41 protein-coding genes and 1 riboswitch are annotated in these 46,068 nt (G+C 67.1%); of the genes, 14 read left to right on the top strand and 27 right to left on the bottom strand.

Annotated features, from left to right (window positions below; genetic code table 11):
• Positions 1-178 precede the first annotated feature (178 nt).
• The 4 genes from IEW15_RS17030 (at position 179) to IEW15_RS17045 (ending at position 5,058) form a co-directional block, all read left to right on the top strand.
• On the top strand, positions 179-940 hold the full coding sequence (locus IEW15_RS17030) for a tetratricopeptide repeat protein (RefSeq protein ID WP_188580072.1): 762 nt from the start codon (positions 179-181) through the stop codon (positions 938-940).
• Positions 937-2,310 carry an outer membrane protein assembly factor BamB family protein gene (locus tag IEW15_RS17035; protein WP_188580074.1) on the top strand — a complete coding sequence of 458 codons (1,374 nt, stop codon included), beginning with the start codon at positions 937-939 and terminating at the stop codon, positions 2,308-2,310. Before IEW15_RS17030 ends, IEW15_RS17035 begins: the two co-directional genes overlap by 4 nt.
• 201 nt (positions 2,311-2,511) lie before the next feature.
• Positions 2,512-4,068: a ribosome biogenesis GTPase Der gene (der, locus tag IEW15_RS17040; RefSeq protein ID WP_188580076.1), complete on the top strand. Its 1,557-nt coding sequence runs from the start codon at positions 2,512-2,514 to the stop codon at positions 4,066-4,068.
• 3 nt (positions 4,069-4,071) lie between these two features.
• A complete protein-coding gene (locus IEW15_RS17045) occupies positions 4,072-5,058 on the top strand; it encodes a threo-3-hydroxy-L-aspartate ammonia-lyase (protein ID WP_188580078.1) in 987 nt (328 codons plus the stop codon).
• Between the two features lie 343 nt (positions 5,059-5,401).
• On the opposite strand, the gene IEW15_RS17050 is transcribed toward IEW15_RS17045, so the two are convergent.
• On the bottom strand, positions 5,402-5,692 hold the full coding sequence (locus IEW15_RS17050) for a hypothetical protein (RefSeq protein ID WP_188580080.1): 291 nt from the start codon (positions 5,690-5,692) through the stop codon (positions 5,402-5,404).
• Positions 5,693-5,937: 245 nt separating this feature from the next.
• On the opposite strand from IEW15_RS17050, the gene IEW15_RS17055 reads away from it, so the two are divergent.
• The gene (locus tag IEW15_RS17055; protein WP_188580082.1) at positions 5,938-6,612 is read left to right on the top strand and encodes a TetR/AcrR family transcriptional regulator; all 675 of its coding nucleotides are present in this window, start codon (positions 5,938-5,940) and stop codon (positions 6,610-6,612) included.
• Positions 6,613-6,816: 204 nt separating this feature from the next.
• Here IEW15_RS17055 and IEW15_RS17060 read toward each other — a convergent pair whose 3' ends face one another.
• From IEW15_RS17060 to rpsF, 13 genes are all read right to left on the bottom strand, one after another.
• Positions 6,817-7,641 carry an SDR family NAD(P)-dependent oxidoreductase gene (locus tag IEW15_RS17060; protein ID WP_188580084.1) on the bottom strand — a complete coding sequence of 275 codons (825 nt, stop codon included), beginning with the start codon at positions 7,639-7,641 and terminating at the stop codon, positions 6,817-6,819.
• A gap of 52 nt (positions 7,642-7,693) precedes the next feature.
• Positions 7,694-9,184, bottom strand: coding sequence for an amidophosphoribosyltransferase (gene purF, locus IEW15_RS17065; RefSeq protein WP_188580086.1), 1,491 nt, complete (start codon positions 9,182-9,184; stop codon positions 7,694-7,696).
• Positions 9,185-9,245: 61 nt separating this feature from the next.
• A complete protein-coding gene (locus IEW15_RS17070; protein ID WP_188580089.1) occupies positions 9,246-10,025 on the bottom strand; it encodes a CvpA family protein in 780 nt (259 codons plus the stop codon).
• Between the two features lie 52 nt (positions 10,026-10,077).
• Positions 10,078-11,571: a DNA repair protein RadA gene (radA, locus tag IEW15_RS17075; RefSeq protein ID WP_188580091.1), complete on the bottom strand. Its 1,494-nt coding sequence runs from the start codon at positions 11,569-11,571 to the stop codon at positions 10,078-10,080.
• Positions 11,572-11,600: 29 nt separating this feature from the next.
• Positions 11,601-12,407, bottom strand: a complete 807-nt coding sequence (locus IEW15_RS17080) for an ABC transporter ATP-binding protein (protein WP_229708204.1) — start codon at positions 12,405-12,407, stop codon at positions 11,601-11,603.
• 36 nt (positions 12,408-12,443) lie between these two features.
• Positions 12,444-13,217, bottom strand: a complete 774-nt coding sequence (locus tag IEW15_RS17085) for an MlaE family ABC transporter permease (RefSeq protein WP_188580093.1) — start codon at positions 13,215-13,217, stop codon at positions 12,444-12,446.
• Positions 13,214-14,392 carry an alanine racemase gene (gene alr, locus IEW15_RS17090; RefSeq protein ID WP_188580096.1) on the bottom strand — a complete coding sequence of 393 codons (1,179 nt, stop codon included), beginning with the start codon at positions 14,390-14,392 and terminating at the stop codon, positions 13,214-13,216. The genes IEW15_RS17085 and alr overlap by 4 nt, the downstream gene beginning before the upstream one ends.
• Positions 14,393-14,453: 61 nt before the next feature.
• On the bottom strand, positions 14,454-16,040 hold the full coding sequence (locus IEW15_RS17095) for a replicative DNA helicase (protein WP_188580098.1): 1,587 nt from the start codon (positions 16,038-16,040) through the stop codon (positions 14,454-14,456).
• A gap of 145 nt (positions 16,041-16,185) precedes the next feature.
• A complete protein-coding gene (locus IEW15_RS17100; RefSeq protein WP_188580100.1) occupies positions 16,186-17,430 on the bottom strand; it encodes an SAM-dependent methyltransferase in 1,245 nt (414 codons plus the stop codon).
• Between the two features lie 389 nt (positions 17,431-17,819).
• The gene (gene rplI / locus IEW15_RS17105) at positions 17,820-18,416 is read right to left on the bottom strand and encodes a 50S ribosomal protein L9 (RefSeq protein ID WP_188580102.1); all 597 of its coding nucleotides are present in this window, start codon (positions 18,414-18,416) and stop codon (positions 17,820-17,822) included.
• Positions 18,417-18,438: 22 nt separating this feature from the next.
• Complete coding sequence (locus tag IEW15_RS17110; RefSeq protein ID WP_188580104.1) at positions 18,439-19,392, bottom strand: hypothetical protein; 954 nt, start codon at positions 19,390-19,392, stop codon at positions 18,439-18,441.
• A gap of 156 nt (positions 19,393-19,548) precedes the next feature.
• Entirely contained in the window at positions 19,549-19,824 is a 276-nt protein-coding gene (rpsR, locus tag IEW15_RS17115; protein WP_188580106.1) for a 30S ribosomal protein S18, read from the bottom strand.
• A 33-nt stretch (positions 19,825-19,857) separates the two neighbouring features.
• Positions 19,858-20,322, bottom strand: coding sequence for a 30S ribosomal protein S6 (gene rpsF / locus IEW15_RS17120; protein WP_188580108.1), 465 nt, complete (start codon positions 20,320-20,322; stop codon positions 19,858-19,860).
• A 620-nt stretch (positions 20,323-20,942) separates the two neighbouring features.
• Here rpsF and fabD point away from each other — a divergent pair.
• The 5 genes from fabD to mltG all read left to right on the top strand — a co-directional run bounded on the left by fabD (position 20,943) and on the right by mltG (position 25,778).
• Positions 20,943-21,884: an ACP S-malonyltransferase gene (gene fabD / locus IEW15_RS17125; protein WP_188580110.1), complete on the top strand. Its 942-nt coding sequence runs from the start codon at positions 20,943-20,945 to the stop codon at positions 21,882-21,884.
• Positions 21,885-22,001: 117 nt separating this feature from the next.
• Positions 22,002-22,739, top strand: coding sequence for a 3-oxoacyl-[acyl-carrier-protein] reductase (gene fabG / locus IEW15_RS17130; RefSeq protein WP_188580112.1), 738 nt, complete (start codon positions 22,002-22,004; stop codon positions 22,737-22,739).
• A 196-nt stretch (positions 22,740-22,935) separates the two neighbouring features.
• A complete protein-coding gene (locus tag IEW15_RS17135) occupies positions 22,936-23,172 on the top strand; it encodes an acyl carrier protein (RefSeq protein ID WP_188580114.1) in 237 nt (78 codons plus the stop codon).
• A 263-nt stretch (positions 23,173-23,435) separates the two neighbouring features.
• Positions 23,436-24,695 (top strand): beta-ketoacyl-ACP synthase II, encoded by a 1,260-nt coding sequence (gene fabF, locus IEW15_RS17140; RefSeq protein WP_188580117.1) that lies wholly within the window; start codon positions 23,436-23,438, stop codon positions 24,693-24,695.
• A 48-nt stretch (positions 24,696-24,743) separates the two neighbouring features.
• Positions 24,744-25,778 carry an endolytic transglycosylase MltG gene (gene mltG / locus IEW15_RS17145; protein ID WP_188580119.1) on the top strand — a complete coding sequence of 345 codons (1,035 nt, stop codon included), beginning with the start codon at positions 24,744-24,746 and terminating at the stop codon, positions 25,776-25,778.
• An 18-nt stretch (positions 25,779-25,796) separates the two neighbouring features.
• Here the strand turns inward: mltG and IEW15_RS17150 are convergent, their stop codons facing one another.
• The 6 genes from IEW15_RS17150 to IEW15_RS17175 form a co-directional block, all read right to left on the bottom strand.
• Positions 25,797-26,879, bottom strand: coding sequence for a DUF6925 family protein (locus tag IEW15_RS17150; protein ID WP_188580121.1), 1,083 nt, complete (start codon positions 26,877-26,879; stop codon positions 25,797-25,799).
• Positions 26,816-27,730 carry an ABC transporter ATP-binding protein gene (locus IEW15_RS17155; protein WP_188580122.1) on the bottom strand — a complete coding sequence of 305 codons (915 nt, stop codon included), beginning with the start codon at positions 27,728-27,730 and terminating at the stop codon, positions 26,816-26,818. The genes IEW15_RS17150 and IEW15_RS17155 overlap by 64 nt, the downstream gene beginning before the upstream one ends.
• Entirely contained in the window at positions 27,727-28,743 is a 1,017-nt protein-coding gene (locus IEW15_RS17160) for a FecCD family ABC transporter permease (protein ID WP_188580124.1), read from the bottom strand. Before IEW15_RS17160 ends, IEW15_RS17155 begins: the two co-directional genes overlap by 4 nt.
• Before the next feature lie 2 nt (positions 28,744-28,745).
• Entirely contained in the window at positions 28,746-29,612 is an 867-nt protein-coding gene (locus IEW15_RS17165) for an ABC transporter substrate-binding protein (RefSeq protein ID WP_229708206.1), read from the bottom strand.
• 3 nt (positions 29,613-29,615) lie between these two features.
• On the bottom strand, positions 29,616-31,577 hold the full coding sequence (locus tag IEW15_RS17170; protein ID WP_188580126.1) for a TonB-dependent receptor plug domain-containing protein: 1,962 nt from the start codon (positions 31,575-31,577) through the stop codon (positions 29,616-29,618).
• A 167-nt stretch (positions 31,578-31,744) separates the two neighbouring features.
• A riboswitch (cobalamin riboswitch) is annotated at positions 31,745-31,973 on the bottom strand.
• A gap of 104 nt (positions 31,974-32,077) precedes the next feature.
• A complete protein-coding gene (locus tag IEW15_RS17175; RefSeq protein WP_188580128.1) occupies positions 32,078-32,872 on the bottom strand; it encodes an SDR family NAD(P)-dependent oxidoreductase in 795 nt (264 codons plus the stop codon).
• A 79-nt stretch (positions 32,873-32,951) separates the two neighbouring features.
• On the opposite strand from IEW15_RS17175, the gene IEW15_RS17180 reads away from it, so the two are divergent.
• Positions 32,952-33,842, top strand: a complete 891-nt coding sequence (locus tag IEW15_RS17180) for a YicC/YloC family endoribonuclease (RefSeq protein WP_188580130.1) — start codon at positions 32,952-32,954, stop codon at positions 33,840-33,842.
• Positions 33,843-33,923: 81 nt separating this feature from the next.
• Entirely contained in the window at positions 33,924-34,592 is a 669-nt protein-coding gene (gene gmk, locus IEW15_RS17185) for a guanylate kinase (protein ID WP_188580131.1), read from the top strand.
• A 108-nt stretch (positions 34,593-34,700) separates the two neighbouring features.
• Here gmk and IEW15_RS17190 read toward each other — a convergent pair whose 3' ends face one another.
• The 7 genes from IEW15_RS17190 to lptF form a co-directional block, all read right to left on the bottom strand.
• Positions 34,701-35,690, bottom strand: a complete 990-nt coding sequence (locus tag IEW15_RS17190) for a calcium/sodium antiporter (protein ID WP_188580133.1) — start codon at positions 35,688-35,690, stop codon at positions 34,701-34,703.
• Between the two features lie 162 nt (positions 35,691-35,852).
• Positions 35,853-36,731, bottom strand: a complete 879-nt coding sequence (gene rsmA, locus IEW15_RS17195) for a 16S rRNA (adenine(1518)-N(6)/adenine(1519)-N(6))-dimethyltransferase RsmA (RefSeq protein ID WP_372402859.1) — start codon at positions 36,729-36,731, stop codon at positions 35,853-35,855.
• A gap of 47 nt (positions 36,732-36,778) precedes the next feature.
• On the bottom strand, positions 36,779-37,807 hold the full coding sequence (gene pdxA, locus IEW15_RS17200) for a 4-hydroxythreonine-4-phosphate dehydrogenase PdxA (RefSeq protein WP_188580136.1): 1,029 nt from the start codon (positions 37,805-37,807) through the stop codon (positions 36,779-36,781).
• The gene (locus IEW15_RS17205; protein WP_188580138.1) at positions 37,794-39,074 is read right to left on the bottom strand and encodes a peptidylprolyl isomerase; all 1,281 of its coding nucleotides are present in this window, start codon (positions 39,072-39,074) and stop codon (positions 37,794-37,796) included. Before IEW15_RS17205 ends, pdxA begins: the two co-directional genes overlap by 14 nt.
• A 31-nt stretch (positions 39,075-39,105) precedes the next feature.
• Complete coding sequence (locus IEW15_RS17210) at positions 39,106-41,235, bottom strand: LPS-assembly protein LptD (RefSeq protein WP_188580140.1); 2,130 nt, start codon at positions 41,233-41,235, stop codon at positions 39,106-39,108.
• A 77-nt stretch (positions 41,236-41,312) separates the two neighbouring features.
• Positions 41,313-42,479 carry an LPS export ABC transporter permease LptG gene (gene lptG / locus IEW15_RS17215; protein ID WP_188580142.1) on the bottom strand — a complete coding sequence of 389 codons (1,167 nt, stop codon included), beginning with the start codon at positions 42,477-42,479 and terminating at the stop codon, positions 41,313-41,315.
• Complete coding sequence (gene lptF, locus IEW15_RS17220) at positions 42,476-43,609, bottom strand: LPS export ABC transporter permease LptF (RefSeq protein WP_188580144.1); 1,134 nt, start codon at positions 43,607-43,609, stop codon at positions 42,476-42,478. The genes lptG and lptF overlap by 4 nt, the downstream gene beginning before the upstream one ends.
• A gap of 372 nt (positions 43,610-43,981) precedes the next feature.
• On the opposite strand from lptF, the gene IEW15_RS17225 reads away from it, so the two are divergent.
• Together IEW15_RS17225 and IEW15_RS17230 are read left to right on the top strand one after the other, a co-directional pair.
• On the top strand, positions 43,982-45,481 hold the full coding sequence (locus tag IEW15_RS17225; protein ID WP_188580146.1) for a leucyl aminopeptidase: 1,500 nt from the start codon (positions 43,982-43,984) through the stop codon (positions 45,479-45,481).
• A 20-nt stretch (positions 45,482-45,501) separates the two neighbouring features.
• Entirely contained in the window at positions 45,502-46,026 is a 525-nt protein-coding gene (locus IEW15_RS17230; RefSeq protein WP_188580148.1) for a DNA polymerase III subunit chi, read from the top strand.
• Positions 46,027-46,068 lie beyond the last annotated feature (42 nt).

A 46,068-nucleotide genomic window follows, 5' to 3' on the forward strand; every position in this document is an offset into this window, starting at 1 on the left:
TCTGTGGAAGCCTGTTGAATCACGCCAAACTATCGTGCGCCAGAGATTCCGATCACCGCGTTAACCTGAACTCGTTGCCCTGCCGCCGCTCAGGGCCATTTGCCATGCGCTGGATGAACGACTATGGTAACGCCCGGCTGATAGCCATCAGATAGGCTGCCAAGGAGGTTCGGGGCGCGTGTCGGAACAGTTCATCCGCGAGATCGACGAGGATCTGCGTCGCGAGAAGGCCTTGAAGCTGTGGAAGCGGTTCGGCCCGTTCGTGATCGGCGCCGCCGTGCTGGTGGTTGTGGCGGTGGCAGCCGATGTCGGCTGGACTGCCTGGGAAGAAAGCCGGCGCAATGCGCAGGCTGAAAGCTTCGCCGCCGCCGATGCGCTGTCGGCGGCCGGCCGTCATGAGCAGGCCGCCGGCGCCTTCGAGGCGCTGGCCAACGAGGCTGAGAGCGGCTATGCCGGCCTGGCGCTGATGCGTGCCGCCGAAGCCCGGCTTCTGGCCGGTGATCGCGCTGCAGCACAGGCTGAATTCGAGGCAGCATCGGCCCGTGGCGATCTGGATCCGGCGATCAAGGCGGTGGCGACCCTGAAGGCCGCCACGCTCGCCATCGATGCCGAGTCGCCCGACCAGATCCGGGCCCGGGTCTCAGGCCTGATCGACGGTGACGACGCCTGGCGGCCGCTGGCCGAGGAACTCGTGGCGCTGGCGGCCTTCAAGGCCGGGGACGCCGCCCGTGCCGGCGAAATCTATGCGCGTCTGGCCGATGATCAGACGGCGTCACAGGATCTGCGCAACCGGGCCGCATCCTATTCCCGTGTGCTGGGTGTGCCGCTCGGCTCCGACACGGCCGCCCAGTCTGCTGCCCCGGAAGACCAGCCCGCCACCCCGGACCAGTCCGCCACCCCGGACCAGCCAGCCGCTGCCGATCAGGAGCCTGCGAAATGACCACCGCGCAGCTGATTCCGCTGCGGTCGAGCGTGAGCGGCCGCAGGCCGGCGCGGTCGGCCGGACTCGCCATGTTGACCATGCTGCTGCTCAGCGGCTGCGGCAGTTGGTGGGGATCGGATGAAAAGCCCACCCTGGGGGGCGAGCGGATTGCGGTGATGCCCGAAAGGGCGGAGATCCGCGTCGATCCGGCGGTCGCGGCGGAGCCGGTCAGCCTGCCGCCGGCCTATCAGAATGGCGAATGGCCGCAGACCGGCGGCTATGGCAACCATGCCATGCATGCCTTGATCGGCCCGGCCGCGCCGGTCGAAGCCTGGCGCAGCGATGCGGGCGAGGGCTCGGGCGGCGCCAAACGCCTGATGGCGCAGCCGGTGATGGCCGATGGCCGGATCTTTACGCTGGATGCCGACAGTGCGATCACGGCCATGGATGCCGCGACCGGCAACCGGCTGTGGACCGTTGAGCTGGCGCCGGATGACGATCTGCTGGAAGGCGCCTATGGTGGCGGCGTGGTTCTGTCGGGCGGCAAGCTGTTCGCGGCCACGGGCTTCGGCGATGTCGTGGCGCTTCAGCCGTCGGACGGGGTGGAATTGTGGCGCACCAGCCTGCGCACGCCGTTCCGCGCGCCGCCGGCCGCCGGGGATGGCCGGCTGTATGCACAGACCTTCGACAACCAGCTGATCGCCTTCAATGCAGAGGACGGCCGCGAATTGTGGCGTCATGGCGGTGTGCCCGCGACCCAGATGGTGCTGGGCGGGGCGGCCCCCGGCGTGCTGGGCAATCTGGTCGTCGCCGCTTATTCCAGCGGCGATCTGGTGGCGCTGCGCGGCGACAGCGGCCGGGTCGGCTGGGCCGAAACCCTGGCCGGTTTCACGGCGGCCGGGTCGTCGTTGAGCGCGCTCACCGACATTCTGTCGGATCCGATCATCGACCGGGAGATGGTCATCGCCGGTACGGTCGGTGGCCGGCTGGCGGCCTTCGATGCCCGCAGCGGTTTGCGGGTCTGGGAACAGCCCTTCAAGGTGAACCAGACCCCCTGGGTTGCCGACACCACGATCTATGCGGTTGTGGATGGCACACGGGTGGTGGCGCTGCGTCGTGCCGATGGCCGGGTGCGCTGGGTGTCGGACCTGCCGGCTTTCGAGGATCCGGAAGACCGCGAAGATCCGATCCGCTGGACCGGACCGGTGATGGCTGGCGGCCGGTTGCATCTGGTGTCGACCTCGGGCCAACTGATGTCTCTGGATCCTGCCGATGGTGCCCGCACCGGCGAGATCGACGTCGGTGGACCGGTGATGATTTCGCCGGTGGTGGCCGGCGGCATGCTGTATGTCTTGCGCGACGACGCCACGCTGGTCGCCGCTCGCTGAGCGGAAGCTGCGCCGGCCCGGGTGCCGACGCCCCAGCTCGGCGCTTGACGTGGGACGTTTTGGCGTTCATTGATGCTGTCCGGACCCCGCAGGCCCCGCGCCTGCGGGGCCGCCGCCGCTTGAAGCTTCACCTGCGATGCCGCAGACCCCAGGGCCTGTGCGTCGTGATCACCTGATACGTCCATACCGGAGGTCGCGTCCATGCTGACCGTGGCGCTGGTCGGCCGGCCGAATGTCGGCAAGTCGACCCTGTTCAATCGTCTGGTCGGGCGACGCATCGCCATCGTCGACGACATGCCGGGTGTCACCCGCGACCGGCGCATCGGTGATGCCCGCCTCGGCAATCTGCGCTTCAACGTGGTCGATACGGCGGGTCTTGAGGAAATCGGGAACCCGTCAGACCTGAATGCGCGCATGCAGGCGCAGACCCGCACCGCGATCGACGACGCCGATCTGGTGCTGTTCATGATCGATGGTCGCGCCGGTGTAACGCCCACCGACGAATATTTCGCCGATCTGCTGCGCCGGGTGGAGACCCCGGTTGTGGTGGTGGTGAACAAGTGCGAGGGCCGGGCCGGCGATAGCGGCCTCGCCGAAGCCTGGGCGCTTGGGCTGGGCGAGCCGCTGCCCCTGTCTGCCGCCCATGGCGACCACACCAGCGATCTGTACGACGTGCTGTCGAGCCATGGCGCCGCCCATGCCGAGGCGCTGGAGGATGCCGCTGCCGCGGAAGCCGAAGCCCGTGCGGCCCGCCGGCGTGCCGCGGCGGTCGCCGGTGCCGTGGGCGAGGCGGCGGAGCTTGCCGCCGAAGGCCCGCGGGAAGTGGGTCTGGATGCCTTCGACGACGATGGATCGGATATCGATGTCGACGAAGATGCCGATGACGAGACCCTGGCTGCGGCCGAAGAGCGCGCCATGGCTGAGATCGGCAACCAGAAGGCGCTTCAGATCGCGATCGTCGGCCGCCCCAATGCCGGCAAGTCGACCCTGATGAACCATCTGCTGGGCGAGGACCGGGTGCTGACCGGGCCGGAGGCCGGCATCACCCGCGATGCCATCGCCGTCGACTGGCTGCATGCCGGCCGCCGCATCCGGCTGATCGATACCGCCGGCATGCGTCGCAAGGCCCGGATCGACGACCGGGTCGAGAAGATGTCGGTTGACGAGACCCTGCGCGCGATCCGCTTCGCCCATGTCGTCATCATGATGATCGATGCCGAGCGCGGGCTTGAGAAGCAGGATATGACCATCGCCCGTCTGGTGGTCGACGAAGGCCGCGCCCTGGTCGTGGCGGTGAACAAGTGGGACACCGTCACCAATGCCGATGAATTCATGACCGAACTGCGCCGGCGGATGAGCCATGTGATGCCGCAGGTCAAGGGCGTGCCGGTGGTGACCATCTCGGCGCTTGCCGGCCACAACACCGATAAGCTGGTCGATGCCTGTTTCGACATCTACCGGATCTGGAACCGTCGGGTGTCGACCGGCAAGCTGAACCGCTGGCTGGAGCGGATGACCGAGAACTATCCACCGCCGATGGCTCATGGCCGGCGGCTGCGGCTGCGCTATGCCACCCAGATCAAGACCCGGCCGCCGGCATTCGCCGTGTTCGTCAGCCAGCCCAAGGAACTGCCGGACAGCTATGTCCGCTATGTGGTCAACGGCTTGCGGGACGAATTCGATCTGCCGGGCGTACCGGTGCGTGTGGTGCTGCGGACCAGCGAGAACCCGTTCGCGAACCGCAAGAAAAAGTGGTGATCCATGTCCGGGCTGGCGATCGGTCTTGAAGATGTCCACGCGGCCGCAAGGCGGCTGCATGGCGTTGCGCACCACACGCCGGTCCTGACATCGGCCACGGCCGATGCCAGAACCGGCGCGCGACTGTACTTCAAACCCGAGAACCTGCAACGGATGGGGGCCTTCAAGTTCCGCGGCGCCTATAATGCGCTGGCGCGGCTGAAGGAAGCGGATGATGTGCCGCCGGGCGTGGTTGCCTTCTCGTCGGGCAATCATGCCCAGGCGGTGGCGCTGGCCGGCCGTCTGCTCGGCCTCGAGACCGTGATCGTCATGCCGTCGGATGCGCCGGCGATCAAGCGCGAGGCAACCCGCGGCTATGGCGGCGAGGTCGTTGCCTATGACCGCTATATGCAAGATCGCGAAGCGATCGGCCGCGACATCGCCATACGCCGCGGCCTGGTGTTGATTCCGCCTTTCGATCATCCGGATGTGATGGCAGGGCAGGGTACCGCCACATTAGAGCTGATCCAGGATGTTGTGGCACTGCCCGATGGCGGCGCCCTTGACATGCTGTTCGTCTGCGTCGGTGGCGGCGGGCTGATTTCAGGCGCGGCCGTGGCCGCCAAGGCGCTTAATCCCGCCTGCCGGGTGATCGGCGTCGAACCCGAGGCCGGCGACGATGTCCGTCGCAGCCTGTCTGCCGGGCACATCGTCCGGATCGATCCGCCCCGCACGATTGCCGATGGTGCCCAGACCACGGCGCCGGGCCATCTGACTTTCCCGATCATTCAGGCGCTGGTCGACGAGGTTATCACCGTGTCCGATGACGCGCTGGTGGCGGCGATGCGCTTCTTTGCCGGCCGGATGAAGCTGGTCGTCGAGCCGACAGGCTGTCTGGCTGCGGCTGGTGCCTTTTCCGGACAGGTCGACGTGGCCGGCAAACGCGTCGGCGTCATCCTGTCGGGCGGCAATATCGATCTGGAGCGGTTTGCAGCGCTGGTCGCCGGCTGACTGCCTGTCCGTGCGACGGCGACACCGCCGGCCTGATCCGCGGATCCGCGCCTTCGGGCGACATCCCCGCACCTTCGGGTGACATCACCTTGCTTTTCTGACCACAAATCGACCCGTCGCCACAGCTGCGTCACGAGCGGCTGCGGCGACCACTATTACGAGCATTTCCAATGTAAGTTCGCGATTCAGGCTCAAGTCTCGCGGAATGCCGGAATCGTGACCTCGGTCTATACGCGCAGATCACGGCAATTTCACATAACATGGCACAGACCATGGCCACGCCTCTCCGGACACGGTCATGTATCAGAATGTGTTTGCGCTTTGGTTGTGCCCAGGCGCGCGTTCAGATGCGGTTGCGATCGTTCGGGCGGACCAGAATCGTGACGGTTTCATGGGCCTGCTCGATGTCCAGAAACCGGAAGCTGGCCATTCTCTGCGGCGTGGCCGGAGCCAGAGACATGATCGTGTTCACTATCTCCTCGTGAAGGGAGCCAAGCCGACTCTCGACAAATTTATCATCGGCACTCGCGGCCGCCATCAGCATTGCCACCAGTTCAAGGATCTCACGCGTGTTCAGCCTGGACGGGCGTTCATTGCCTGTGGTGTCGCGATGCTGCACGTCCTGTTCCGGCATCACCGTCTGTATCCGTTGCACACACGTTCGCAACGCCACATGCACGTGCGAGAAACGGGCCGTCTCGCCCGGCATGTGCCGCCGTCGGAACGCGATTGGGGAGGAGAACGGCCGAATCCTGCTGGAACGCAACGGTCGAAGTCGGTTCACGGCAGCACTGCCCGCCGACCGAAACCTTAGATGTCCATGACAGGGCATGTCAACAGGTGTTTGCATAACTTTAGATTGATTTCTGTGAAGGAATAATGAGCGAAAACGACAAAAGGCCCCGTAACAGCGAGGTCACAAAAGCGGCGATTCTGGATGCAGCGCGCACCGCATTCGCAGAGAACAGCTATGATGTCGTTGGCCTTCGCGAAATCGCGCGGGTAGCGGAGGTCAATGTGTCATTGGTCATTCGCTATTTCGGCTCGAAGGAGCGGCTGTTTTCTGTCTGCCTTGAGGAAGCGGCATTCGATGCGCTGCTTCGTGACGTCCCGCGGGAACGTCTGGCGGAGGTGCTCAGCCGCTTCGCACTTCATCGCCATCCATCCGACGAAACGATGCCGCCTGCCGACGATGGCATGGATGCGCAGGATATCGCAGCCTGCTACAGAGTGTGCCGTATGCTGATCTGCTCGATCAACAGCCGTATGGCGGCGCCGCTGATCCGGGCACGGCTGGAATCCGATCTGCTCTACCATCTCGTCGAGCGGATCGGCGGCAGCCACGCGCGGGAGAAGGGGCGGCTGGTGCTGGCGCTGCTGATCGGGCTGGCGCTGACCCGTGGTGTGCTCGATGGCGACGGTCCCCGCGGCGGCGGCGTGAAGGCCGATGGCGTCGACAGCCCCCATCGGGCCCCAGATGGCCATGTCCATCTGGCCGAAAGCCTGCTGAAAGTGATCATCGACGACATACCGATCAGCCGGGATCGGGCCTGAGCGCCCGGCAGGGTGATGATCGGGCCCGGGCGCCCCGCAGGGCGGTAACCGCCTCTGGGCGCCCCCACATGCAGAAAGGCCCCAGGCCGCATTGATGTGCAGCCTGAGGCCTCGGTATCCTGCGCTCGGTCCGGTCGGCCCAGCGGCAGCCGATACAATCATCGGCTGCCTGCCGGTCAGTGCCGGCCGATCATCGCCGTCCCATCAATGAACATGCCCGCAGCCCGGACCATGCTGATGGCCGCCATGGTCGTCGCCAGCCTGTGCCTGCGGTGCCGGCTGGGCCACGAAGATCTCGCCATTGGCGGTCAGCCCGGGGGAGGCCAGATCCAGGAACAGCTCGGCGATCGCCTCGGGCGGGGTCTGCATGGCCTTGTCCTCGCCGGGATAGGCCTGACCCCGCATACGGGTGCGCAACGCCCCCGGGTCGATCAGATTGGCACGGATGCGGGAATTCTCGATCTCCATGGCCCAGGTCTTGACCATGGCTTCCAGTGCCGCCTTCGAGGTGGCGTAGGCCCCCCAATAGCCGCGGATCTTGCGGGCGGCGCGCGAGGTGACGAAAATCGCGCGTCCGGCGGGCGACAGCTTCAGCAACGGCTCGCAATTGCGGATCAGGCGCTGATTGGCCGAGACATTGACCGTCATCACCCGGTCCCACTCTTTGGGCCGCTGCTGCGACATGGGCGCGATGTTGCCGAGCAGTCCGGCATTGCCGACCAGGATGTCGAGCCGGCCGAACCGCTCATAGATCTGCTTGCCAAGACTGTCGAGCTTGTCCAGCTCGGCCAGATCGGCCGGAACCAGAGTGGCTGTGCCACCGACCGCCTTGACCCGGTCGTCGGTCTCTTCCAGCCCGCCGACGGTGCGGGCCAGAAGGATGACATGGGCCCCCGCCTGGGCATAGCGCTCGGCAACCGCAGCCCCAAGCCCCCGCGAGGCGCCGGTGATCAGGGCGATCTTGCCGTCCAGAGGGCGGTCGCCGTCCACGGGTTCGGATGGGGCGGGGGCATCGGGCGTGTCGGTCATGGCTTTGGGTCCGGCCTTCTGGCTTGCGGGCAGGGGCAGATTACGAGCGGGATCAGGCGAAGTCGCTGCGCAGACGGAATTTGGCGTCGCCGCCCTCGGTCTGGCCGTCGGTCAGCGGCAGGGCATAGTCGCCGGTGAAGCAGGCGTCGCAATACTGGGGCTGCGCGGCATTGCGGCCGGGCTCACCCATGGCGCGATACAGGCCGTCCATCGAGATGAAGGCAAGGCTGTCGGCATTCATGAACCGCGCCATTTCGTCGATGCTCATTCGCGCCGCCAGCAGCTTTTCGCGGCTGGGGGTATCGACGCCATAGAAGCATGGATTGGTGGTGGGCGGCGATGCGATGCGCATATGCACCTCGGTCGCGCCCGCCTCGCGGACCATGTTGACGATCTTGGTCGAGGTGGTGCCGCGCACGATGCTGTCATCGACCAGGATCACCCGTCGACCCTTGATCATCGGCACATTGGCGTTGTGCTTCAGCTTGACGCCCAGATGCCGGATCTGGTCGGTGGGCTCGATGAAGGTCCGGCCGACATAGTGATTGCGGATGATGCCATAGTCGAAGGGGATGCCGCTCTCTTCCGAGAAGCCCAGCGCCGCCGGCACGCCGCTGTCGGGCACCGGCACGATCACATCGGCATCGACCAGGCTTTCGCGTGCCAGTTCGCGGCCGATGCGCTTGCGCGCCTCATAGACGCTGACATTTTCGAGCACGCTGTCGGGGCGGGCGAAATAGATGTGCTCGAAGATGCAGAACCGGCTGGAGACCTTGGGGAATGGCTTGATCGATCGCAGGCCGTCATAGTCGATCACCACGATTTCGCCGGGCTCGACGTCCCGCACGAACTCGGCACCGATGATGTCGAGGGCGCAGGTCTCGGACGCCAGCATCATCGCGCCGTCCAGCTTGCCGATCACCAGCGGACGCACGCCCCAGGGATCGCGCATGCCGATCAGCGTGTCGCGCATCAGGGCGACGATCGAATAGGCGCCATGCACCTGCCGGAGCGCGTCGATGATCTTGTCGACCACGTCCGTGTACAGGCTGATCGCGATCAGATGCACGATCACTTCGCTGTCGGATGTCGACTGGAAGATGCAGCCGCGATTGACCAACTGGCTGCGCAGGGTCAGGGCGTTGGTCAGGTTGCCGTTATGGGCGATCGCCAGGCCGCCGAAGGCGAAGTCGGCATAGAGCGGCTGGATGTTGCGCAGGCCGGCACCGCCGGTCGTTGCGTAACGGACATGGCCGATGCCCATATTGCCGATCATCTGCACCATCAGGCGCTCATCGGCAAAGGCGTCGCCAACCAGGCCGACCGCGCGATGCGGATGGAACTGGTCGCCATCATAAGTGACGATGCCACAGGCTTCCTGGCCGCGATGCTGAAGCGCATGCAGCCCGAGCGCCACGTGACGTGCCGCTTCCTGATGGCCATGGATACCGAAGATTCCGCACTCTTCGCGCAGATGGTCGTCGTCTTCTAGGAACTGGTCCCGGCCGGCGGGCTGGGGTTGGAAGGGATGGGTAATGATCATCGCCTCGCACCGCTTTCGACGACCGTCGTGATGCCGCGGTCGCTCCGTCGCCCGATCACGATCAATTGGCACCCGCACCAGAGGTCTGGTCACCACCGGACGGCGCCGCCGTTCCGGGTTCGATCGCATCGAGAAGCCGGTTCATATCATGCCTCGCCCCATCCCCGTAACCGATTTCACCGCCGGAGGGGGTTGCGCCTGCGGCATTGCCCGACGGAGGCCCGCCCGCGGCCGGTGCCTGGGCGGTGCTGTCGCGGGACATACCGGGCATCGCACCGCCCAATGTGCCCCGTGCCGCATCGGTCGCGGCGTCCGCCGTGGCGTTGGCGGCCTGATCGGCGCGCTCCAGGAACTGGTTGCGCATCCGCTCGGGCACGACGCTCTGGATGACCTGGGCGGCGCCAACCACCATCGGTCGGGTCTCGGACCGGCGCACCCAGTCCGGCTCTCCATTCGGCCCCCAGACCCATAGTAGCCCCATATAGATCACCGCCATGACCGCAAGGCCGCGCGCGATGCCGAAGCCGGCGCCCAGGATGCGGTCCAGGAAGGTGAAGGGGCTGCCAGAGACGATATCGCCGATGGCGCGGGTGATGACCGACAGGATCAGCAGCGACACCAGGAAGATGACGGCGATCGTGGCAATGTCGCCGGCGGTTTCGCTGGCGATCATGTCATCGGCCAGCGGCCGCAGCGGATCGAACAGATAGGCGGTGATCAGGGCGGCGCCCGCCCAGGCAAGGATCGACAAAGCCTCGCGCACGAAGCCGCGGATCAGCGCCACCAGGGTCGAAAGTGCCACGATGGCAAGAACCACCACGTCGGCAAGCGTCAGAGACATCCGGGTCTTCCTTCAACAGTGGCGGCGTGGCGCCAGTCGTGACACCACACCGTCATTCGATCATTCCGCGCGGTTGCCCCCGGCGGGCGCGGGCGCCATCGCCGGATTTCGGGTCAGCCCGTCCGCCACCGTCGCGGGCGGCTGCGTCTGCAGGTTTCGGAGCATATTCGCCGTTCACGCCCACGAACAGTTCAACCAGTTCTGCCAGTCGTTTCAACGGGCGGATATCGACCGGCATCTGCCGGCCGGTGCCGCTGGCAGGCACGAAGGCGCGGGTGAAGCCAAGCTTCGCCGCCTCTTTCAGCCGTGCTTCCATCTGTGACACGGCCCGGACCTCGCCCGACAGCCCGACCTCGCCCAGCACCACCGTTTCCTTGGGCAGCGCCCGGTCGGTCAGCGACGACAGCAGGGCGGCGGCAATCGCCAGATCGGCTGCGGGTTCAAGGATGCGCAAGCCGCCGGCGACGTTCAAGTAGACGTCGTTCGAGCCCAGAGACAGCCCGCAGCGCGCGTCCAGCACCGCCAGGATCATCGACAGCCGGCCGCTGTCGAGCCCGACCACCGTCCGGCGCGGCGTGCCCAGCGCCGATGCCGCCACCAGGGCCTGAATTTCCACTAGCACCGGCCGGGTGCCTTCCAGCCCCGCAAACACGGCGCTGCCTGACACCTTTTCGTCGCGGTCGCCCAGAAAAATCGCCGAGGGGTTTTCCACCTCGACCAGCCCCAGATCGGTCATGGAAAACACGCCGATCTCGTCGGTGGCGCCGAAGCGGTTCTTGACCGCGCGCAGGATGCGATAGGCATGGCCGCGCTCGCCCTCGAAATGCAGCACCGTGTCGACCATGTGTTCCAGCAGGCGCGGACCGGCGATCTGACCCTCTTTGGTGACGTGGCCGACGATGATCATGGCGATGCCGCGGCGCTTGGCCAACTGGATCAGTTCCTGTCCACAGGCGCGGACCTGCGACACGGTGCCCGGCGCCCCGTCCAGCCCGTCATGACGCATGGTCTGGATACTGTCGATCACCGCCACCGCCGGCCGGTCCGTCGGCAGTTTCTCAAGCGTGGCGATGATGTCGCGGACGCTGGTATCGGCCGCAAGCCGCACCGAACTGCCGTCGAGCCCCAGGCGGTGGGCACGCAGCCGCACCTGATCGACCGATTCCTCGCCCGACACGTAATAGGCATCGACCCCATGGCCGGCCAGTGCCGCCAGGGCCTGGATCAGCAGGGTCGATTTGCCGATGCCCGGATCGCCGCTGATCAGGATCGCGGCCCCCGGCACCAACCCGCCGCCCAGCACGCGATCGAGTTCGCCGATGCCACAGGTCCGCCGCGCCACCACCTCGACCGGCCCGTCCAGGGTGACGAAATTCAGCCCCCGCCGCGCCGACGCCACGGCCGAGCCGCGGCCGCCGGCCACCGGCTGGGGCAGGGCTTCCTCGACCATGGTGTTCCATTCGCCGCAGGTCTCGCAGCGCCCCGCCCATTTGGATGCGGTGGCGCCACAAGCCTGGCAGACATAGTGGCTGGTGGCTTTCGCCATGGGTGGTCCGGTCTCCGGAACAGGTCGCGTCAGGGACGCCGGATTTCCATCTGGATCGGTCCGTCCGCGCGGCCGTGAATGAACTGGTCGACATAGGGGTTGCCGCTGTGGTCGATCATCTCGACCGCGCCGGTCCAGATGATCCGGCCCTGATGGATCATCGCCACATGGTCGGCGATCTTGCGGGCGCTGGCCATGTCGTGGGTGATGGTGATCGCGGTGGCGCCCAGCCGTTGCACCTGATCTCGGATCAGGTCGTTGATCACGTCGGCCATGATCGGATCGAGGCCGGTGGTCGGTTCGTCGAAGAACAGGATGTCGGGATCGGTTGCGATCGCCCGCGCCAGGCCGACCCGCTTCTGCATGCCGCCCGACAATTCCGACGGCGCCAGGGCCGCGACATCGGCGCCAAGTCCTACCAGCGCCAGCTTTTCAACCGCGATTTCACGCGCCTTACGGCGGGCCATGCGCTTGCCCTGGATCAGGCCGAAGGCGACATTCTCCCAGACCGGCAGACTGTCGAACAGGGCGCCGCCCTGAAACAGCATGCCCATGCCGGCCATCACGTCCTCGCGGTCGCGGGCCGACATGCCCTGGGTCTCGCGGCCATCGACCCGGATCGAGCCCTTGTCCGGGTGCACGATGCCCAGGATCGACTTGATCAGCACCGATTTCCCGGTGCCCGACCCGCCGATCACCACCAGTGACGAGCCGGCGTCGACGGTGAGGTCGATGCCGCGCAGCACGTGCTTGGGCCCGAACGACTTATGGACATCGTTCATCGCGATCTTGGGGGGCTGGACAGCCATATCGGAAGGGATGCCGCCGTCGGTCATGTCACGTCAAGCTCCGTGGTGGGCCAAGCGGCAGGCTCAGCGGGCAAAGAACAGCTCGGTGATGATGTAATTGAAGATCAGCAGCAGGATCGAACTCGACACCACCGCATTGGTGGTGGCGCTGCCGACCCCTTGTGCGCCGCCGCGGCTGTTGAAGCCGTGATAGCAGCCCATGGTCGCGATCAGAAAGCCGAACACCGCCGCCTTTACCAGCCCCGAGATCACATCCATCGGCTCGACGAAATTGAAGGTGGTGACCAGATAGGTGGTGGAGATGAAGCCCAGCTTGTAGACCCCGACCAGCCAGCCGCCCATCACGCCGATGATATCGGCGATCAGCACCAGCACCGGCAGCATCAGGGTCGCGGCCAGAACCCGGGGCGCGATCAGATACTTGTACGGGTTGGTGCGCAGCGTGCTCAACGCGTCGATCTGCTCGGTCACCCGCATGGTGCCGATCTCGGCGGCGATGGCGGCACCAACCCGGCCGGCGACCATCAGCCCGGCCAGCACCGGCCCGAGTTCCCGGGTGATCGACAGTACAACAACACCGGCGACCGCGCTTTCGGCCGAGAACCGCGCGAAGCCGGTATAGGATTGCAGCGCCAGCACCATGCCGCTGAACAGGGCGGTCATGCCCACCACCGGCAGGCTGTAATAGCCGATCTCCATCATCTGGCGCCCCAGGACGCGCAGATGGAAGGGCGGCGTCACGACATGGCGCAGCACCGTCAGGATGAACAGCGCGACGCGGCCCACTGTCTCGAACAGGCCGAGCAGAGCCCGGCCGATGGCGGCGAGCGGGTTCATGGGGTGCGGTCAACCTCCGTCAGTGGTGCGGCCGCATCGGCGGACATGCCGGCAGCAGATCCGGTCAGCCGCCGGGCATAGCGGCGGCCCAGGCGGGTCAGCACGTCATAGCTGATCGTACCGGCCTCGTCCGCCAGTTGATCGATGTCGCGATGGGCGCCGATCAGCTCGGCGACCGCGCCGGCATGGGCAAGGGTATCGGGCAGGGCGGTCACATCCACAGTCAACAGGTCCATCGACACCCGGCCGACAATCGGTGCCGCGTGGCCGGCGATGACCACATGGCCACGGCCGCCGGTCGACCACGGCCAGCCATCCGCATAGCCGGCAGCGAGTGTCGCCACCTGCATGCCTGGCCGCGCGCGGGCTGCCGCACCATAGCCGACACTCTCGAAGCTGTCGACGGTTCGCACCTGCAACAGCCGCGCCTTCAGTGTGACCACCGGTCGCATCGGGTTCGGCCGCCCCGGCACGGGATTTGCGCCATAAAGCGCCAGTCCGGGGCGGCCAAGATCGAAGCCCCAGCCCGGCCCCAGAAACAGGCCGCTGGAATTGACGAGGCTGAGCCGCCCCCGGCCGACGATCGCCGCCGCCGCCCTGAACCGGTCGCGCTGCACCCGGTTCAGCGGGTGATCCGGCTGATCGGCGCAGGCGAGGTGGCTCATGGTCAGCCGGATGTCGACACCGTCGAGCACCGACGGATCATCGATCAGTCGGGTCAGGTCGTGCTCGTCGAAGCCCAGCCGGTTCATGCCGGTGTCGATGTGCAGCGCTGCTGGCAGCGGATGTCCCGCCATCGCCCCCTGACAGGTCCAGCAGGCGAGGTCGGCGGGGCTGTTCAGCACCGGCCGCAGATCGAAGGCCAGGGCATCGGCCACCTCGCCGGCGGTGATGCCGTTCAGGACATAAACCGGCGTGGTATGGCCGGCCGCGGTCAGTGCATGGCGCACCGCAGCCCCTTCGGTCAGATGGGCCACGAACAGTGCCGGCGCCCCGGCTGCCGCCAGCGCCGGCGCCAATCCGGCGGCGCCCAGCCCATAGCCATCGGCCTTGATCACCCCGCCGACGACGGCTGCCGGATTGTGTTGCCGCATCAATCCGGTCAGCAGCGCATGATTGGCGGCAACCGCGTCCAGATCGATCTCGATCCAGGCCGGGGGCGGCGCCGACGGCATGGCTGGCGGTGCGGAACGGGAAGGATCCGCGGAACTGGAAGGAGAGGTGGGCACCGTCGGGTTATTCCTCCGGGGCGTTGGCGGCAAGCAGCGCCGCATGGTCGCGATCCAGATTGCCGAAGCGGGTGGTATTGAGGTCGAAATGCAGGCGCACCGTGCCGATCGGTCCATGGCGTTGTTTGGCCACGATCACTTCGGCGACACTGCGCGATATCTCGAACCGGCTCTGCCAGTGGCTGTAGCGCTCGGCGAACTTGTCGGGCTTCTCGTCCGGGCGCTGTTTGGGCTCGGCACGGGCCAGATAGTATTCTTCGCGGAATACGAACATCACCACGTCGGCGTCCTGCTCGATCGATCCGCTTTCACGCAGATCCGATAGCTGGGGGCGCTTGTCCTCGCGCTGTTCCACGGCGCGCGACAACTGCGACAGCGCGATCACCGGCACGTTCAGTTCCTTGGCCACCGCCTTCAGGCCCTGGGTGATCTCGGACACCTCCTGCACGCGATTGTCGGTGGCACGCACCGCCCGCATGAGCTGAAGATAATCGACCACGATCATCGACAGGCCGTGCTGGCGCTTCAGCCGCCGGGCGCGGGCCCGCATGGCGGGCACGGTGATTGCCGGGGTGTCGTCGATGAACAGCGGGATCCGCGACAGATCGCGGGCCGCCATCACCACCCGTTCGAAGTCCTCGGCGCTCATGGTGCCGCGGCGCAGCCGGTCGGACGGCACGCCGGCGGCGCCGGCCAGCAGGCGGGCCGCCAGCTGTTCCGACGACATTTCCAGCGAGAAGAATCCGACCACGGCGCCGTCCACGCCCTTGGCACGCCCGGCGGTGTCGGGTTCGGCGCGATAGGCGCGGGCGGCGTTGAAGGCGATTGTGGTGGCAAGCGCGGTCTTGCCCATCGATGGGCGTCCCGCCAGGATCAGCAGATCCGATGGCTGCAACCCGCCCATCAGGTTGTCGAGGTCGATCAGATCGGTGGCGACACCCACCAGATTGCCGTCGCGCTTGTAGGCGGCTTCGATCTGGTCGAGCGCCACGCCCAGCGCGCGATCGAACGACACGAACCCGCCCTCGATCTCGCCCTGTTCGGCCAGGGTGTACAGGCGGTGCTCGGCATGCTCGATCTGCTCGATCGCCCGGCGTTCGGCCTGCCCGTCATAGGCTTCGTTGACCACATCCTCGCCGATGTCGATCAACGCCCGGCGCAGGGCGAAGTCGTGGATGATCTTGGCGTAGTCCTCGACATTGATGATCGAGATCGCGGAACCCACCAGACGGGCCAGATAAGACGCACCGCCGACCGCGTTCAGGGCCGGGTCGCTGTCGAAGAGTGGCTTGAGGGTGGCGGGGTTGGCGATCTGGCCGCGTTCCATGAACCGCAGGATCTGGCCATAGATCCGCTGATGGACCGGCTCGTGGAAATGCTCCGGCCTGAGGAAGCTGCTGACCCTGTGGGTGGCTTCATTGTTGATCAGCAGCGCGCCCAGCAGCGCCTGTTCGACCTCGGCATTGTTGGGGCGGTGACGTGCCGGCAGCGCGGCGCCGGCAGCCGGCAGCATGCCGCCGGCGGTCGGGCCGCGACCATCGTCAGAACCGGCAGGGGCGGGCAGGCCGGCGGCGTCGAGATCGGTATCGGTCATGGGCCTCGGGAATTCGTGCAGGATGAGGAAGGCTCCGTCAGGCCGGCGCGCCCCGGCGCCGGCCTGACGGAGGCGATCATGCACTGCCCGTGGCAGGGATTAAAGGGGCAAGACATCGACGGTCGGGGCCGCCGCCGCATCCCCGTCAGGCCACATGCATCTCCCGTCGCCGTTCGCGCGCGGCCCATTCCCGTTCGACATCGGTGATGTAATCGCGGGTCAGCGGCACGGCGTCCTGCCGTCGGGCCAGTTGAACCTGGAACACCGCCTGCCCCCAATGGCGGAAGGATGCCTCGGAGCCGGCCAGATAGAACTCCCACATCCGGCAGAAGCGCTCGTCGTAGAGGGCCTTGACCTTGTCGCGTTCCACAATGAACCGCTGATACCAGTGGCGCAGGGTCTCGGCATAGTGCAGCCGCAGGATCTCGACATCGGTCACGACCAGCCCGGCACGCTCGATCGCCGGCATCATTTCGGACAGCGCCGGAACATAGCCGCCAGGGAAGATGTATTTCCGGATCCAGGCATTGGTGGTTCCGGGGCCATCGGTGCGTCCGATGGTGTGGACGACGGCCACCCCGTCATCGGTCAGCAGGTCGAAGACCTTACGGAAGTATTCGTCATAGTGCTTCAATCCGACATGTTCGAACATGCCGACCGAGACGATACGATCGAAGCGGTCGTTGAGGTCGCGATAGTCAGTCAGCCGGAAGTCGGCTTTCGCCGCGAGGCCGGCCTGTTCGGCGCGCGATCTTGCGACCTTGTGCTGTTCTTCCGACAGGGTCACGCCAACCACATCGACATCGGCATGCCCCGACAGATACAGGCCTAGTCCGCCCCAGCCGCAGCCGATGTCGAGAACCCGTTGGCCCGGTTCCAGCAGCAGCTTTGCGGCAAGATGACGCTTCTTCTGCAACTGGGCGGTGTCGATATCGTCGTTGGGGTTCTGGAAATAGGCGCAGGAATACTGGCGGTCGGCGTCCAGGAACAGCCGATAGAGCTCATCGGACAAGTCATAGTGGTGGGCAACGTTTCGGCGCGCCCGGTTACGCGGGTTGTGTTGATAGAAAAGGTTCAGAAGCTTCAGAGCCCAGACTGGCCATCGGCGACTGTGGCTGTGTTGGGTACTGCGGGCGTAATTCTTCACGCCGATATCGAGCAGCGCTCGGACGTCTCCTTCGATGATATCGAACTGTCCGTTCATATAGCCCTCTCCCAGGGCCATCGACGGATTGACCGGAAGCCGGCGCAGGAAAGCCGCGTCGTGGATCTGGAGCCGGACACGCGGTTCCGCGCCGTCGCCGAAGCGGTGGCTGCGGCCCTGGTCGTCGTTGACGACCAGCGTACCCGACCGGATCAATCCGCCGAGGAAGGACAAACCAGGAATCACGGTCAATCGCCTCCAGCAGGAGCCGCGACCGGACAACAGCGATGATCCGGGCCTTCATCGAGGTCGCGTCACGCGGCACCAACACGCCGCATGATGCAGCCGACGCGGGGGGGGAGGAGGTCCGACGTCGTCGCCGATCCGGGCCGGCGTTGTTTAGATACGTTGCAATCTTATGCCCGTGGAAAGCGGCGCGTCAAACACCGGCCACCGTCTGTCGTCCAGTGTTGACTTCATGCAACAGGTCGGGGACCGGCCGCATAGGGCATGTTTCCGCACAACCGCCGACGCCGTGGTTTGTTGCGTTGTGCAAAAATGACAACGGCCGCGTCCCGGATGTCTCCGAAACGCGGCCGCATGTCATGGACAGTCCGATGACGGAAGGGCGGTCCTCAGACCTCCTCTTCCTCCACCGCCAGATCCCCGGCATCGCCTTCATAGGCGGTGTCGTCGTCTTCATAGGCCGAGCCCTCGGCCACCTCGTAGGCGGCGTCGAGCTGGTCTTCGGTCTCAGTCGCGCGGCGCTGCTGGTTGGCGAAGTCGTCCATGCTGCGCACGACGCAGATGGTGACATCGACGACCACGTCGGGATGCAGCGAGATCGAGACGGTCTGGGTGCCCAGCGTCTTGATCGGCTCGCGCAGCTGGACCTGACGGCCGCTGACCTCGAGGCCGAAGCTCTCGACCGCCAGCGACACGTCGCGGGCGGTGACCGAACCATAGAGCTGACCGTTGTCGGCCGCCTGGCGGACGACCGGCAGCACCTGGCCGACCAGCTTTTCGGCAAGGATTTCGGCTTCGGACCGGCGGGTGTCGTTCAGCGCGACGAGCGCCTTACGCTGGGTCTCGAAATAGCCGAGATTCTCCTTGGTCGCGCGCAAGGCCTTGCGCTGCGGCAGGAGGAAGTTGCGCGCATAACCGGGGCGGACCTTAACGCGGTCGCCAATCTGGCCCAGGTTCTGGATGCGCTCAAGCAGGATCACTTCCATCGGATGTACTCCTAAGGCGGTGTCAGGCGGCGCCGGAGCGGTGGCGCAGCCCGGCCCAACGTTCGACGAAGCCGAGAATGACGATCAGCAGGATCGGCCAGCGCAGCATCAGCGCCAGCATGTAGACCGCGGCGAGAATGAACCCGCCGCCGCGTGTGCGCCGGGCAAGCCCGTGCGCCACGCCCAGACCGAGAACCAGATACGGCATCGACGCCAGGACGGCGGCCACCCCGGCCAGAAGGCCGAGATCGCCGTCGCCACCGACGACGAGGGTGAGGGCAAGTCCCGCCATCAAAACCCAGCGAACCACCTCTGGTGGATCGAAGGTCGAGATCGACGGAAGCGGCCGCATGGCGCCGCCCAGAAGCCGCTCGGCCGCAAAACGGCCGAGCAGTCCCGACAACACCATCTGCACCACCCAGAAACACGCGGCGAAGGCGACGAAACGCCCCGCCAACCCGTCAGCCAGTGCCGCCGCGTCGGCTGTTGCGGCATCCGCCGCCATCAGCGCGATCAGCGGTTCCAGCGTCCGCGCGACTTCGCCGCGCAGGCCGCCTTCGGCGCCCAGGGTGAACAACCAGCCGCCGGCCACCAGTATGGCCGCCAGCGTGATCGCCACCGTCATCAGCCGCCCGCCCGGATACCATTCCGTGCCGCCCGCGCCATCGGGGCGCGAGAGCAGGGCGAACCGGGCGATCACCAGCACGGGAAGCGCGGTTGCCACCGCATATCCGATGCCATAGAGCACCTGTTCGGGTCCGGCGAGCGCCGCCGCGGTCAATGCGCCGGCGATCGTGCCGGCAACCGCCGACAGCAGGCCGTTGGCGAGACCGAAGCGGAACGCCGCGGCGAAAAGCGGAGCCGGCGCCAGATATGCCGCGATCACGCCGAGCGCACCGGTCACGACCAGCAGGCTGCCAACGCCGCTGAGGGCGCCGGCTGCAAGGGTGATGGTGATGTCGCGCGAGATACGCATGGGGCCTGGGGGCGCTCCGTTCCCGCCACCGCGGGCCAGACGACTGGCCGGGCATCGGTGACAAGGTCGTGTTTCTGTGTCCGGGCCTGGATGATCAGGGGCCCGGGTCTGCTGATCCCACCGATCGCCATCCCCTAACGGACGGCGTCGTCGGGGTTACTGCAACACGAAGGGCAGGAGGGCGAGAATGCGGGCGCGCTTGATGGCGCGGGCAAGCTCACGCTGCTTCTTCGCGGACACGGCCGTGATCCGGCTCGGCACGATCTTGCCCCGCTCCGAGATGTAGCGGCTGAGCAGCTTCACGTCCTTGTAGTCGATCACCGGCGCGTTGGCGCCGGAGAACGGGCAGGTCTTCTTCCGACGGAAGAAGGGGCGACGCTGGCCCTGTGCCGCCGGAATCGTGACGGCGCTCTGTGACTTGTTGGAAGCCATGACGATCTATCCTCGCAAGACTGGACCTTGGGATCAGCGCTCGACGCGCTCGGGGCGCTCGCGACGCTCGAAGCGGTCGCCACGATCACCGCGATCGCCGCGGTCACCGAAACGGTCGCCACCGCGACGCTCGCCGCGGTCACCACGATCGCCGCGGTCACCACGTTCGCCACGACCGCGGCTCTGCATCATCGCCGACGGCTCGTCGGAGAGGCTGTCGACGCGGACGGTCAGATAACGCAGCACGTCTTCCTGATAACGGAGCATGTACTCGATCTGCGTCAGCGCAGTCGGCGATGCTTCCATGTTCAGGTAGAGGTAATGCGCCTTGCGGTACTTCTTGACCCGGTAGGCGAGCTGGCGAAGGCCCCAGTTCTCCTGCTTGGTCAGGCGGCCTTCGTTCTCTTCGAGGATCTTCTTGATATCCTCGCCCAGCTTTTCGACCTGCTGGGTCGACGCGTCCTGACGGACGATGATCGTCGTCTCGTAGAAGGGCATTGTTAAAGACTCCTTACGGCTTTTTCCTGCCCGCCGCCCTGGCATCCCGCTCGCCGGCTTGCGGCCGGGCGCCGGGGGGTGTCTTCGGGCGGTACGGGCTCAGCCGACACCACCCGGTGCCGGCAAGGAGCTGGTCGTCATGGGCATCCGCAGCCATCCGGCATCCGGACATGACAAACCCTCCGCGCACCGGCATTCAAACGGCCCGGCGCGGAGGTTGCGCACTATACGCCAAGTCCGGGGGCGCGCAAGGCCAATCGGCGCCCGGGGAACCGAACATGGCAGGATACCTGCGCCGGCGCCGGCCCGGCGGCGGCGCAGCCTGCCGCGACAAGATCGACGGAGGATCGTCCAGGCCATATACTTCGGGTTGAATTAATCTCTGGAAACGCAGCCAGGTTCGGATAAACTGTGCCGCGGGCTCAATGCCGTGTCCTGGAAAAAAATCATGGAAACGGCGGGTTTGCCGGTCTGTATCGATCGTCGGGCCGCATGGTCACGCGATGCGGTTCTTGACAATCGGTCGCGGTCGCGGTCATGACTTGGCCCACGACCGGCCCGGGATTGCAGACCTGCGGCGCGGCGATCGGGTCGTCAAGCCAAGACTGAAGCGAGGCTCCATGGCACGTGCGTTCGTCTTTCCAGGGCAGGGCTCGCAGAAGGTGGGCATGGGACAGGATCTTGCGGCGGCCTTCGCGGCTGCGCGAGAGGTGTTCGAAGAAGTCGATGAGGCGCTGAAGCAGCCGCTGACGCGCCTGATGTTCGATGGACCGGCGGAAACGCTGGTCCTGACCGAAAACGCCCAGCCGGCGATCATGGCCTGTTCCATGGCGGTGGTCCGGGTGCTGGAGCAGCAGGGTGGTCTGGACATCGCCACGCAGGCGGCCTTCGTGGCCGGTCATTCGCTGGGCGAGTATTCGGCGCTGTGCGCGGCCGGTGCCCTCGATATCGGCGACACGGCCCGGTTGCTGAAGATCCGCGGCCAGGCGATGCAGCTGGCGGTACCTGTTGGCGTGGGCGCCATGCTGGCGCTGATGGGCGTCGACCCGGACGAGGCCCGCGCCATCGCCGATGAGGCCTCGGCCTCCGGCGAAGTCTGCGTGGTCGCCAATGACAACGCGCCGGGGCAGGTGGTGCTGTCGGGCCATAAATCGGCCATCGACCGTGCGGTCGAGATCGGCAAGGCCCGCGGCAAGCGCACCATTCCGCTGGAGGTGAGCGCGCCGTTCCATTGCCCGTTGATGAAGCCGGCCGCCGACCGCATGGCCGATGCGCTGGCGCAGGTCGAGATCGACGCACCGCGCCTGCCACTGATCGCCAATGTTCTGGCCGAACCGGTCTCGGATCCCGACCGGATCCGTGGTCTGCTGGTCGATCAGGTGACCGGCGTCGTGCGCTGGCGTGAAAGCGTCCTGTTCATGAAGTCGGCCGGTGTGGAAGAAACCGTCGAGCTGGGCGCCGGCAAGGTGCTGTCGGGGCTGACCAAGCGGATCGACCGCGCGGTCGCGGCCCGGTCGGTCGGAACCCCCGCCGAGATCGAGGCGTTCCTGACATCACTCTGAGCCGTGCCACCTGTCCGGGTTGTCCGCTCGGGCTTTGGGGTTGCCGACCGGCTGACGGCCCGATCCCGGCTCTCTGAATTGACCCTGGCTCTCTGAATACCGAGGTTGACCGATCCCATGTTCGATCTGACGCAGCGTACCGCGCTCGTGACCGGCGCCACCGGCGGTATCGGTGCCGCCATCGCCCGCGCGCTCCACGCCCAGGGTGCCACCGTGGCACTGCACGGCCGGCGCGCGGATGCGCTGGAGGCACTGGCGGCGGAGCTGGGGGAGCGGGTTCATGTGGTGCCGGCCGATCTCGCCGTCGACGGCGCCGCCGAGACCCTGGTCAAAGAGGCCGAGGCCGCGATGGGTGGGCTCGACATTCTGGTCAGCAATGCCGGCCTCACCCGCGACACGCTGCTGATGCGGATGAAGGACGCCGATTTCGATCAGGTGATCGACGTCAATCTGAAGGCGGGTTTCCGCCTGACCCGGGCGGTGATGAAGGGCATGATGAAGCGTCGCTATGGCCGCATCATCGCCGTCACCTCGGTGGTCGGGCATATGGGCAACCCCGGGCAGGCCAATTATGCCGCGTCCAAGGGTGGCCTCACCGCCATGATCAAGGCGATCGCGCAGGAGGTTTCCTCCCGCGGGATCACAGCGAATTGTGTGGCACCCGGATACATCGCAACGCCGATGACCGACGTGCTCACCGACGAGCAGAAGACCGGTCTGCTCGAAAAGGTACCAGTGGGCCGTCTTGGCTCACCGGAAGATGTCGCCGCGGCCATCGTCTATCTGGCGAGCACCGAGGCGGCCTATGTGACCGGTCAGACGCTCCACGTCAACGGCGGCATGGTCATGATCTGACCGCCGGGCCGGGGACGCGAACCGGACGAGCCCCGCGATCTTTGCCGTGGCATGCGGAAGTGCTGCTGACAAAGGTCCGGAAAGTGTGCTACAGCCCTTCTCGATTTCGACGGGGCTGCCCTGCACGACCAATCGGCAGTACGGCGCAACGCCCGAACGAACGCCACTTGCCCGTGAGCTTGAGGGACGACGACTGATGAGCGACATTGCTGAGCGCGTGAAGAAGATCGTGGTCGAACATCTCGGTGTCGACGAAGACAAGGTCACCGAGACGGCCAGCTTCATCGACGACCTCGGTGCCGACAGCCTCGATACCGTCGAACTCGTGATGGCCTTCGAGGAAGAGTTCGGGATCGAGATCCCGGATGACGCCGCGGAGAAGATCCTGACCGTCCAGAACGCCATCACGTTCATCCAGGAGCAGCAGGGCTGATTGTTCAGCCCTGACGCTCCGGGCGACGTGCCGGCGCCAGCCGCCGGTGCGGCCGCACCCGCTACGGCGCGGGTGAGCTGATCGAAGGGCCCGTCGCCGCACCGACATCTGTCGTGCGGCCATGGGTTCCGCCGCGAAACGGGCGTCGTCCGCCGATCCGATCGCTGACGGATGGGCGACAACGCCCGCTTCTGCCGTTGTGGCGGCCCCGTCCGGGCCGCCGGCACGCGGCCCATTCAGGCAGAAAGGACGCGCTGACCGAGATGAGACGTGTCGTCGTCACCGGGCTGGGTCTTGTCACTCCGCTCGCGGTCGGGGTGAAGACGAGCTGGGAGCGTCTGCTCGCCAGCAAGTCCGGAATCCGCAGCATCGACAGCTTCGATGTGTCCGACCTCACCGTCCGCATCGCCGCCATGGTGCCCAAGGGCGCCGGCGAGGATGCCTTCCGTCCGGAAGACTATATTCCGGTCAAGGACGTGAAGAAGATGGACGAGTTCATCCATTACGCCCTGGGCGCCGCCGACGAGGCGATCCGCGACGCGGGCTGGAAGCCTGAGGCGGAAGAGGATCTTAACCGGACCGGGGTGATGATCGGTTCCGGCATCGGCGGTCTGCCGACGATCGCCGAGGGCGCGATCGCGATGGAGCAGCGCGGTCCGCGCCGCGTCTCGCCGTTCTTCATTCCCTCGGCGCTGATCAATCTGGCCTCGGGCCAGGTGTCGATCAAATACGGCTTCCGCGGCCCCAATCATGCGGTCGTCACCGCCTGCTCGACCGGCGCGCATGCCATTGGCGATGCGGCCCGGCTGATCATGTGGGACGATGCCGACGTGATGATCGCGGGTGGCTCGGAAGCGGCGGTCTGCCGGATGGGCATTGCCGGCTTCGCGGCCGCCAAGGCGCTGTCCTCGGGCTATAATGACACGCCTGAGCGTGGTTCCCGCCCCTGGGACAAGGGCCGTGACGGCTTTGTCATGGGCGAGGGTGCCGGCGTGGTCGTGCTTGAAGAGCTTGAGCATGCCAAGGCCCGCGGCGCGCATATCTATGCCGAGGTCATCGGCTATGGCATGTCGGGCGACGCCTATCACATCACCGCACCGTCGGAAGACGGCAATGGCGGCTTCAGGGCCATGCAGGCGGCGCTGAAGCGTGCCGGTATCACCCCGGATCAGGTCGACTACATCAACGCCCATGGCACCTCCACGCCGCGCGGTGACGTGATCGAGCTGGCGGCGGTGAAGCGGTTGTTCGGCGATGCCGCCTATAAGCTGTCGATGTCGTCGACCAAATCGTCAATCGGCCATCTTCTGGGGGCGGCCGGCGCGGTGGAGGCGATCTTCTCGATCCTCGCCATCCGCGACAGTGTCGTCCCGCCGACGCTGAACCTCGATGACCCGGATGACGGCTGCGATATCGATCTGGTGCCGCATCAGGCGAAGGAGCGGCCGGTGCGCTATGCCCTGTCGAACTCGTTCGGCTTCGGCGGCACCAATGCCTCGGTCGTCTTCGCGCGGCCGGAATGACCGGCCGTCGGTCCGACGTCTTTCGGATCGTCTGACGCAGGGGCTGCCGTGCGCATCCTGAAGTATATTGCCATCGCCCTCGTTTCCGTGATGACCCTGGTCGTCGCGGGGGCGGGGGCTTTGGTCTGGTGGGGCTCGGTCTGGCTCGAGACGCCCGCGGCATTGACCGAGACCCGCACCGTCATGCTGCCGCGTGGTACCGGCGTGATCGGCATCGCCCGGCGGCTGGCCGATGCCGGCGTGATCGACCAGCCGCTGGCATTCCGGGCGGCGGTGACGCTGATGGATGTTCAGGCCCGTCTGAAAGCGGGCGAGTACCGTATCGAACCCGGCCAGAGCCCGTCCGACATCATCGATATGCTGGTCGAAGGCCGGGTGGTGCTGCATCGCCTGACGGTGGCCGAGGGGGTGACCCTGCGCAGCGTCTGGACGATGGTTGACGAGGATGACCGGCTGTCGGGCGAGATGCCGCCGCTGGACACTCTGGCCGAGGGCGGCCTGATGCCCGAGACCTATACCTTCACCCGAGGTGACAGCCGCGCGGGTGTCATCGAGCGCATGAAGACCGCGATGGACCAGGCGCTCGACGAGGCATGGGCCGCGCGCCGGCCGGATCTGCCGTTGTCATCGCCTGAGGAGATGCTGATCCTGGCCTCGGTGGTCGAGCGCGAGACCGGGGTCGCCGACGAGCGGCCGCTGGTCGCCGGGGTGTTCATCAACCGGTTGAAGCGCGGCATGCGTCTGCAATCGGACCCGACCGTGATCTATGGCCTGAGCGACGGCACCGGCCGGATCGCTCGCGGCATCACCCGCAGCGATCTCGGCACCGCCCATGACTGGAACACTTATGAGATCGACGGATTGCCGGCAACGCCGATCGCGCTGCCAGGCCGCGCCAGCCTGATGGCCGTGGCCCAGCCGGCCGAGACCGATGCGCTGTATTTCGTGGCCGACGGCACTGGCGGGCATGTGTTCGCGACCACACTGGCCGAGCACAATCGCAATGTCGCCAAATGGCGGCGGATCGAGCGCGAGCGCCGTACCGCCGCCAAGGCAGCAGCGGCCGGATCGCAACAGGATTGACCAGCCGCCGCTGCGCGCTCAGCCACAGCTGCCGGCCGTGGCGCGGCCATCCGCGGCATCGCCGCCGGCCGGATCATGGACATGCTGCCAGTCGGCGATCAGTGCCGGGTCGCCGATGCCCATCTGGCGGGCCTGCCGCAAGGCCACCTTCATTGCCGCCCTGATCCATCGGCCATCAAGGTCTTCACAGCCGGTGGTCAGCGCTGCGCTGTGGCGTGGCGGCAGGCCGCTATCCACCGCATCGAACACCCGCTGCATGACCATGGCGGCCCGCGGGTCGCCATGGCGGGCGAACAGGGCTGCGAATGACAGATGTGCCGCAAGGTCGAAGGGGCGCGGGCGGCCCGTCATGTCCCGCAGCGGGTTGACCGCGTGCATCGTCAGTCCGGCAACCTCGCCCTCGGCAATCGGGGTGGTCGCCGAATGCGCCAGCCCAGTCGCCAGCAGTTTGGGCAGAAGATGGGTATGCGGGCCTTCGGGCGAGGTTTCACCGGCTGTCGGAACTGGCTGATAAACCTCGATTCGCGACAACCTGGTCATGAAGACGCGATGGCCGCCGGTGGCGGCGGCGGCGCGGCGCGGTCCCGGATCGGACCCCAGCAGCGGCCGGCCCGCCAGACCACGAAGAACCGCGATCGCGGCCGGGTCGGACAGCCGGATACAGGCATCGACATGGGGGATGGCGAGGCCCAGATCGAACAGGATCGCCGGCCGGTCCTGATCGCGCACCGCGTGGTCATCCGGCCCCAGCTCGGTCACCACGCTGTGCGCGGCGCAGATTGCGGCTGTCGCCGGCTGGCAGAAGGCGATGGCCGACGACCAGCCGATGCCGTCGGCGGATGGCGTGTGATAGGCGAGCGGCCGGCACGCCGTTGCAGTGTTCACCGCCAGCGCGCCCCGCGCCGTGGCCATGGCCAGCCGCGCGGGGACGTCTGCGGTGCCCATGATTGCTTCGTCGGCATCACGGATGAACTCGGCGATGGCCCCGAAACTGCCGGTGCTCCAGCCCTGGGCCGGATCGGCGATCAGGTCGGCGATCAGCCGGCGGGTGTCGTCGTCTTGTATCGTGCGGCGGTCTGTGGCGCGGACGCTCGCGGGCATGGTGCCACCTCGTCATCATCGGGTTGGTGTGATGGGGGGATGAATGCAGCCTCCTCGGCGCAGCCGATCCGTGCCCAGGGAATGATCAGCGGCCGGCCACCGGCCTCGCCACGCCAGGCATGAATGCCATAGGCGGTGGCCAGATGGCCGGCGCTCAGCACCCGCGCGGCATCGCCATCGGCCAGCACCCGGCCTTGCGTCAGCAACACCAGCCGGTCGCAGAACCGCGCCGCCAGCGACAGATCGTGCAGCACCGCGACGACCACCGCACCCCGGCGGGCCTGATCGGCCAGCACCGCCATGACGTCGAGCTGGTGAGCGGGGTCCAGCGCCGCCACCGGCTCGTCGACCAGCAGCACCGGCGCCTCGACCGCCAGCGCGCGCGCCAGCAGCACACGCAGGATTTCACCACCCGACAGCCGGTCGATACGCCGGCCGGCGAAGCCGGTGGTGCCGGTCAGGGCCATGGCGCGCGCGACTGCCGCCCGGTCGGCCGGCGTCGTGCCATCGCCATGGGGCAGACGTCCAAGAGCGACGACCGCTTCGGCGCCCAGCGGCCAATGTGCCTGACCACCCTGCGCCAGATAGGACAGGCTGCGCGCGCGCCGCATGGCGGGCAGGTCGTGGATCGGGCGGCCATCCAGACGCACCATACCGCGATCGGGCCGGGACAACCCGGCCAGCAGGCGGAGCAGGGTGGTCTTGCCGGCGCCGTTGGGTCCGATCAGCCCGACCAGCCGGCCGGGCGCGAATTGCAGGCTGACCGCATCCAGGATGGGGCGCTCCGGCCCGATAACGGTGATGCTCAAGGCCTCCAGAACCGGACGCTCTGCCATGGCGGTGGCGGTCATCGGGGATCCTTTCGGGCAACGGACAGGATCAGGGAGGCGAGGAAGGGGGCGCCGATCAGCGCCATCACCACCCCCAGTTTCAGCTCGGGCCGGGTCGGCAGCAGGCGCAGCAGAATGTCGGCCGCGAGCGTGAAGGCGGCACCGGCAGGGCCGGAGACCCAGATCAGGGCGGCCGGCCGGTGGTTGACCAGTGGCCGCATCAGATGCGGCACGATCAGCCCCACGAAGCCGACCGCACCGGCGACGGCGACCCCCGGCCCCACCGCCAGGGCGGTGCCGATGATCGCCGCCAGCCGGGTGCGGGTGATGTCGAAGCCCAGGCTGCGGGCGGTGTCTTCGCCCAGGGTCAGGGCTTCAAGCGCCTGGCCTGTGCGAACCAGCATCGCCAGCCCGATCAGGATCGGCGGTGCCGCCAGCCAGACATGGTTCATACTGCGATCAGCCAGCGATCCCATCAACCAGAACACGATTTCCAGCGCCGCATATGGCGAGGGGGCGAGGTTGAGCGCCAGCGCGGTCAAGGCGGCGGCAAAGCTGCCGATGGCGACACCGGTCAGGATCAGCGCCGTGGTCCCCGCCCCCCGGCGGGCGACCAGTGCCAGAACCAGCGTCGCCAGCAGGGCGCCGGTGATGCCGCCCAGCGGCAGAGCCAGCGCCCAGAGCGCCCCCAGCCCGCTATAGAACACACAGACCGCACCGAAGCCGGCGGCACCACTGACGCCGATCACCCCCGGATCGGCCAGCGGGTTGCGCAGCAGGCCCTGAAGGGTGGCCCCGGCCATGGCGAGCCCCGCGCCCAGCAGGGCGGCCAGGATCGCCCGGGGCAGGCGCAACTCCACCAGGATCAGGGCATCGAGGGTTTCGCGGCCATGCCACAGATCGGCGACGGCCTGCCACAGATTCAGCCCGTCGGGACCGGTCGCGATCGAAGCGAGCATCAGCAGGGCGGTCAGTGCGGCAAGCCCGCTTGCAAGGAGGCGCGTGCCGGCGGCCAGGTGGATGTATGGCCTCATTATCATTGGTCGGCACCGCGCCGGGTCAGCACCGTGCGGCGCGCGGCCGACAGCCGTGCCACCGCCTCGGCGACCCAGGGGCCGGGGCAGACCCACAGCGCTGCCGGCAGCGAGGCGATGGTGATGCCGGCCTGACGGCTGCGGAAAGCCGGATGGTCCAGCACCTCGCGTGCCAGGGCCGGCGGCGCATCACCATCGCTGTCCAGAATCAGCAGCTCCGGTTTCAGCCGCAGCAGCCGTTCCAGGCCGATGCGGCCATCGCCATCCACCGGTGCATCCGGCGCCAGATTGCGCAGGCCGGCGGCCGTAAGGATCTCGTCCTGAAGCGTGCCGGCGCCGGCAACGCCGCCGCCGGGCCGCAGTACCACCACCCCCGGCATGCCGCCCTGATCATCGGGTGCCGGCCGCGCCGCCGCCAGCATGGCGTCCATCCGGGCCAGCATCGCCACGCCGGCATCGGGATTGCCGACCGTGGCCGCGAGGCTGGTCACCTGATCGCGGATGCCATCGAGGCTGGTTGCCTCGTCCAGAAGCCGCACCGGAATGCCGGCGCGGCGCAGCATGGCCGTGGTGGTGGCGGTGGTATAGCGCCCGGCCACCACCAGATCGGGTCGGAGCCGGGCAATCTCTTCGGCCCGCCCATGATTGAGCGTCAGCCCCGCCGCGGCGCCGGCATCGATCGCCGCCGGCCCTGCCGCCAGCCAGGTGACCGACACCAGCCGCCCCGGTGGCGCCAGCCGCAGCAGCAATTCATCCGCGCACAGGTTCATCGAAACGATCCGGGTCGGTGCCGCCCCGACAGGTGCCGCAGCCGGGATCATTGCCGCAAGGATCATCGCCGCCACGGCCACAGGGCTGCGCCGGATCATGGCTCAGAACCGCATCCGCAGGCCGGCATAGGCTGCCCGCCCGCGTGAACCATAGCCCAGAACCTCCTGATACTGCTCGTCGAACAGATTGTCGACCCGGCCGAAGATCTCGGCCCTGTCGGTGAGGTCATAGGCCGCGGTCAGGCCGACCAGCGTATATGCGCCCAAGGTGACGACGCTGCGGGCATAATTGGCGTCATAGGCCCAGTCCTTCTGCTCGCCGTTATAGACCACCGACACGCCGGCGCGGGCGCGGTCGTCCAGAAAGCGGGTGGCGATATCGGCGCTGGCGACATGCGGCGCCCGGCGGATGAGTTCCTCGCCCTTGGCGTCCTCGCCATCGGTATAGGTGTAGGTGAGGCGGAGATCCATCCAGCCGGTCGGCCGCAGGGTCAGCGATGCCTCGACGCCGTCGATCTTCGACGTGCCATCCAGATTGAGCGACGTGTTGCCAGACCCTTGAATCAATCGGTCGATATCCTGGCTGAAATAGCCGAGATCGGCGGTGATGCGACCGCCAAGGAAGGATTGCTCGACGCCCGCATCCCAGCCGCGCGCCCGTTCGGGCTTCAGGTCTGGATTTCCCCGATAGCTGGCCGAATAGCCGAACAATTCAAACAGGGTCGGGTTCTTCACCCCGGTGCCATAGGATGTGCGCAGCCGCGTGCCGGTGCCGTCGATCACCCAGGCCGCGGTCAGCCGGTAGGTGGCGGCATCATCGAACAACTCGTTCTGATCCACCCGGCCGGCCACCGACAGGAACAGGCTGTTGAACAAGCCCAGCCGGTATTCGGCGGCATAGCCAGTGGCATCGAAGGCCCGATCGACCGACGACCAGTCGCTGTGGGTGCGCACGGTCTCGCGCTCATACTCCGCCGCCAGACTGATATCGTGGCTGGCGGGCAGGCCGGTGGTGGTGTCGAAACTGTAATCGGTCTGATAATCGGTCTTCAGGCGTCGCCCCAGATAGGTGCTCGACACCGAGCCGTTCGCGCGATAGTCGCGGTCGTGTTCGGTGTGGGCCAGGCCGAGCTTGTGGCGCCACCGGCCATCGGCCATGGCATAGCGGGCCTCGGCGCGTGCGAAGCTCTGGGTGCCGCGGGTCTCTTCGTCGCCGTCGACGGGCAGGGTGGAATAGCCATCACCTTCAGCATGATAGCGCAGGGTTCTGCCAACCAGGGCGAATTCCAGATCCTCGGTCGGCCGCCAGCCGAATTTCGCGAAGGCCGATCGGTTGCGATAGCCGTCGGTCTCAGGATTGCCCGCCCGCTCGTCGGCGACCGAGATGCCGTCGGTGCGGAAGCTCTGCACCGAGACCATGCCGTCGAAGATCTCGTCGCCATAGGACAGGCTGCCAGCCGCCTCGCGGGTCTCGAAGCCGCCGGCCTCGGTCCGCAGACTGCCCGACAGCGGGCCGGCGCCGCGCTTCGTCGTGATGTCGATCACCCCGCCCATGGCGTCCGATCCGTACAGCGCGCTCTGGGGGCCGCGCAGAACCTCGATCCGCTCCACCTCATAGGCCAGCAGATGGGCGAAATCGAATTCCGAGCCGGCCGACGGGTCCGATACCTCAATGCCGTCGATCCGCACCAGGGTCTGATTGCCTTCCGATCCACGGATGCGGATCTGCGACAGGCCACCGACCGAGCCGGTGCGGCTGACCGCGACGCCGGGCACCAGCCGCAGGGCGTCGTCGACATGGCGGATCTGAAGCGCGTCGAGCTGCTCGCCGGTGATGACCGTCACCGCACTGCCGATCGCGGCCAGCGGCGTGGGCGTGCGCGCGGCCGACACCGAGATCGGGCCGAGCGGTGTGACCTCGTCATCGGAGGCAGCCTGTGCAATGGGGGACGACAGGCCGGCGGCGAGCGCGGCTGTCAGAATGGCGGCCGTGGTGACATGGCGGTTGGCTGGCTGGCGGCGGACGGAGTCCGGGCGGCGGACGTGGGCAGTGGTATCAGGCACCGATAGACCTCGTTCAGCAACGTCGACCGGTCACTGCGAACGAGGCCAGCATGGTATGCGGCTTTGTGCCTGTTGGAACCGTGCCTGAAGGAAGACGGGTGTCCGGGGGCCCTGACGCCGCCACCGCTTGCAAAAACCCATCGGTACACCCCGCCCGACGTGCTCGCCCGTGACCGCGAATGACGGCAGGTCTCCTGGCTCGCAGGTCATCGCACCGCCATCGCCTTCCCGGCCTCGATGGACCAGTGGCAGTCAGGATGGGGCACTCGCTGCTTACAGTTGCGGGGGCAGCCGCGGAATTGCGATCGCCGGCTTCGGCCGTGATCGCGCACCGCATTCCCTTTTCATCCCCGACCGACCAGGTCGATCGCGGACACCATCAGTGGCGCCATGGTTGCGCAATCGGGGTGCGTCTGGCAAGAGCATATCGCAGGGCGTCAGGGCGTCAGGGCGTTTCGCGATGGCGGGCCGGCCAGCCACGGACATGGCGGTCCTGGCGACTATTTGCCCGGCATCCGGCGCAGAAGCGCATCCGCCCAGGATGCCGGCAGGGCTGCCAGCAGCCAGACCACCGCGGCCAGTTGCCAGGGAAAGGCGATCCGGGCGCGATTGCGACAGAGTCCCCGGCGGATGATGGCGGCGGCGCGATCGGCCTCCATCAGGTACGGCATCGGAAAGCGGTTGCGCCCGGTCATCGGTGTCCGCACGAAGCCCGGGCAGACGACGGACACATGCAGGCCGCCCTTGGCGAGGCGCGGTCGCAGACCTTCGCCCCAGGCCTTGACGGCGGCCTTTGATGCGGCATAGGCGGGGGCACCGGGCTGGCCGCGATAACCGGCCAGGCTTGAGATGATCGCAATCGCCCCGCGTCCCCGGCCCAGCATCAGATTGGCGGCCGGCAACACGGTATTGACCACGCCGTCGACATTGACCGCGAAGATCGCGCGCGTGACATCGGCCGAAACGGTGCCGCCCGATGCCGCCTCGTTTCCCGATATGCCGGCATTGGCGATGACCAGATCCAGGGGAAAGGTCGTGTCGGCGCGGGTGAGCCAGTCTGCCATGGCCCCGGCATCGGTCACGTCGAACAGGGCCGTGTCGACCGTGGCACCGCTGGCGCGGGCGGCGGCGGCCACACTGTCCAGGCGGGCCGCGTCGCGTCCGTGCAGCGCCAGCCTGACGCCCGGCGCGGCATAGGCCCGGACCAGTGCGGCGCCGAGCCCGCTGGAAGCACCGGTGATGGCGATGTGGCGGGGCGACAGGTGGTCGCGTGGCGGGCGGGTCGCGTCGGACATCTGTGGCAATCGCTGCTTGGCGGGGGCTTGCGGGGTTCGTATAGTCCGCCGATCATCGCTCATCCTCAGGAGATTGGCCATGGCGCTCGCCAGCATGACGGGATTTGCCCGCGCCGACGCCGGCGATGCGCGCTACCGCTGGAGTTGGGAGGTCAAGAGCGTCAATGGCCGCTCGCTGGATCTCCGCATCCGCCTTGCCGCCGGCTTCGATCAGTTCGAGCCGGTGATCCGCCGGGTGGCCCAGGACCGGCTGCGGCGCGGCCATGTCAGCGTGCAGCTTGCGATGGTGGTCCATGCCCGCGGCACCCGGCTGCGCCTGGACCCGGATGTGGCCGACGGGCTGGGCGAGGTGATCGCCGATCTGCAGCGGCGTTTTCCCAAGGCCAAGGCGCCGCGGATCGATGGTCTGCTGCGCGTGCCCGGCTTGATCCAGGCCGTGGAGCACGAGGAAAGCGAAGCCGCCCGCGCCACCCGCGAGCACGCGATGACCGACAGCCTGATCGTGGCCTTCGACCGGCTGGTCGCGGCGCGCGCCCAGGAAGGTGCCGCCCTCGCCCGGCTGATCGACGAGCATATCGATGCGATCGGCGGCCTGATCGCCGATGCCCGGGCGACCGCCGCCGCCCAGCCCGAGGTGATCCGCAACCGGCTGGACGATCTGATCCACAGCCTGCTGCACGACCGCGCCGGCCTGTCGGAAGACAGGATCATCCAGGAAGCGGCCGTGCTCGCCGCCAAGGCCGATATCCGCGAGGAACTGGACCGGCTGGATGCCCATGTCGCCCAGGCACGGGCGCTGTGTGCCGACGACGAACCGGTCGGCCGTCAGCTCGATTTTCTGGCCCAGGAGTTCAACCGCGAGGCCAATACGCTGTGCTCGAAATCCTCGGACACCACGCTGACCCGCATCGGGCTGGCGCTGAAGACCCGGATCGACCAGTTGCGCGAACAGATCCAGAATGTTGAGTAAGATCCTTCATATAAAAGGATCTTTTGGAATGATGGAAGCGAGACACGTGATGCAGACTGCCGGACCGGCCCAGGTGTGGGCATGAGTGATGCCGCCACCACCAGCCGCCGCCTTCCCCATGACCGGCGCCGTGGCCTGATGCTGGTGCTGTCATCGCCATCGGGCGCCGGCAAGACCACCCTGTCGCGGCGGTTGCTGGCCAGTGATGACGATATTGCATTGTCGGTATCGGTGACCACGCGCGCGAAGCGGCCGGGTGAAGTGGATGGGGTGGATTATCACTTCATCGACAAGGCGGCGTTCCAGCGGATGGTCGGTGACGATGCCCTGCTGGAACATGCGACCGTGTTCGAGAACAGCTATGGCACCCCGCGCGCGGCGGTGGAGGCGACATTGGCATCCGGCCGTGACGTCCTGTTCGATATCGACTGGCAGGGCACTCAGCAGCTGGCAGATCGGGCGCGCGACGATCTGGTGACGGTCTTCATCCTGCCGCCGTCGATCGTGGAACTGGAACGCCGGCTGACCACCCGTGCCCAGGACAGCGCCGAGGTGGTGGCCAGGCGGATGGCCAAGGCGGCTGATGAAATGAGCCACTACGCCGAATACGATTATGTGCTGGTGAACGATGATGTCGATCGCAGCCTGGCCAATCTGGAGGCGATCCTGCGCGCGGAGCGCCTGCGCCGCAAGCGCCAGCTCGGCTTGAGCGGTTTCGTGAATGGCATGCGTGAGGATGCCGGTCGCTGAGCTTCGCTCTGTTGACCGTCAATCAGATCGGTCTGACCACAAACGACTGATGGCCCGCATCGGATATCCGGTGCAGGCCATCAGTGCGGTGTCGGGCAGGGCAGTGGCTCAGGCGAGCCCGAGCGCACCGCGTACCGCCGGCGACAACTGCACGACGAAATAGAGCACATAGGCAGCCAGGAACACACCGGCCTCGCGCCTGCCGATCCGCCAGCCGGTCCAGGCGAAGACCAGCAGCAGCCCGGTTGCCGCCGCCATCACCCAGATGTCGAGCGCCAGCACCTCGGGCGGGATGGCGATCGGCTGGACCAATGCCGTGACGCCGCCGATGCCGAGTGCGTTGAAGATATTGCTGCCGATGATATTGCCGAGGGCGACATCGCCATGCTTGCGCAGCGCCGCCATCACCGAGGTGACCAGTTCCGGCAGCGAGGTGCCGACGGCAACCAGGGTGAGGCCGATCACCGCTTCGGACAGGCCGAAGGTCCGCGCCACCTCGACCGCGCTTGAGATCAGGAAATTCGCCCCGAGCATCACGCCGGCGATTCCGATGGCTGTGATCAGCAGGCTGCGGCCGATACTGGCGGTTTTCACCGGCTCCTGATCTGCCACATAGTTCGCCTCGGCGGCGTGCATCCGGGCGGTGGCATCGTTCATCCGCTTGTCGGAGATATAGCTGAAGACCGTATAGCCGACCAGGCCGACCAGGAACAGCACACCGGCGGTCCGCCCCAATTCGCCGCCCAGGCAGGCGAGGATCAGCGCGAGTGTGGCCAGCGTCAGCATGGTGCCGTCGCGCTTGAACGCCTGCGGGGCAACCGCGATTGGCAGGATAAGCGCGGCAGCACCAAGAATCAGCAGGATATTGGCGATATTGCTGCCGACGATATTGCCGATGGCGATGCCTGGCGCCCCGCCCAGCGCCGCCTGAAGGCTTGCGACCAGTTCCGGTGTGGAGGTGCCGAAACCGACCAGGGTGAGGCCGATCACCATCGGCGAAATCCCCAGCCGGGTGGCGGTGCCCACCGCGCCGCGGACCAGAAGTTCGCCACCCAGAAACAACAATCCCAGGCCGGCGGCGAGCAGAAGATAGGTCATGCGGTCTCCCGTGTCGTGAATGGCACCCCGGAGACATGACGACGGCACGCGTCCACGCATGGGCCGCCATGGCTCGTCGCCAATTTCGGCGAGGGATCGCGCATTTTCAAGATGCGCCGTCGGGCATAAGCGCCCGTCGGCCGCGACCGGATGGCGATGGCGTCAGTCGCGGGCCGCAAGTGCCCGGGCAAGTGCGCAGAACCCCTCGACCGAGACCGTTTCGGCGCGCCGCGTGGGCTCGATACCGGCGGCGGCCAGCAGCGCTTCGGCATCACCCAGGCTTTTCAGGCTCTGGCGCAGCATCTTTCGACGCTGGCCGAAGCCCGCTGCCGTCACCGCCGACAGCAGGTGCAGATCGGCGGGCGCCAGCGGCTCGGGCCGGGTTTCATAGATCAGCACCGTCGACGTCACCTTGGGCGGTGGCGTGAAGGCGCGCGGGCCGATGTCGAAGCCTTTGGCGATGCGGAACCGCCATTGTGCCAGCACCGACAGCCGGCCATAGTCGCGCCCGCCGGGCTCGGCGATCAGCCGGTCGGCCACTTCCTTCTGGTACATCAGCACCATGCCGGCGATGCGTTCCGGGCGCTCGGCCCATTGCACGGTCAACTGGGTGGAGATGTTGTAGGGCAGGTTCGATGCGATCCAGCAACGGCCGGGATCGCCCGCCGCATCCAGCAGCGCCCCCGGATCCATGGTCAGCGCATCGGCCTCGATGATCGAGAACCGGCCGGGAAACGCCTCGACCAGCGGCTGCAGGGCCTGGACGGCGCGGGCATCACGTTCGATGGCGATCACCCGGGCGGCGGGGCCGGCCAGCAGGCCGCGGGTCAGCCCGCCGGGGCCGGGGCCCACCTCGATCACGGTGCCGCCGGCCAGGCCGCCGCGGCCCTCGGCCAGTCTGGCAATCCGCCGGGTCAGGTTCAGATCCAGCAGGAAATGCTGGCCCAGCGATTTGCGCGCATCCAGGCCGTTGGCCGCGATGACGTCGCGCAGCGGCGGCAGCGCCTCCAGCCGGGCGGCTGTGTCGTCTGGAATGGTGATGGCGGCAGGGCCGGTCGATGAAAATTCGTCGGTCATGGGGCTCCGGATCAGCCGGCGGCACGTCTGCGTGCGGCGCTCATCAGGCTGGCCAGCCTGATGGCGGCAACCAGGCTGTCGATGCGGGCAATGCCGCGGCCGGCAATGTCGAGGGCGGTGCCGTGATCAGGCGAGGTGCGCACGATCGGCAGGCCCAGCGTGACATTGACCCCGCCATGGAAATCGAGCGTTTTGGCCGGGATCAGTACCTGATCATGGTACATGCCGAGCACCGCGTCATAACCGGCGCGGGCTTCGGCATGAAACAGGGTATCGGCGGGCAGAGGGCCGCGGGCATCGATACCGGCTGCCATCAGCATCGCGACCGCCGGCGCCACCACCGCCTTGTCTTCAAGCCCCAGCGCACCATCCTCGCCGGCATGCGGATTGACCCCGGCCAGCGCCAGCCTCGGCCGGGCAATGCCGAAATCGCGGCGCAACGCCTCGGCGGTGATGGTGGCGATCTCGACGATCAGGCCCGGCGTCAGCATCGCGATCGCGCGGATCAGCGGCTCGTGGATCGTCACCGGCACCACCTTGATTGCCGGGCTTGCGATCATCATCACCGGCTTGATGCCGGTGCCGCAGCGGGCTGCCAGATATTCCGTGTGGCCGGGATAGGGAAAGCCGGCGTCGTAGAGGGTCTTCTTCTGAATTGGATTGGTGACGACGCCACCGATCCGGCCGGCCAGTGCCAGCGCCACCGCCCGGTCGAGCGCCTCGACCACCGCGGTCGCGTGGGCCGGGTTTGGGCTGCCGGGCGTGGCCGGATAGGGCAGGCGGACCGGCAGCACCGGCAGGGCACGGCCAAACACCGCCGCGGCATCTTCGGGGGTGGCGATCTCCTCGACCGGCACCGCGGCACCGATGGCACCGGCGATCATGCGCAGCCGCTCAGGGTCGTCCAGGGCAAAGAACACCGGCAGACGCAAGCCCTCGCGCCCGGCCCAGGCGGCAAGCGTCAGCTCGCCACCGACGCCGGCGGGCTCGCCCATGGTGATCGCGAGCGGCAGCCCGCCCCCGGTGTCAGACGCGGACATCGATGAAGGCCTGCCGGCGCAGATCATGCAGATGACGCTGGGCCATGGTGTCGAGCCGCTGGCGGATCAACGCGTCGCGGATGGCGTCGCGATCGGGCAGGCCGGTGATGTCGCCGCTGCGTTCACAGACCATCAGCACCCGGACGGCACCACCGCCGGTGATCGGCGGCGATACCTCGCCGACCCCGAGATTGATCACCGCCTGGCGCAGCGCCGGGGCAAGGTCACCCACGGTCAGGGTGCCCAGATCGGTCTGCGGATCGGCGCCAAGCTCGCTTGCGATCCCCTCGACCGCATCGCACGAATTCAGATCGGCGGTCGCCGCCAGCAGGCGGTCGCCGATGGCACGGGCGGCGGCGGCATCCTCGGGCACCGGCATGGCGATCTGCTTTAGCGCCACCTGGATCTGCGAGGCATCGCCACCGGTGACCTTGCGGCTGTCGGCCACGGCTACGAGGTGATAGCCCTCGGGCGTGCGGATCGGGCCGGAAACGGCACCAGGACGGGCATTGGCCAGAAACGCATCGATCTCGGGCGACAGCTGGCCGGGCAGAACCCAGCCGACATCGCCCGATTGCTGGGCGGTCACACCATCGGAAAACTCGCGGGCCAGAACCGTGAACGGCGTGCCGGCGCGGAGCTGGTCGAGCAGCCGCTCGGCGTTCTGGCGGACCTCGGCCTCGCGATCGGGCGACGGCACGCTCAGCACGATTTCCAGCACGCGAAACTCGGTCTGGCCGGCATTGGCGCGGATGCGGTCGAGCACGGCGTTGATCTCGTCCTCACCGATCACGATCCGCGGGCGAACCTCGCGCGCGACCACCTTCTCCCAGGCGATCTCGGCGCGCAGTCGCTCGGTGACCGTGGAGGGCACGATACCCTGCGCCCGCAGGCTCTGCTGCAGGGTGCCGGGCTGAAAGCTGTTGCGGCTTTCGATCTCGGCTTCGGCGCGCGACATCTCGTCGGCCGAGACGTCCAGGCCCAGGCGGCGCGCGGCCTGCATCTGGATCCGCTCGTCGATCAGCTGCCGCAGAACCTGCGAGGCCAGGCGCTGGCGGGTCTGCTGGTCGTCGGGCAGCTGCGAGGTCTTGACCAGCATGTCCAGCCGCGCGGTCAGGTCGAAGACCGACACGATGTCGTCATTCACCACGGCGGCAACCCGCCCGGCGGTCTGCGCGAGCGCCTGGCCGGGGGCAAGGGCCGCGGCGCCGCCGAGGGCCGTGGTGCCTGCGAATGCGGCGAGGAGCAGAATGCGCAAGGGCTTCATCGAACGTCCTCTGTGCTCGGTCGGGTACATGTCAGTAAGTTCCGCCCAGCGTGCGCAGCACCACCCGGACCAGCACATCGGTCGAGGGCTGCACATCGCGATCGCGCGAGAAGCTGCGGCGGACTTCTGAAACGATATACAGGCAATTGTCGAAGTCCACGGCCACACCGACGCCATGGTCGATCGACCGCTCGTTCTCAAGATCGCGACGCAGGCTGCCGAAAACCTTGAAATCGTCACTGATGTCATAGCCGGCACTGAAATAGACTTCCTCGCGATCGTCGGCGTCCTCCGGCGACAGTTCTTCATCGGCCTGCAGCAGAATATAAGACAGGTCGAAGCTTGCCTGCTGCACGATCCAGGATGCACCAAGATCGGTCCGGCGCGGCTCCAGCGTGTCCTTGTCGAAGCGGAAGCGATAATACAGGTTCAGGTTCGGGTCGGGTGTGACGACAACGCGTCCGACATAATCCGACACCTTGTCGTCCAGACCGCTGCCCGGCGAAAAGGTGTCGTCGGCCCGGGCGCGCAGCGACTGGCCGATCAGGCCGGTGATCTGGCCGCCATCGCCGGTATAATGGCCGAGCCGCATGCCGTAACTCACCCGCGGTCCGCCCTCGACCCGGTCATAGCCGGCGAAACGCTGATTCTCGAACAGATTGGTTTCGTCGAACTCGAAGTCGCGGCTGTCCTCGTTCGGAATCTTCGCAGGGTTGCCGCCATAGGGGCTGAGCACCGCATGCACGATCGGTTCGATCACCTGGCGTGCCGCGCCGTCGGACCGCACCATCGGCAGGCGCCAGTCCAGCGACACCTCAGGCACGACCCGGCCGGTGGTGCCGTCGAAGGTCCGGGTGCCGTCCTGAACGTCGTCGACCATATAGCCATCGCCGCGCAGGCCCGTGGCGACGGTGTAGACGCCACCTTCCGCGCCGATGAAGCTGCGGTTCCAGCCTCCATCCACGGTCATGCGATAGCTGTCGGTGCCCTCGCGCCGGGTCAGGCCGGCAAAGCTCGAATCCAGGCGCCACTGACCGCCCATCGGCCCGGCGCCGGGGGCGCCGAGCTGGTTCCACTGGGCCATGGGCACGGCGATCGGCAGGCGTGACTGGACCTGATCGCTCCGCAATCCCTGAAACCAGTAGCCGGCGATCAGGGCATAATCGCGGCCGTTCAGCTGCTCGGCATACAGCGTCGAGGTCAGCGTCTCGCGATTCGAAATATCATAGACCCGCAGCACGGTGTCGTCGCCGGCCCACATGCCGTCGAAGCCCCAGCGCCAGGTGCGGTTGATGTCGAAACGGCCGCGGCCGGCGATATAGCCGCGGGTGTTGTCACGATCGACATCGTCGCTGGCATCGGCGATCAGCCCTTCCAGCGAGAAGGCGCCTTCATCCAGAACCCGCCGGTATTCCAGGCCGAGGCCGGCGCCCTGATCCGTGGTCCAGATCGGTGTGACCGTGGCGTCGCTCGACGGGTCGATGACGATGTGATAGGGCACGTCGATTCGGCTGCCCAGCGTGCTGTTCGACCGGTAGGTCGGGGCGAGCACGCCGCTTCGACGGTCCACGGTGGGGTCAGGATGGCTGAAATAGGGGGTATAGATCACCGGAACGCCCAGCAGTTCCAGCGTTGCATCGCGATAGACGATGTCGCGGGTCTGTTCGTCATGGGTGACGGTATCGGCCTTCAACTGCCATAGCGGCGGCCGGTCGGGGGTTTCCTCGCAGAGTTCGCAGGCGGTATAGGCAGCCTTGTCCATGCGGGTGAAACGGCCTTCGCGCGTGCTGCCGGCGGCGGCCAGAAGGGTCTGGTCGGCCAGCCTGGCGCGCAGATCGCGGGCGACCCCCTTGGCCAGTTCCTCATCCAGCTGGGCATAGCTTGCAAACAGCACCGAACCGTCGGGCTCGACGATGGCGACATTGCCCTGCGCGGTCACGATGCCGTCGCGCCGGTTATAGGTCAGGGTGTCGGCGCGCACGATCCGCGGCCCCTGCGCCACTTCCACATTGCCGCGGGCGATCACGATGTCGAGCTGATCGGAATATTCGACCTCGTCGGCCTGGATCAGCACCGGTTCGTCGGACGACAGCGACGGCAGCGCCTGGGCGTGAAGCTGCCCCGGTGCGGCGCCGATGAAAAACAGCGCCGCGGCAGCCATCAGCTCCGCGCGCAGACGAGGAAGACGGCCGGGGCGCGGACGGCGGCGGCGGTTACGAGCAGGTCCGGCGACCAAGGCTAGCCGTCCTCCAGATGCATCAGGGTCGCGATTCCGAACAGCGTCGCAACGCCGGCCGGCGTCCAGGCAGCCAACACCACCGGCAGGCCCCCAGATTGGCCCAGAGCATAGACCACGCCTGTCAGGAAATACAGCAGGAAGCCGGTGAAGACGCCGCCCGCGATGGTGACGCCGGCGCCGCCCCGGCGGGTGAAACGCAGGCCGAATGCGGCGGAGGTGATGACCATCGCCACCATCAGCAGCGGCAGGGCCAGCACGGAATGCCAGTACAGTCGATGCTGAACGGCGCTGAAGCCCGCATCACGCAACTGGGCGATAAAGCCGGGCAGGGCCCAGAACGACATCGTCTCAGGATTGGCGAAGCTGTCGAGGATCTGCTCCCGCGTCATCCGGGTCGGCTGGTCGAGCACCGACTGCGTCACCGGAACTTCGTCGGGTGCCGAGATAACGGCATTCTCCAGCCGCCAATGGTCGTCGGTCAGCTGCGCGCGCGTGGCGTCGATGCGGTCCTCGAACACCTCGTTACTGTCATACCGGAAGATGGTGACATTCCCAAGGTCGGTGCCGCCCGCCGCCATCTTCGTGGCATGGATGACGATCGGTTGTCCGTCCAGGCGCTCGCGCAGCCACAGTCCCCCGGGCCCCACCGACAGCAGGCTGGACTGCCCGCCGATATAGCGTGCCTCCAACGCTTCGTAGCGCGCGCTCATCAGGGCCGCCAGCGGATTGAATATGCCGATCAGGAACAGGCCCAGCAACAGGGCCACCCCAAGCGGCGGCCCCATGAACTGCCACACCGACACACCTGCCGCGCGGGCCACCACCAGCTCGTTGCTGCGGGTCAGGCGGGCGAAGGTGATCAATCCGCCGATCAGCACCGCGAACGGCGCGATGCGTTGAATCTGGAACGGGTTCTTCAGCAGTGCCATGCCGATCAGCGTCACCAGATCGGCCTCGCCATTGCCCGATGCCCGGCGCAGCAGCTCGATCAGATCCACCACCAGTACCAGACCGATCACCACGCCCAGAACAAGGCCGACAGATCCCAGCATGTGGCGTGCGAAATACAGGCTGAGCGTGGGCGAGACATGGCGCCGCGGCGTCGACGGCGCACGGCCCGCGCGCAACCGTTGTGGCTGCGGCAGGACGGGGCGGGTGTCGGTCATGGCGTCACCTCGCGACCGTCCTGGCCGGCCTGTGGCGGCGTGGCTGGAATGTGCCGGATCTGTGGCCGCAGCATCAGGCCGAGCGCCACGACCGACGCGCCGATGATGATCAGATAAAGCGGGACGGCCGCCGTCGGCGACGTGACCACCGCCGATGTCAGGGTCAGGCCGGTCAACTGCACCACGATCATGGCCACCGTCGCCACCGCCACGCGCGTCCAGCGGCTGCGGCGGCTGAATTCGCCGCTGAGCAGGGGGCCAAGCGCGATCAGCGTGAAGGCGATGTTGTAAAGCGGCCAGGCCAGTCGCTGATGCAGTTCACCGCGAAGCTCGGCCCGAAATTTGGGCGGCAGCCCCTCTTCGGGGGTCAGCAGTTCGCCGATGAACCGTTCGCGCCGGTCGGGAATAGTGGGCGCCGCATCGCCGGCCACCAATGCCAGATCCACGGTATAGCGGTCGAAATACAGAAAGCTGACCCGGCCGTCGCCGGACCGTTCCTGGCGGTTGCCGTCGACCAGCACGATCCGCTGACCGGTTTCGGTGGGCACGATACCGCCGCGCGCGGCCATCATGGTGACCGGCAGGTCCCTGTCGCGTTCGTCCTGCACCAGAATGCCGGCAAGCTCGCCCGAGGGCAGACGTTCCCGCACGAAAACCGTCAGTCCCGAAACCGGCGTGTTGAAGCGGCCCTCCTGCAGCAGGACCGCCGCGACGTCGCTGCGGATCGACAATTGCAGCTCGCGGAAATCGCGGGCGAAGACCGGCACCAGATAGCTCGACAGCACATAGCCGAACAGTGTGAAGCCCACCGCCAGGGCCACGGCCGGGCGGATCAGCGCCCAGGGGCCCAGGCCCGCCGCCTGCATGACCACCAGTTCGCGATCCGATATCAGCCGCGAGTAGACCGCGATCACCGCACAGAACAGGGCGATCGGCATGATGATCGACAGGAAGGTCGGCAACAGCAATATCGTCAGCTTCACGAAGGTGAAGGCCGACAGGCCGCGGTTGACGATCAGATCCAGGAATCGCACGGATTGCGTCAACCACACCACCGCGACCAGGCCCATGGTAATGGCAAGCGCCGGTAGCAGAAGCTGTCGAAACAGATAGCGTGAAGCGAGGGGCATGGAACCCTTGGTGCGGTAGAGCGCGTTGGTGTGCGCGGGCTGGCGGCGCTTGAGACCACAACGGGCACCTGTCCCGGTTGGTCCTGCGCATATGGTGGTCCTGCGCACATGGCCGTTCTGCACAGATGGCCGCCGCGCGGACGAGTGCGCGTCGCCGACGGCTGCAACTTATCGTGTGGCGTGGCCGGGGTCCAGTGCCCGGGCAGCCGGGGCCCTGTGGCAGATCTGCGTCACCGGGCTTCTGTGCGCCATCGACACGACCTATATTGGCGGGACGGTGGCAGACTTCGCCGCACAGGCATGGCGCGGGCTTGGTGTCCCGCCGGCTTGCGGCCGCCACCCGCGCATGCACAGGAACCCGGAGAGGCAGGCATGACCATCAGCTTCGCGACGTCGTCGATCCCAACCGACGGCACCCTTGTTCTTCCCGTGGCCGAAGGGCGATCGCTGACCGCCGCCGGCCGCGCCGTCGACGAAGCCACCGGCGGTGCCCTGGTCCGCGCCATGGCCGCCGCCCGCTTCGACGGTAAGCCGGAACAGCAGGCGGCGGTTCTGGCCCCGCATGGCATCGGTTGCGACCGCGTGGTGCTGCTGGGAATCGGCAAGGCGGATGAATTCGACACCGCCCGCGCCCTGCGTCTGGGTGGGCGGGCGGTGCGAGCCGCGACGGGCGCGGCCACCATCGCGGTCGATGTGACCGGGCTTGGCGGCGATGCGGCAGCGCTGGCGGCCGAAGTCGGGCTGGGCGCACGGCTGCGATGCTGGCGGTTCGACCGCTATCGCAGCGCCAGGCCGGGCGAGGACGCCCCGGTGACCCCGGATGTGGTGGTGGTGAGCGATGCCGGCCATGATGCGGCCGCGGGCTTTGCGGCCCGCGATGCCGTGGGCGAGGGGGTGGACTTCACCCGCGAGCTGATTTCCGAGCCGGCCAATGTGCTGACCCCCCGCGCCTTCATGGAGCGGCTGACCGGCCTTGCCAGCCTTGGTATCGATGTCGAGGTGCTGGACCGCGACCGGATGGCGGCACTGGGCATGAGCGCCCTGCTGGGCGTGGCCCAGGGCAGCGTGAACGAGCCGTATCTGGTGGTCATGCGCTGGACCGGCCGTGACGACGAGGCCGACCCGGTCGCCTTTGTCGGCAAGGGCGTCTGCTTCGACAGCGGTGGCATCTCGATCAAGCCGGCCGGCGGCATGGAAGAGATGAAGTGGGACATGGGCGGCGCCGGCATCGTTGCCGGGCTGATGCGCGGTCTGGCCCAGCGCAAGGCGCGGGTGAACGTGGTCGGCGTGGTCGGCCTGGTCGAGAACATGCCGTCGGGCACCGCTCAGCGTCCGGGTGACGTGGTGCGCAGCATGTCGGGCCAGACCATCGAGGTGATCAACACCGACGCCGAAGGCCGGCTGGTTCTGGCCGACGCGATCACCTATACCCGCGATCATCTGAAGCCGACCGCGATCATCGATCTTGCCACGCTGACCGGGGCGATCATCGTGTCGCTTGGCAGCTATAACGCCGGCCTGTTCGCCAATGATGACAGCCTCGCCGATGGCCTTCTGGCGGCGGCCAGGGCGACCGGCGAAGGGCTGTGGCGCATGCCGCTGTCGGATGCCTATGACAAGGACATCAATTCCGACATCGCCGACATGAAGAATGTCGGCAAGGGCCGCGATGGCGGCAGCATCACCGCCGCGCAATTCATCAAGCGGTTCGTGGGCGAGACGCCCTGGGCGCATCTGGATGTGGCCGGCGTGGTCTGGGGCAAGGGCGATACGGATCTGGGGCCGAAGGGGGCCACCGGTTATGGCGTGCGTCTGCTGGACCGGCTGGTTGCCGATCGCTTCGAGGGCACCGGAACCGGCGAGGCGGCGTGACGGCCCGCGACGCCCCGGCCATGTCCGCCACAGGCGAGGCCACCTCAACCCCGGCCGTCGAGGCCGGGGTTGAGGTGGCATTCTATCACCTGACCGCGACACCGCTTGAAAAGGCCCTGCCGGCTCTGCTGGAACGGGTTCTGTCGCGCGGCTGGCGGGCGGTGATCCGCGCGGGCAGCCCGGAACGGGTGAAGGCGCTGGACACACAGCTTTGGACTTATGACCCCGGCAGCTTTCTGCCCCACGGTGCCGAAGGTGACGCGCGGGCCGATCGCCAGCCGGTCTGGCTGACATCGGGCGACGATCTGCCCAACGATCCGCAGGTTCTGGTTCTGGTTGACGGCATGGATGTGGAGCCGGCCGGTCTGGCCGGATTCATCCGCGTGCTGGACCTGTTCGACGGCGGCGCAGTGGCAGCCGCCCGCGATCGCTGGCGAGCCCACAAGGCGGCCGGCCACGCTCTGACCTATTGGCGACAGAAGCCCGGCGGCGGCTGGGAAAAAGCTGGGCACCTCCATTTACCGCTAGCCATGAAGCGGGTGTGATGATTCATTGTTTCCCGGCAAGGGGGAGCGAACGATGCGGCA

Origin of the sequence: Tistrella bauzanensis, from assembly GCF_014636235.1 — a bacterium.
GTDB lineage: Bacteria > Pseudomonadota > Alphaproteobacteria > Tistrellales > Tistrellaceae > Tistrella > Tistrella bauzanensis.

Excerpts from the sequence above, each read along its gene's own strand:
- IEW15_RS17035 (WP_188580074.1), top strand. The coding sequence starts at position 937 with ATGACCACCGCGCAGCTGATTCCGCTGCGGTCGAGCGTGAGCGGCCGC.
- der (WP_188580076.1), top strand. The coding sequence starts at position 2,512 with ATGCTGACCGTGGCGCTGGTCGGCCGGCCGAATGTCGGCAAGTCGACC.
- IEW15_RS17045 (WP_188580078.1), top strand. The coding sequence starts at position 4,072 with ATGTCCGGGCTGGCGATCGGTCTTGAAGATGTCCACGCGGCCGCAAGG.
- IEW15_RS17050 (WP_188580080.1), bottom strand. The coding sequence starts at position 5,692 with ATGCCGGAACAGGACGTGCAGCATCGCGACACCACAGGCAATGAACGC.
- IEW15_RS17055 (WP_188580082.1), top strand. The coding sequence starts at position 5,938 with ATGAGCGAAAACGACAAAAGGCCCCGTAACAGCGAGGTCACAAAAGCG.
- IEW15_RS17060 (WP_188580084.1), bottom strand. The coding sequence starts at position 7,641 with ATGACCGACACGCCCGATGCCCCCGCCCCATCCGAACCCGTGGACGGC.
- purF (WP_188580086.1), bottom strand. The coding sequence starts at position 9,184 with ATGATCATTACCCATCCCTTCCAACCCCAGCCCGCCGGCCGGGACCAG.
- IEW15_RS17070 (WP_188580089.1), bottom strand. The coding sequence starts at position 10,025 with ATGTCTCTGACGCTTGCCGACGTGGTGGTTCTTGCCATCGTGGCACTT.
- radA (WP_188580091.1), bottom strand. The coding sequence starts at position 11,571 with ATGGCGAAAGCCACCAGCCACTATGTCTGCCAGGCTTGTGGCGCCACC.
- IEW15_RS17080 (WP_229708204.1), bottom strand. The coding sequence starts at position 12,407 with ATGACCGACGGCGGCATCCCTTCCGATATGGCTGTCCAGCCCCCCAAG.
- IEW15_RS17085 (WP_188580093.1), bottom strand. The coding sequence starts at position 13,217 with ATGAACCCGCTCGCCGCCATCGGCCGGGCTCTGCTCGGCCTGTTCGAG.
- alr (WP_188580096.1), bottom strand. The coding sequence starts at position 14,392 with ATGCCGTCGGCGCCGCCCCCGGCCTGGATCGAGATCGATCTGGACGCG.
- IEW15_RS17095 (WP_188580098.1), bottom strand. The coding sequence starts at position 16,040 with ATGACCGATACCGATCTCGACGCCGCCGGCCTGCCCGCCCCTGCCGGT.
- rplI (WP_188580102.1), bottom strand. The coding sequence starts at position 18,416 with ATGGAAGTGATCCTGCTTGAGCGCATCCAGAACCTGGGCCAGATTGGC.
- IEW15_RS17110 (WP_188580104.1), bottom strand. The coding sequence starts at position 19,392 with ATGCGTATCTCGCGCGACATCACCATCACCCTTGCAGCCGGCGCCCTC.
- rpsR (WP_188580106.1), bottom strand. The coding sequence starts at position 19,824 with ATGGCTTCCAACAAGTCACAGAGCGCCGTCACGATTCCGGCGGCACAG.
- rpsF (WP_188580108.1), bottom strand. The coding sequence starts at position 20,322 with ATGCCCTTCTACGAGACGACGATCATCGTCCGTCAGGACGCGTCGACC.
- fabD (WP_188580110.1), top strand. The coding sequence starts at position 20,943 with ATGGCACGTGCGTTCGTCTTTCCAGGGCAGGGCTCGCAGAAGGTGGGC.
- fabG (WP_188580112.1), top strand. The coding sequence starts at position 22,002 with ATGTTCGATCTGACGCAGCGTACCGCGCTCGTGACCGGCGCCACCGGC.
- IEW15_RS17135 (WP_188580114.1), top strand. The coding sequence starts at position 22,936 with ATGAGCGACATTGCTGAGCGCGTGAAGAAGATCGTGGTCGAACATCTC.
- fabF (WP_188580117.1), top strand. The coding sequence starts at position 23,436 with ATGAGACGTGTCGTCGTCACCGGGCTGGGTCTTGTCACTCCGCTCGCG.
- IEW15_RS17150 (WP_188580121.1), bottom strand. The coding sequence starts at position 26,879 with ATGCCCGCGAGCGTCCGCGCCACAGACCGCCGCACGATACAAGACGAC.
- IEW15_RS17155 (WP_188580122.1), bottom strand. The coding sequence starts at position 27,730 with ATGACCGCCACCGCCATGGCAGAGCGTCCGGTTCTGGAGGCCTTGAGC.
- IEW15_RS17160 (WP_188580124.1), bottom strand. The coding sequence starts at position 28,743 with ATGAGGCCATACATCCACCTGGCCGCCGGCACGCGCCTCCTTGCAAGC.
- IEW15_RS17165 (WP_229708206.1), bottom strand. The coding sequence starts at position 29,612 with ATGATCCGGCGCAGCCCTGTGGCCGTGGCGGCGATGATCCTTGCGGCA.
- IEW15_RS17175 (WP_188580128.1), bottom strand. The coding sequence starts at position 32,872 with ATGTCCGACGCGACCCGCCCGCCACGCGACCACCTGTCGCCCCGCCAC.
- IEW15_RS17180 (WP_188580130.1), top strand. The coding sequence starts at position 32,952 with ATGGCGCTCGCCAGCATGACGGGATTTGCCCGCGCCGACGCCGGCGAT.
- gmk (WP_188580131.1), top strand. The coding sequence starts at position 33,924 with ATGAGTGATGCCGCCACCACCAGCCGCCGCCTTCCCCATGACCGGCGC.
- IEW15_RS17190 (WP_188580133.1), bottom strand. The coding sequence starts at position 35,690 with ATGACCTATCTTCTGCTCGCCGCCGGCCTGGGATTGTTGTTTCTGGGT.
- pdxA (WP_188580136.1), bottom strand. The coding sequence starts at position 37,807 with ATGTCCGCGTCTGACACCGGGGGCGGGCTGCCGCTCGCGATCACCATG.
- IEW15_RS17205 (WP_188580138.1), bottom strand. The coding sequence starts at position 39,074 with ATGAAGCCCTTGCGCATTCTGCTCCTCGCCGCATTCGCAGGCACCACG.
- IEW15_RS17210 (WP_188580140.1), bottom strand. The coding sequence starts at position 41,235 with ATGGCTGCCGCGGCGCTGTTTTTCATCGGCGCCGCACCGGGGCAGCTT.
- lptG (WP_188580142.1), bottom strand. The coding sequence starts at position 42,479 with ATGACCGACACCCGCCCCGTCCTGCCGCAGCCACAACGGTTGCGCGCG.
- lptF (WP_188580144.1), bottom strand. The coding sequence starts at position 43,609 with ATGCCCCTCGCTTCACGCTATCTGTTTCGACAGCTTCTGCTACCGGCG.
- IEW15_RS17225 (WP_188580146.1), top strand. The coding sequence starts at position 43,982 with ATGACCATCAGCTTCGCGACGTCGTCGATCCCAACCGACGGCACCCTT.
- IEW15_RS17230 (WP_188580148.1), top strand. The coding sequence starts at position 45,502 with ATGTCCGCCACAGGCGAGGCCACCTCAACCCCGGCCGTCGAGGCCGGG.